This window comes from Nocardia sp. NPDC005998, from assembly GCF_040614395.1.
Lineage (GTDB): Bacteria > Actinomycetota > Actinomycetes > Mycobacteriales > Mycobacteriaceae > Nocardia.
Window position 1 is genome coordinate 1 of sequence record NZ_JBEXUI010000054.1, and the last position, 49,809, is coordinate 49,809.

The following is a 49,809-nucleotide window of genomic DNA, read 5'->3' on the forward strand; positions in this document are numbered from 1 at the left end:
GAGATCGCCACGGCGGCGGCGTACCAGGAACAGCACTCCGGGCACTGTTCCAGGTGTTCGTCCACGCGCGCCGCGGGCACGGTTTCGCGTTCGCCCGCCTGCGGCGCATGCGCTTCGACGACTCGGACGCAAGACGGGCCGCGAACGTCGCTCGTAAGACGAAGTCAGTCAGCCAGCATTTCGAACACCAGGCGCGGCAGCGCTGTGCCGATGGGTTCGCGGATGACCTCGGTGGCGATGCCGTCGTAGGGCGTGGGCTCGGCATTGACGATGACCAGATCCGCGCCGCTGTCGACGGCGATCGCGCACATCGACGCGGCGGGCTCCACCTGCAGTGAGGACCCGATGGCGAGGAAGATATCGCTGGCCTCGGCGGTCAGCGCGGCCTTGGTCACGGTGCGCCGGTCCATCTGCTGGCCGAACATGATGGTCGCCGATTTCAGGATGCCGCCGCAGGCCGGGCACGGCGGATCCGCCTCGCCGGCCGCCACGCGAGCCAGGGTGGCGGCCATGGTCGTCTGGTAATCGCAGCCGATACAGACGACTTCGAACATATTGCCGTGGATCTCGATCACCCGGCCGGGCGAGGATCCGGCGCGCTGGTGCAGCCGGTCGATGTTCTGGGTGATGATCGTGATGGTGCGTCCCGCGCGCTCCAGGTCGGCGAGCGCGGCGTGCGCGGCATTCGGCTCGGCCTGCCAGGCCGGGTTGTCGCGGCGCGCCAGCCAGGACCGTTTACGCAGCTCCGGATCGGCGAGGTAGGCGTCATAGGTCGACAGCAGTTCGGCGATGGGATCCTTCGTCCACACCCCGCGCGGGCCACGGAAGTCCGGTATGCCGGAATCGGTGGAGATGCCCGCGCCGGTGAGCACGCCGATCCGTCCGTCACGTTTGCGCCAGTCGGTCGTCATATCGAATCAGCGTAGGGCGCTGCGCGATCCCTGCCCATAGCGATCGGTTGGCCGCGACGACGAGCCGAGTCGTGAGAGATTGTTACACTAAATCTCTCATGTTCTTGGGGGACCGATCAAAGGAGATCGCAATGACCGCCGCCGTCGTATTCGATAGCAGTTCAGGGAACGCACCGCAGCGCCGCCCATTCGCACCGGGCACGCGGATGTGGGACGAGACCGGGTTGATCACCTTCTCCCTGACGGCCGGTTCGGCGTTCCTGCTGCAGACCATGGAGCCGACCATCTCCGCCGTGGTCGATGAGCACTCCACCTTCCGAACCGATCCGCTCGGACGCGCGGTGCGCAGCATCGGTTCGGTGATGATGTGGATCTACGGCGGCGACGAGGCGATCGCCGAGGCGGATCGGCTGCGCAAGATGCACGCCACGCTAAACACCACCACCCCGGACGGCGTACGGCACAAGGCGCTGGCCGCCGGACCGTGGGCCTGGGTCCTGCACACCGGCACCTTCGCCTTCACCGAGAATGCGGAGTACTTCTCCCGCCGCCCGCTCACCGCGGCCGAGAAGGAGGCGTACTACCAGGAGACGGTGCAGCTCATGCGCAATTTCTCGGTGGCTCCCAAGGAGATTCCGGCGAATTATGCCGAATTCGAGAAGTTCTTCGCGGATATGGTCGACAACCACCTGCAGGAGACCGGCACCGCACATGACTACCTGAAGGTGATCCGCTCCGTCGCGCCGCCGCGGCAGCTGCCGCGCGCATTGCGGCCGGTGTGGCAGCGCGTGGTATCGCCGGTGGGACGGCTGCAGTACTTCGTCACCGTCGGCACCACGCCGGAGCCCGCACGCCGCAAGCTCGGCCTCACCTGGACCGCGTCCGATGAACGCAAACTGAAGGCATTGGGCTGGTTCATCGCTCGCGCGGTGCCGCTGCTGCCGGAGCGGGTGCGCTACTTCCCGATCGCGTACGAGGCGCGTCGGCTGGAGCGCGATCGGGCGCGACTGCGCAAGGTCATCGATCTGCGTCCCATGTGAGTGTCACGCGCTCGGCTGCGACGAGCGAGGGGCCCGCGGCTGCCGTTTGGCACCGCGGGCCCGCTGTATGCAGGCAAAATGCAGAATTCATGACCGACCGGTTTCTTCTCGGTCGATATCCCGCCCGTGGCAACAACTCTCGAGTGAGCGGCCTCGAGATGCCTTGGCGGACAGAGTCGGCCCCCTCGTCGCGAAACACATTCGCCCCGCCCTGGTATACGTATCACGCACCCTACGACGCAGACCCGGTGCAAACTGTGCCCGACATTTCCGACATCGCGCCCAGCACAAGCTCCGATACACCAGCCTGAAAGGTTCTCCCGCGTATGGCTCACAAGCCCATCGTGCTGTTCGTCTGTGTCCACAATGCGGGCCGGTCGCAAATGGCCGCCGGATTCCTCGACACACTCGCCGGTGACCGCATCGATGTGCGTTCTGCGGGCAGCGTGCCCGCCGACGAACTCAACCCGACAGCCGTCGCGGTCATGGCCGAACTCGATATCGACATCTCCGCGCAGGCGCCCAAGGCGCTGACCGTCGACGCGGTGGCCATGTCCGATGTCGTCGTCACCATGGGCTGTGGCGACGTATGCCCGTTCTTCCCCGGCATCAGCTATCGCGACTGGATGCTGCCCGATCCGACCGGCGAGGACATCGCGATCGTCCGATCGATCCGCGACCGGATCCGCATCCTGGTGGAGAACCTGATCGCCGAATTGATTCCGGCCACCGCCTGCTGAGTCCGATTTGTTCAATACACCCGCCGAAGTGCGGCATACGCTGCGGATATGACTCCACAACTGAACGTCTTCGGCATTGTCGTCAGCGATATGGCCGCCTCGCTCGCCTTCTACCGACGCCTGGGTCTCGAGTTCCCGGAGGGGGCGGAGACCGAGGGCCACGTTGAAACCACACTGCCCGGCGGCGTGCGGGTCACGTTGGATACCGAGGCGGTCATCAAATCCTTCCACGCCGACTGGCAGCGACCGACGACGGCGGGCCGGATCGGATTGGCGTTCCAGTGCGCGGACCCGGCCGAAGTCGATGCGGTCTACGACGAACTCACCGGCGCGGGCTACCACGGCGAGTTGAAGCCATGGGACGCCTTCTGGGGCCAGCGCTATGCCACGATCCTGGATCCGGACGGCACTGGCGTCGATCTGTATGCGCCGCTGTCCAGTTGATCCGGTAACCGCGCGCTACCGGCGAGTGAGCAACTCGCTCAACGGCATTCCGGCCAGTTCGCGCACATCGCGCGCGAGATGGGCTTGGTCGGCGAATCCGGTGCGAAATGCGGTGTCCGCGAGCGGCACTCCGCTGCGGGCCACCGCGAGCGCCCGCTGCAGTCGCAGAATGCGCGCCAAGGTTTTGGGCCCGTAGCCGAATGCCGCGAGCGATCGCCGATGCAGCACCCGCGCACCGAGCCCGGCGGCGTCGGCCGTCGCCGCGACCGACCATCCGGCATCCAGTGCACCGACGATCCGCCGCAATACCGGATCGGGCGGCTCGGTCTCGTACGCCCGCCGCAATGCGATCGCCTCCAGCGCGGCGGGCTGATCCCGCGCCGCCCCGATCTGTTCCGCGAGCCGTCGCGCCGTCGCCGCGGACCACAGATCGGCCAACTCGACCCGCCTATCGCGCAACTCGTGCGCGGGCACTCCGAGCAACGCGGGTGCGGTCCCCGGCGCGAACCGAATCCCCACCCACCGCCTGTCGACCGCACCATCGGCCATATACGCCCGGGTATCCGGCCCGGCGACCAGCAATCTGTCTTCGCTCCACAGCAGATCCATGCAGCCATCCGGCAGCACCGGCAGCGCAGCCCCGGTGGCGTTGGTGTTCGTCCACACCACGGCATCGGTGAGCCGCGACCGCCGCTCCCGATACCTCGACGCCACCTCTGCCACGGATTCGAGGCTACCCGCGCCACCCACGCCGAAAGCCGCGCCTCAATCGGTTGTGCGGGGACATCACGATCAGCGACGGACAGGCGGGCGTGCCCTCGGCGAGAGTTCACGCGCCATCACGGCGCCGGTGTGTCGAATCACCGCTCAGTGCGGAGTGATACCGCGTGGGATGACCCGGATCACCTGATTGTCACCCGCGGCGATTTTCGACTCCGGATCCTTGCATCCCACGGTGACCTCGGCACCCGGTGGCGAGGAAAAGGTCCACAGTGTCATCCACTCTTTCCCGCCGATATTTTCCGGTTTGTTCGTATTGGTCGAACGTAGGTCTTCGTTGCGGCCGGTGCTGTCAGTGACGGTGCAGCGCAGACTTGTGGTCGCGGCGGCCCAGTCGACGGGCACTCTGATATCCATCACGGCATCGGCGGGAATGGGCACTTTCTTGCTCTCCCCCAGCGGAATTCGCACACCGCCGCCGGGTTCCTCGTGTTCGGTCGCGGCGGGCGTCGCGCTCACCGAACTCGATTCCGACGCGGCCGACGATTCCGTTGCCGCCGTCGGGGACTTGTTATCGGAACACCCCGCCACGGCCACGGCCAGCGAGGCCGTCACCGTCATCCAGATCAGTTTCACAGGTCAACCTCTCTTCGACAGAGCATGACTACAACTTCCAGATGGACGCAGACTACATGGCGCGAAATCGGCAATTTGTTTGCAAATAAGCGGACTCGGCCGAAATCGGAAATCCGGATGGCGCGATACTGGTCGGCGTAGCTCTCGCCGCCATTCGCCTCGAAGGAACTACTCCATGACGATGCCCGTCGCATTCAGCACGCTCGATGTCCGCACCGCCGATGGCAATGCCGACTCCCACCTGGCCCGACCCGATGACGGCGGACCCCATCCCGGCGTGCTGTTCTACATGGACGCCTACGGCCTGCGCCCGTACCTGCGCGAAATGATGGAAGCCATCGCGGCCAATGGGTTCACCGTGTTGGCGCCCAATGTTTTCTACCGATCCGGGCGCGCCCCCGTGCTGCCGATGCCCGAATCCACCGACCCGGTTGGGCACGCGAAATTCTTTGCCGCACTGGGCCCGATGCGGGCTGCGTTCACGCCCGACAAAGCGTTGGCAGACGCACAAACCTATCTCGATTGGCTCAGCGCCGCCGAGTTCGTTGCGCCGGGTCCGGTGGCGGTTACCGGATACTGCATGGGCGGCAGACTCGCCTTGCGCACCGCGGGCGCATTCGGGAATCGCATTGCCGCGGCGGCGAGTTTCCACGGCGGCCGCCTGGCCGTGGACGACCAACCCGACAGTCCGCATCACGCCGCCGCTGGCATTACCGCCGAACTGTGGATCGCGCACGCGAGCCAGGATGATTCGATGCCGCCGGAGCAGATCGCCCGTCTCGACAAGGCGCTCGACGCCGCGCATGTGCGTTACACCTCGGTGGTCTACCCGAATACCCGCCACGGCTTCACCATGCGTGACACTCCCGTCTTCGATCAGGCGGCCTACGACCGCCACCTCGCGGATCTCCTCGCGCTGCTGCGGCGGGCCCAGCAGGCAAGATGATGGGACAACGCGGAGGAGTGCAGATGGAGTTGAGCTACGAGGACGTGAAGGCCGCCGCCGATCGGATCGCCGGTCGGGTGCGGCCGGTCGCCATCGTCCCTGGGGACAGTGACGCGGTCGCGACGACCGGATCCGGACCGGCTGAGCTGTGGCTGGCGCTGGAGTTCATGCAGCACACCGGATCGTTCAAAGCCCGTGGGGCGCAGAACTTCATCCAGGCGCACCGCGATGACGGGACGCTACCCGACGCGGGCGTGACCATCGCCTCGGGCGGGAACGCGGGGCTCGCGTGCGCGTGGGCAGCACGCGGGCAGGGTGTTCGGGCGACGGTATTCCTCCCGACCACCGCCCCGGCCGTGAAGGTCGAGCGACTGCGCGGCTACGGCGCGGACGTGCGCCTGGTCGGTGCCGAGTACGCCGAGGCACTCGCGGCCTGTCACGAATACGCCGACACCAGCGGCGCGCTGCGCTCCCACGCCTATGACAACCCGTATATCGCGGCCGGTGCGGGCACGTTGATGATGGAGATCCACCGGCAGCTCCCCCGGTTGGACACCGTCGTCGTCGCGGTCGGCGGCGGCGGTCTGTTCGCCGGAATCGCCACGGCAGCGGCGCACTATGGCGTAAGGACGATCGCGGTGGAACCGGAGAACTGCCGGGCCCTACACGCCGCGATCGCGGCCGGGCAGATCGTCGACGCACCGGTCGACTCGGTCGCCGCCGATTCCCTCGGCGCCCGCCGCGCCACCGAACTGGCGCTGCACGCGGTGCGGAATTACGACGTCACCTCGGTCCTCGTCCCCGATCGGGACATCATCGCGACCCGCAGAAAACTGTGGCACGACCGCCGCCTGGCGGTGGAACACGGCGCCGCGACCGCGCTCGCGGCCCTGACCACCGCCGACGGTGTCTACCGCGCCCAACCCGGCGAGCGGATCTGTGTCGTGCTGTGCGGCGCGAATACCGATCCAGCGGACCTCGCGCAGTAAATCGGGTCGAGTTCGGGCCGGGGCACTAAGCTCGATATCGACTCGGATGGAGGCACCTCATGTCGGTCCAATCCCTCATGGTCCCGGTTGGAACGCCCGCGCCGGACTTCGCGCTACCCGATCTCGACGGTCACACCCACGCCAGGGCCGACTACACCGCCGGTCCCGGACTCCTGATCATCTTCGCCTGCAATCACTGCCCGTACGTGCGGCATATCGAGTCGAAGCTCGGCGAGGTACTCGGCACACTGGCGATCCCGACCATCGCGATCTGCACCAATGACGCCGACGCCTACCCGGACGACGCACCGGAAGGGCTGCGCGCCCAAGCCGACCGCGCCGGTTGGAAGTTCCCCTACCTGATCGACGAATCCCAGCAGGTGGGTCGAGCCTTCAGCGCCGCGTGCACGCCGGACTTCTTCCTCTACGATGCCCGCCTCGAACTCGCCTACCGCGGCGCATTCGACGAATCCACGCCGGGCAACGGTAAACCGGTGACCGGCAATGAATTACGCGCCGCGATCGAGAATGTGCTCACCGGAGCAACCGTGCCCGAACCGCATCGGCCGAGCATGGGCTGCTCCATCAAATGGCGGGCCTAGGTACCGATCACCGCATTCATGATCGTGCCCGCGCTGGTCGCGACGACACCGCCGATCATGGCTCCCGCCACCATCTTCGGTGACTGCAGGCCGCCGCCAGACCACTTCTCCCAGGCGAACCGACCGCCCGCGTAGGTGATGGCGGTGACGCCGGCCAGCAGAATGAACCACGTGAAATAGCGCACCATCTGCAGGATTTTGTTCGCGAGGGGTGGCGCCTCCGGTGTCGGGTTGCCGAGTTGGGCCAGGACTGCTCCATAGGTGTCATGTGCCGCGGCGAGAATCATGCTCACAGTCGTACCCCTCTTCTGATATTGGCGACGCCGTAGAGCGCCTAGCCAGATAATAGCGTCTCGGCTCGAGACAGATTGTGCAGCAACCGGATTCATCGGCATACCGGTTCAGCTGGATTTCTGCACCGGTTCGCGATCATGCCGCAGCAGGTGCGGCGCGAGCAGCAGACCGGACACCGTGCGGACGCTCGACGTGACCGTGGCGATCGCGACGGCGAAAGACGTTGCGACAACTAGCCCGGCGACGAACCTGGCCAGCAGCAGGATCGAATAGTTCGGCGCGAGAGCCGAACCCAGATTCGCGACGACCGCTACCGCGACCAAGCCGAGGACGATCGGCTTTCGCGGCAGCCGTGCGGTCGCCACGGTCACCCAGCAGGAGATGTTGCGCGATCTGCTGCATGCGATGTGCCGCCCGACTCTCTTGTTTAAACATACGATCGGACGTATTCTTTAACCTATGACGACGGCGACGCTCCCGACCACCGAGGAAACCGATCCGTTCTGCCTGTCTCCGCTGGACGCGGCCGCACTGCTCTTCGACGCACCGTGGCGCCGGTTCGCGGTGATCGGCGACAGTCTTTCGGCCGGGACCGGCGATCCGAGCCCGGGCTACGCCAGCATGGGGTGGGCCGATCGCGTGGCGGATACGCTGCGCCGGGTGCATCCCGACCTGGCATACCGCAACACCGCACAGGATGGGGCGACGACGGCCCAGATCATGCGGCACCAAGCCGATCAGCTGACCGAGTTCGCGCCCGATCTGCTCCACGTGCCATCCGGTGCGAACGATATCGTCCGGCGCACACCGGATTTCGCCGAAATCGAGCAGACATTGCGCACGATGTACCGGTTCGCCGCCGGAACCGGAGCCCAGCTGATGACCTTCACCTTGGGCAGAGCCTATGTCGTGCCGGTCTTTTCGGATTGGCGCGAGCGGGTGCGCCTGGTCAACGACATCACTCGCCGCCTCGCGGCCGAGTACGGCGCACTGGTCGTCGACATGTGGGATCACCCGATCAACGACCGCGCGAATCTATTGAGCGCGGACCGCATCCACTTCTCGACCTCGGGACAGGCGGTCATGGCGGCCGAGGTCGTCAAATCCCTTGCACACCAACTCGGTAAGCGAGTACCCGCATGATGCCAGGATCACGAAGCGATTCGATAAGGGGTGGTGGCCCGGTAGCGGGCGGGCCCGAGGACAAGCGTCTGCAGCGCGGCGCGCGCAGTCGCCAGCTCGTGCTCCGCCAGGCCGTCGACACCGCCTCCCTCGATGGTCTCGACGGCTTGAGCTTCGGCAAACTGGCGACCGATACCGGCCTCAGCAAGGCGGGTGTGCAGACGCTGTTCAAGACCAAGGAAGCCCTGCAGCTCGCGGCACTCGACCTGGCCCGCGAGATGTTCATCGATGCCGTCATCCGGCCCGCACGCGCACAGCCCCATGGGGTGCAACGCCTTCGCTCGCTGATCGAGCACTGGATCGGCTACGCCGAGACACCGCTGTTCGCGGGCGGCTGCTACCGCGTCGCCAATATGGCGGATTTCGACAGCCATCCAGGACCGGTCCGCGACGCCCTGGTCCGCGACCAGCGGGACTGGATGGCCACTATCGCCCGCGAACTCCGCTACGCCGTCGATGCCGGCGAAATCGTGGACCTGGATACCGATTTCGCCGCCTTCCAAATCGACGCCGTCCTGTGCTCGGCCAATACCGCTCTGCGCCTCGGCGATACCGATGTGGTGCACAAGGTCCGCCGGGTGGTCGAGGGCTTTCTCAACGCACCGGCGTGATCCGCCGATCAGGGGCGATCGGCGGTTTGCTCCAGTTCGATGCGGGTTCGGTCGTCGGTGAGGATGAGGGTGCCGTCGATGGTGGTCCAGGCGGGGGCGAGCAGGAGGAATTCGGTGAGCCAGGTGTCCTGGTTGGTGACTTCCCGCGGATAGGACAGGACGGTGCTGAAGGGGGAGCGGGTCTTCAGGACGCCGTCATCGACATCCACCTCGAACATCACGGTATTGCCGCCCGCGTGGGCGGACAGGCGCTGGGTTTCGTCGACGAACCACAGGGTGATCTGGGTGCCGCGGACCAGGAATCGTGGTCGGCCGTTCTCGGTTACCGACGAGGAGACGTAGCGGTGACCCCACAGCCCGCAGTCGTGCCCACCCATTGCCCGACCACCCCTCATCGAATCGCCACGAGATACAGGCCCACCTGTCACCCGACCACCACCCCTCGTCGAACCGCTAGGCGATACTGGCCCACCCGTCACCCGACCACCACCCCTTATCGAACCGCTAGGCGATACTGTCATTTGGTGATCAGCCCCTACTCACGGCGTACGACGGCCCACCTATCCTGATTGCCGCCCCCGCGGGCAGAAATGACCCGGTCCACTGAGCGAACCGATCAGCGCATATTCTTCTCGACTTCGCGCGCGGCGCGTGCGACCAGGCCCGGCAGATTCGGCGGAAACTGTTGCGACAGTGACATACAAGCGATGGCAGCCACATCACAGACGCCGGGTTGACGGATTGCCGCTGCGGCACAACATATTCCGGCGATCAGATCGTGATGGTCGACGGAAACCATTCCGGCATCGGCAATTCCGGTGCGCACGCGATGCCATTCGGCGGCCGAATAGGTCGGTGGCGGGACGGTATTGTCGGCACGTCCCGCGAAGAGCACCTGCACCATCGCGGTCCGATACACCACATCGGGATCAGCGGTGGTGTTCAGGAAGAATTCCGCGCCCTTGACCCCGGCTACCAGCCGGACCTCGCCCGCGTCGAGAACACAAACGGCGACAGTCGAATTCGTCAGAGCCGCCAACACCCGGGCCGGTCGTTGCGCGGCCCGGCGCAGCCGCGGCGCGGCCTGCCAGTGCCGACCGAGCTCTGCCATCCGCTCGCCGACGAAATACCGCTGTTCCACCCGCTGCACCGCGCCGAGCACCACCAACTGCTCGGCCAACCGGTACGCGGTGGCCTTCGCCAACCCGGTGGACCTGGCCAGCTGCGACAGCCCGCAGCCCTCCGGCGCCGCCGAAATCGCTTCCAGTATCTGGAAACCGGCATCGAGCACCCCACGGCCCGCTCCGTCAGCCGATGGACTCCCGGCCATCGCGCCCCGCCTTCCTCCGCACCGCGGCCGCACGTCGGCACAACACGGCAAGAGAAGATGCTACGCCCACTGTCGTTCGCAACAAGGCGTTCTGCGATGCTCAGCCCACAGTAAGCACGACCTTGCCTGGACCGCGCCCCTTTTCGCTCTCCTCCTGCGCGGCCGCCGCTTCTTCGAGCCGGAATGTCCGCGCCGGTCCGGACAGCCGGAATGCACCACTGGCGACCCGCTCGGCGACCTGGTGCAGAAGTTCAGTTGGCCGCGGGCCACCGCCGCCGGTGAGGAAGGTGATGCCGAGTTCCAGTGCGGCCGGATCCACGATCGTCACGATTCGATCGGTGCCGCCGCGCAGTTCGACGGCGGCAGGCAGCACACCGTGTCCGGCCGCGTCGAAGACCGCATCGATGCCATCGGGGGCGAGAGCTCGCACACGACCGGAAACACCGTCACCATATGTGGTCGGGATCGCGCCGAGTTCGCGAACGATGTCCTGATTGGCCGCCGAGGCCGTACCTATTACGGTGGCACCATCGGCTACCGCCAGTTGCACGGCCATCGACCCCACCGCACCGGCGGCACCATTGATCAGCACTGTCTCATCCGGTTGTAATTTCAATGCGGCCAATGCCTTCGCCGCGGTCGAGACCGCGACCGGGAGCGATGCGGCATCGACCCAGGACAATTCCGGCGGTTTCGCGGCGACGGCGGTGCTGATCGCGTATTCGGCGTAGGCCGCGACGGCCCAGCCCAGCACCTCATCGCCGACCGCCACCTCGGTCACCTCGGGACCGACCGCATCGACCACACCCGCGATCTCACCACCCGGATACTGCGGGAAGACCGGCTCACCGAAAGACAGTGCGCCGGAACGAATCTTCCAATCCGCCGGATTAACCGCGGTGGCCCGCACCGCGACCCGGACCTGACCAGCGCGCGGTTCCGGAATCGGGATGTCAACGACCTGCAGTACCTCTGGCCCACCGTGTTCGTTGTACGCAATCGCCCGCATCGCCTCAGCCTACGTGCAAGATCAGAATTTTCTCAGCAGAGTCTCATAGAACACCAGCCCTGATCTCAGGAGTGTTCCGTTCAATGACCGATAGCTACCTACCGCCCGGTCCCAGTCTCAACCGGGCGGTAGGCAGCGCCAATGTTCGCGTGAATCCGAAACGACCTCGAACCGAATCGGCGGCCATCTCGTAACACATAGCACAATGTATCGAGAACGCCGAGGTCGCGATGAGTGCCGAACACTTCAACCGTCGAACAATCGTCATCGGAGCAGGGGCCGCGGCAGTTGTCGCGGCCTGCTCGACGAGCGAGCGCTCGTCAACGCCGACAACCACTTCCACCGCGACGCCAGCGACAACATCGAGTTCGGTCGCCGCCGCTCCCAGCGCCGAACCACCACCACCGCCGACCGAGCAGGTGCAGGCGGGCCCCGAACCGGCGCCGGGCACCGCGCTCACACGCACCTCCGATGTGCCGATCGGCTCCGGCGTGCTGCTCGGCGATACTGTCGTCACCCAGCCGAGTCCCGGTAATTACCAAGCTTTTTCGGTGATCTGCCCGCATGCGGGCTGTGCTGTCAACGTGATCAGCGGCGGCACCATCAACTGCCCTTGTCACGGCAGCAGATTCAACCTCGACGGATCCGTCGCCACCGGTCCGGCCACCCGGCCGTTGGCCGCACGCACCATCTCTGTACAGGGGGAATGGATCGTCGCGGGCGCGTTCGCCCCGCTGCCCGCCGCCCAGCAGCAGGTCCAGGAACAACCCGCACCGGCCCAGCAGGTCATCGAGCCGGGCGCACCCGAGAACGCGCTGGCCCGCGCCTCCGACGTACCGGTGGGCTCCGGACTCATTCTCGGCGATACCGTGCTCACCCAACCGAATCCCGGTAACTACCAGGGCTTCTCGGTGATCTGCACGCATCAGGGCTGTGCCCTCAACGAAATCGCGGGCGGCACCATCAACTGCCCATGTCACGGCAGCAAATTCCATCTCGACGGCTCCGTCGCCACCGGCCCGGCCAACGAGCCGCTGTCGCGCCGTGAGGTATCGGTACAGGGCGACTGGATCGTGGCGGGCGCACCGGCAACGCCGCCGGTGATCAAACCGTTGTGGTGTGAGATACCGTTCTTCGCCCCGGGTAGCGCGGGCTGCTGACGGCTACTTTCGCCGAGCGGTTCGGGTCGCTCCGATGGAGGCGGCCACCACGCAGATGACGCCGGTCCATTGCCCGGGATTCATGATCTGTCCGAGGACGATCAGTCCGGCGAGTGCGGCGGCCGCGGGTTCGAGGCTCATCAGTACGCCGAAGACACGCGGTGGAATGCGCCGCAGCGCTTCGAGTTCCACCGAATACGGCAGCACCGACGACAACATCGCGACGGCGAATCCGGCGGCGAGGACGGAGGGGTGGAACAGCGTGGTACCTGCCTCGGCGATGCCGACCGGGACCATGAGCACACCGCCGAATGCCATCGCGATGGCCAGACCTCCGCCGCCGCTGGTGCGGTCGCCGAGTGCGGCGCTGAGCAGGATGTAGCCCGCCCAGCACGCTCCGGCGGCCAGGGCGAACAACACTCCGGACCACGCCGTCTGCCCGCCCGCCCTGGTCAGCAACAGCACCCCGGCGCCAGCGAGCACCGCCCACACCGGATCGGCCCACCGCCGCGAGCCAGCCAGGGCGACGCTGAGCGGCCCGAGGAATTCGAGGGTCACCGCCGTACCGAGCGGAATTCGGTCGATGGCCTGGTAGAAACATAGATTCATGACGGCGAGCACCGCGCCGTAGCCGAGCACCACCGGCAGCGCGCGCCGCTCGATCCGCAGCCCGGACCGCCAGACGACCAACAGCACGATCCCGGCGAAGAACAGCCGCAGCGTCACCGCGCCCGCGGCACCGGTCGCGCTGAACAGCTGTTTGGCCAGCGCCGCGCCGACCTGCACGCTCACGATCCCGATCAGCACCAAGGCCGTCGGCGGCACCCCGCCGAGCCCACGCAGGCTCATCGCGCGCAAGGCCGTCAGCGGCCGCGCTTGCACATTCCGTTCGAAATCAATCGCGACCACGCGACACCCTCCATCGACAAAACCCCGACCTTCCATCATCCGCATACTGTCAACGGATGGCGCGTGGGAGTCAGGCGGCGGGTCGAGGACCTGCCAGATCGACGAGATCGCCATCCTGTGGCACCGAATCCGCCGCGGCTGCAAGCGACTTCGCACGCTTACTGCCCACGAGGAACACCACAACCAGCAGTACGCTCAACCACACGTAGGTGTTGCCCCACAGGTGTTGCCAAGGCGTCCACGACAATTCGCGTCGATTGTCGCCGGGCATCCAGTTCTGCGGCCCGTAGACGAATGCCGCCGCGGTCACCACGATGGCCACATACCACCCGATCGCCCGACCCCGCGGCACCGTGGTCGCATAACAGACCATCCCGAACAGCGCGGGCGCGATCATCACCCAGTGATGCGACCAGGAGATCGGCGATACCAGCAAGGTGAAGACCGCATTGATCCCCAGCGCGAGCGCGGGCGCATGTTCCGCCTGTCGCATGGCCGCGACCACCAGGACGAGCAGCGCCGCGCTCAGCACCAGCCAGAGCACGGTGAACAGCGGCTTCTCCACGCCGAATCGGGCCAGCACGGCCTGAATCGACTGGTTGGTGTGGAACGACGAGCCGCTCAATCCCGAGACATTGCCGAGTCCACCGAACCAGTAGGTGGCCGATTCCTTGGGCAGCACCGCGAAGCTGAGCGCCGTCGCCACCGCACCGGTGACGGCGGCCGTCACCGCCGCGCGATAGTCCCGGCGCACCAGGAAGTACAGCACGAACGCGGCCGGAGTCAGCTTGATCGCAGCCGCAACGCCGACCAGCATGCCGCGCCGCCACTTCGGCTTCTCGGTCAGCGCGTCGGCGGCGACCAGCACCATCAGCAGCAGGTTGACCTGCCCGAAGTCCAGCGTCGAACGGATCGGCTCCAACAGCATGGCCAGCGGCGTCGCGCATGAGGTGGCCAGCAGCGCCAGCCGCAGCCCACTGTGTTCGGGCCAGCGCCGCCGCGCGACCAGATACAGCGTGACGGCCAGCGCGAGCGTCGAGGAGATGAAGAAGGTGAAGGCCGCGGCATCCCAGGGCAGCAGGGCGAAGGGGCTCAGCACCAGTGCGGCGAACGGCGGGTAGATGAACGGCAGGCCGATGCCAATGGTGGTCTGTGGCAACTGGCCGTACATATCCGCGCCGTCACGCAGCGCCTCGATGCCGAGCCGGTATACCTGCAGGTCGATGAAACCGCCGGTGATCCGATGGAAGGGCCACAGCGGTTCGGTCAGGCACCACGTGGCGAAGGCAATGAGCAACACCGGCACTAGCCACACCACGCGCCCGAATCGTCGGTTCACGGGCTTGGACCTATCTCGGGTGGTGACATTACTCATCCGCGGCGACTATACCGACCCGCGCGAACGCGTCCGAATCGGCGTTCCAGCCAGTGCCAATTCGGTGGCTCAGGACGTCTCGAACAGGCTCAGCAGATCGTTCTTGCCGAACATGGCGGCCGCAGCACGCGCGGACGGGCTGCCGGCATCCGGATCGGCGCCCGCGGCGAGCAGCGCACGCAGGATCTCGACCTCGCCCTTGAAGACCGCGCCCGCCAGCGGCGTCTGCCCTTTGTCATTGGCCCGATTCGGGTCGGCGTCGCGCGCGAGCAGCACCCGCACCGCGTCCTGCTGACCGTGGTAGGCGGCCAGCATGAGCAGGCTGTCGCCGTGGTCATTGGTGAGGTTCACCGGGACACCAGCGTCCAGGTAGGCCGTGAGCTGCTCGGCATTGCCATGGCGCGCCAGATCGAAAATCTTGGTGGCGAGTTCGAGCAGTTCCGGATCCATGTCGTCAGCGCTCATCTGCCCAGTACTACCACCTGAGATCGGTCATAGCCGGTAGGTGCGGCCGAATGTGCGCACCGGTCTGAACGTAGGCGGTCGCTGTCGATAACAGTTTGATAACTCGAGGATCGGGTACTCCCCCACAATGACAGCAACGCGTAAGCGACTACACCGCGTCGCCGGTGTCGATCGCGGAACCGCGCTGCTGGCCTCGATCACCTGCCTGATTTTCGTGGCTGGCATCGCGACCATCACCCGATCCCTCTCGACGACCGCGGCCGCAGCCGCATGTATTGCGGCCGGACTGGCTGTGACGCTCGGCATCCTGCCGCACAGTCGCTAGCCGCCCCACCAGAGATCCGACACTCCTTGCCGATACGGCAGGCTTATCGCCGTGCGTGTTTTGCTGCTGGGTCCGTTCGAGGTCCGCGATGATGAGGACCGGCCGATTCGGATCGCCGGAGTCAAAGTGCGCGCATTGCTGGCCCGGCTCGCCATGGAACCAGGCCGAGTGGTCCCCGCCGATGTGCTCGCCGACGCGATCTGGGATGGGCACCCACCGGACAATGGCGCAAATGCCTTGCAGGCCCTGGTGTCTCGGGTTCGGCGTGCGATCGGTACGGCGCGCGTCGAGGGGCGGGCGCCGGGCTATCGGCTGGTCATCGACCCCCTCGATGTGGATGTCGTTCGATTCGAACGGCTGACCGCGGCGGGGCGGGAGTCGAGCGAGCTGGCCGCATTGCGCGAGACCGAGGCGTTGTGGCGTGGTCCGGCGCTGACCGAACTGCTGGAGTTGCGGTTCGCCGCCGATGCGGCGGTGCGGCTGGACGAGCTGCGACTCGACGCGGCCGAACACCGGCTCGGGCTGGAGGTCGCCGCGGGTAACGATGTCCTCGACGAACTGCGCGTACTGGCCGAGGCGCATCCGCTGACCGAGCGCATCCAGGGGCTGTTGATCCGCGCCCTGTACGCGGCGGGGCGGCAGGCCGACGCACTGGCCGCCTATGAACGCACCAGGGATCGTCTCGGTGACGAACTCGGCATCGATCCCTCCCCCGAGCTGACCGAACTACACCTGTCGATATTGCGACAGGAACCTTCGACAGCCCGCCGCCGCACCAACTTGCGTGCGCAGATAACGAGTTTCGTCGGGCGCGAAGACGATGTGGCCGACCTGACCGAGCGACTGAACACCGCTCGCCTGATCTCCATTGTCGGGCCCGGTGGCGCTGGCAAGACCCGGCTCGCCGTCGAGGTGGCCGAGCGGACCGACGATGCGGTCTGGTTGGTCGAACTCGCCGCGGTGACCGATCCGGAACAGGTCGCCTCCGCAATGCTCACCACGATCGGGGTGCGCGAGGTCGGACTGCTCGATCCGTCGGCCGGCGAGCCCATCGATCGGCTGACGGAATACCTTGCGCAACAACGTGTCCTGCTGATCCTGGACAACTGCGAACATCTGGTCGAGGCGGTTGCCGCACTCGTCGACCGGCTGCTGGGCGGGTGTCATGAGCTGCGGGTGCTGGCCACCAGCCGGGAACCACTCGCCATCGATGGCGAGCATATCCACCAGATCCGGCCCCTGCCGTGGCCCGAGGAGGTGGCCGATGCCGAAAGCTTCCCGGCGGTACGCCTTTTCGTCGAGCGCGCACGGGCGGTGCGCCCCGATTTCGCGCTGGACGCGAGTACCGCGCCGGCCGCGATCGAGATCTGCCGACGGCTCGACGGACTGCCGCTGGCGATCGAATTGGCGGCGGCTCGGCTGCGGGCACTATCGGTCGGCCAGATCGTGGCGAAGCTGGATGACCGGTTCACACTGCTCGGTCGGGGCAGCCGGACCGCACAGGCCAGACATCGGACACTGCGTGCGGTCATCGAATGGAGTTGGGCGCCACTATCGCAACCCGAACAGGAACTGGCCATGTGGCTGGCGGTATTCCCGGCGGGTGCGACCCTCGACGCCCTCGATGATCTCGATCTGCTCACCGATCTGGTGGACAAATCGCTGGTGGAGCGCAGCGGTGAGCGGTACCGGATGCTCGAGACCATTCGATCCTATGCGCTGGAACGTTTGGCGGAATCCGGGCGTGCACCGGGGGTCCGCGAGCGGCACGCACGCCATTTCCTGCGCGTCACCGAATCCGCGGAGGCCGAGCTGCGCACCGCGCAGCAGCTCGGCGCGCTCGCCCGGCTCGATGCCGAGCGCGACAATATTTCCGCCGCACTGCGATTCGCGGTCGATACCGGTGATGCCGAACTCGGTATCCGCTTGATCGCGGCGATGTTCTGGTACTGGACGTTGCGCGGGATCCACAGCGAACGGCTCCGTTGGACGCGAGCGGTGCTCGAGATCGGCAGCAGGCTGCCGGATGAGCTGCGGGCGTTGCACGGTGTGCTCGACGGGTTGTCGCGATACGAGGCCGGGGCAATCGAGGACGGCATGCGGGCAGTGACAGCGGGTCTGGAAATCGCGAGGGGTTCAACAGATCTGCCCACAGGTCCGGCCCGGACGGTACTGCTGGTCGCGCCCGCATTCCTGGACGGGGCCGGTCTTTCGGCCTCGAAATGGCCCGCGCTCACCGGTTGGGAACATGGCATGGCGCTCTTGCTCAGCGCTTCGAACATCGATCAATTGAGCACCGCGAGATCGGAGTTCGAGGCGGTGGGCGACCGCTTCGGACTGTCGACAACGCTGCAATCGATCGCCGATGACCACATGCTGCACGGTGATCTGGCACAGGCGGTCACCGCGCTCACCCGTGCCGCCGAGGCCTTCGAAGAGCTCGGCAGCCCGGGCGATGCGGCGGCCGTCTGCGCCGAATTGGCCATTGCACTGGCACGGCTCGGCGAACTCGACCGCGCCGACGCAGCACTCGCACGGGCTCGTCGACATATGCGGGCGGCTGGCGAACCTGGCACCGCCGTCTATGTGCGGCTCGCGTCCGCGGAGTATCTGTTGCGCAGCGGGGATCGGAAAGCCGCGCTGCACGAACTGGATCGCGCCGAGGCCGGTCTGGCGCGCACCGCCTTCGGCACCCGAGTTCGGGCTCGCAGTGCCGGTTTCCGGGCGCTCATTGCCATTCTGGACGACGATCCGACGGCGGCACGGCGGGTGCTCGACGCGGCAGTGAAGAGTTCGATCAGCGCTGGCGAATCCGTGAGCGGTGCGCAACCACCGGATCTGGCGATGTTCGCCCACCTGTATGCCGCGCTGACAGTGCGCGACGAGCCGACCACCGCGGCCCACCTGCTGGGTGCCGCGGCCGCCATGCTCGGCACCGCGGATCGGCGGGGCTACGACAATCTCGTCGCACCGGCCGAACGAGCCGGTGCGGCACTCGGACCCGAGGCGTTCTCGGCGGCCTTCGACAGCACAGCCGCCCTGACTCCCACCGCCGCAGTCGAATTCCTACTCGCCCACGCCACTGCCGCCCAGCAGAAACCGTAGAACTCGGGACATCCGCTATACCGCCAGAGCCGGTGGCGCCGCGGTGGCCCGGCTGGGCGGGTGGTAGGCGTGCCATGCGGTGGCGAGGCGGTCGATCGCCTCGGTGAGCGTCTGCGGTGGGTGCCGGAAGTGGATGCGGACATGATCGTCGCTGCGCCCCGACACGTCGAGGCCACTGCCAGCCAGTACCGCGACACCATGCCGTAGCGCGGTCTGCGCGAAGGAACTTCCGTCGCCGTACGGCAGGCGAATCCACAGGGTCTGACCGCCGCGCACCGGCGTCGCGGACCAGTCCGGCAATTTCCGGGACAGGGCGGCCAGCACGAGATCATGGCACGACTCGCGTTGCGCGGCCCGGGCCGCGCACAGGGTATCGATCCGCGGCACCAGGTGCGCGGCGGCCAGCTGAGCCGGGAGGTTGCCACCGAGGTCGTGCACCGCCCGCAGGCGGGTCAGCCGGGCAATGGTCGCCGCCGACGCACGCACCCAACCGATGCGCAACCCACCCCAGATGTTCTTGCTCAGAGAACCGATCGTAATGACGGTTGCGGCATCGGCGGCCAGCGGCTGCGGCAGGTCGACCCCGGGAAAACCGAGATCGGCCACGATTTCATCGGCGATCAGCGGAACATCCACGGCAGCAGCCACTTCCACCAGCCGCCGCCGCACCAGCGCGGAAAGTACTGCGCCCGTCGGGTTCTGAAAGGTCGGCGTCACATAGGCGAGTGCGGACCGGTGCATGCGCGCGGCCGCTTCGAATCCGTCGAGCCCGAGCGGCAGCGGATGCAGCAGCGCACCCGCCTCGCGAAATGCCTCCAAAGCGCCTGGGTACGTTGGGGTTTCCAATAGCACGCGATCACCGGGCCGCAGGAATGCGCGAGCGAGCAGTGATAGCGCCTGCTGACCGCCATTGGTCACCAGTACCTCGTCCGGCCGCGTCGGCACACCCTGTCGCAGATAGCGCTCGGCTATGGCCGCACGCAGGGCCGGATGGCCGCCCGGATAGTAGCCGATATCGGCTGTGGTCGAGGACAATTCGGGCAGGATCCGCGCATACGCCTCGGCCACCTCCGGCGGTGGGCACTCCGGCGCGGCGCAGGCCAGCGATATGACATCGGGTCGCGGCTCGAGCAGATGCAGGAACATGGGCGCACCGGTCGTTTCCGGTGTGGCCACCGTCGCCACACCGGCGACCCGGGTGCCGCTCCCCCGGCGCCGGACAATGCGCCCCTCCGACTCCAGCAGGTCATAGGCCGCGACCACCGTGCTCCGTCCCACGGCGAGTTGCGCGGCGAATATCCGGTCCGGCGGCAGCGCGGCGCCCGGCGGCAGCTCACCGTCGTCGATCAACTGCCGCAGCCGGGCTGCGAGCAGCACATAGAGCGGTCCGCGACCCGACGACCAGCGGCCGAGTCGCTCCGTCACAGCAATTGGCTCCATCTCCAAACCAATTCTGCCGGATTGGCCCTGTCCGCGCGCACCGGCCCCGCCGAGGATCGTTCCCATGACCGAAGAAACGATCACCACGCAGGCGGTCTCCATCGATCGCGCCATCGCGGCACTGCCCGGCCCCTTTCAACAAACCCTGCTGGCACGGGTCAACGACACCGTTGTCAAGGTCGCCCGCCTCGAGGGTGCGTTCCCATGGCACCATCACGACGAGGACGAACTGTTCCTGTGCTGGGACGGCACTTTCCGCATCGAACTCGAAGGACAGCAACCGGTGCGCCTCGGCGCCGGTGATATCTACATGGTGCCCAAGGGAATTCGGCATCGTCCGGTGGCGGACACACCGGCGCATGTCGTGCTGGTCGAGCGGCCAGAGACGAAGCAGTACGGCAACTGAGGCCTAATCTCTCGAAATCGACCGGTACGGAAGCGGATTCGGGACCTCATCCGCGGCGATCACGGCGAGCAGGGCAAGTGCGCGTTCGGACACCGACCCCGGCTCGGCATGGCAGGCGATCAGTATCTGGCCCGGAGCGCCATTGACGGTGCAGGTTTCATAGGACGGGCACACAGCCGGTGTCGAATGAGGATGGCGGGGTCGCTGCCGAGGCATCCCGCTACGCTTCATCGGTGACTTTCACTACGAATGAGCAGCAGTTCCTTGCGGAGGCCGGGATCGGTCGGCTGGCGACGGTATCGCCCGACGGCGTTGTGCAGAACAATCCGACCAGCTATCGGGTGAATGCCGACGGCACCATCGACATCGGCGGTATGCGCATGCACAGCAGCCGTAAGTACCGCAACGTCGAGGCGGGCAGTCGGGTGTCGTTCGTCGTCGACCAGCAGGTCTCGTTGGAGCCGTATGTTATTCGCGGCATCGAGGTGCGCGGCACGGCCGAGGCGCTCGACGACCAGGAGCCGCCGTTCCCTCCCCAGGAGCGCTCGATCATTCGGATCCACCCCGAACGGATCATCTCCTGGGGCATCGACGGCGACTCCTTCGATTTCACCAGTCGCACGCCCAACAACTAGGTGGTCGTGCCCGTAGGTCGAACAGACTTACGGGCGCGCCCTCAGCGCCCAGTGTGCCTATCTGATCGCGTCGATCAGCAACTTCGCTGCCACCGTTGCCCCGTCGGCGCTGATCATGCCGGCCACTTCGCTCGCACGCGCTCGGGCGGTGGACGTCAATGCCATGTCGAGAGCGGCGGACAATGACGCTGGATCGGGATCAGCGTCCGCACACGCCGTGCCGATGCCGAGATCGGCCACTCGGCCCGCCCAGTATGTCTGGTCCGTCATCTGGGGTACCACCACTTGAGGCACGCCGGCGCGGGCGGCGGTCGTTGTCGTGCCCGCACCGCCGTGGTGGATGACGGCAGCGACCCGGGTGAAAAGCGCCTGATGGTTGACCTCGCCAACAGCCATGCAGTCGGACAGGTCGTCGATCAAGGCCAACTCGGCCCAGCCACGAGAGAGCAGCACACGGCGGTTGTGCGCGCGGACTGCTTCGATCGCGACCCGGGCGATGCCGTTGTGCACCCGCATGCTGCCGAAGCCGATATACACCGGGGGTGTACCCGCGTCCAAGAACGCCTCCAACTCGGCAGGGAGAGGGCGTTCGTCGGGAACGATCCAGGCACCGGTCTGCACGACATCCAGACCGGGTGATTCTGGCCATGGCCCCAGAACCGGGTCCGCTGCCAACCACGGGCGGGTTGTGACGACATGGTCGCGCACATTGCCCACTGGTGGCAGCCCGAGGGCCGCCCGGCCGGCATCCAGCGCCTCGCCGAACTGCGCGTTCCAACCCTGGGCGTCGATCTCCCACAGCAGTTGGTTGCCGATCGCCTTCGGCGCGGGCCGCTCGCCTGGAATCATCGGCATCGGCGGATGATACGGCGAGGGCAGGCTGGTCGGCTGGTAGCTCGCGTACTGGTAGTGGATTCCCAGTTTCTCAGCGGCCGACCGGGCGGCGATCTCCGTAGTGCCGGCTGCTATTACCGCATCGCATCTTGCGGCTGCCGCGGGGATCGTGTCGAACTGAACTGCGGGCCACTTGTCTACGTAGTCCAACATATCCGCCATCGAGGCTTTTGCACCATCCGAACCCGGTATCGGCGGCCCCAACGGCACCAGCGGCACGCCCAGCTCGGTGAAGCGCCTCTCGAAGTTCGGTGGCGCGCACACCCGCACCTGAACTCCGAGCCCCTGCAGCCCCAACGCGAGCCCCAAGGCCGGCTCGATATCGCCGCGCGTCCCGCTCGCCGACAAAAGCACCTGCACGCTGCCACTCCTTTTCGCATGTTCCGGCGTGGACCGTAGTCGGCCATAGGAAGTCCGGCGATCAAAGTGTCCCCACCGGTGATGGTGGCTTCAGTGCAGGAACGGGCGGACCGAGGTGCGGACCGCGGCCATGGAAACATGCACGATCGTGTCCGCACCTCGCCCCCTCCGGCACCGTGCTCGTAGCTGACCTGGCGGTCGTGAGCACCTCGGAGCCCGTGTCCAGGAGTTAGCGCACGACGGCCGCTCCAATTCCGCGAGTATCATCCGTGACCAGGGGCCCGCTTTCCCGCGCGTAAGACGAATGCCAGCAGGGGCCATAGGGAATTCCGATGTCGCCCACGCCCGTCCGGCAGTGACCGGCGCTCGATTGCGGGGCGGAAATGGTCGGACCAGCGGAGATATCGCCGCCATTGCTGAGACCGAAATGTCGGTCAGGATATGAAATGGCTGCTGAAGTACTAAGATGTCTGCGAAGGTAAGCGAGTCGGCCACGTGAGGCGGTGATAACGCATGGTGACACAGCGCGACGAACACCGATCCCTGTACCTGTCTTATCTCGAACGCTGTAACGAGCACGATTCCGATCGAATGGCGTCATTTTATACATCACCCATCAAGGTCAATGACCTCCCAATGGATCCAGCCGCCGTTGCGGCGCAATTCTCGGATCTCTTCGCCGCATTTCCGGACTGGCATTGGGAGATGCGGAACCTCCTCGTAGACGGCGACTATATAGCGGCGCACTTCACCGTAACCGGCACCCACCGGGGGACTTTCCATAGAATTGCGGCAACCGGTCGTCGGGTGACTATTTCCGAGTTCACGCTTTATCGCCTCGAAGACGGCAAGTTCGCCGAGGTCTGGGACCTCTCCGATATGGACGCGTTGATGAGGCAAATCGGGCAGGGTGAACACCGGACGGCCTCCGCCGACGAAGCTGGTACAGCGGATATCCGACATCGCTGAGCGCGTCTGGTCCCGGTCACACACACGATGCGGCACGACGTATGGCCATGGCAGCGTACCTCGTGCCCACCCCAATGCCCTGGCGAGTGGCGGTGCCACAGCGGGCGGCAGATTGCGGCGGTCGGTGAACTCGTCGGCGATCGGGAACGCACCGGCGGGGCCGACACCGTCGAAGCGACCTGTGCCCGACATCGGCCGAACGACACATCGGTTCCGCTTGCAGCTTCGTGCGGCACCGGCCGCGGTGAGCGCAGGCCGATGCGGCCGGGACGGCGCACGTCGAGTCACCGGCCGGCGCGAGGGATTCGGAAAACTGCCCGAACTTCGGCGAGGTGGCGTCAAAGTTTCGTTGCGAGGCAACGGATCACGGTTCCCACGGTCCGATGAGCGGCCGCACGCGACACTGGTCGGGCACACACCGGCCGGGTCTCGCATGACCGATCACACTCTGGGAGACACTATGAACGAGTCCGTCATTCAGCTGCCGACCGCCGGCGAGCCAGTGTTCCAGACGTTCGATCGAATCCGTCGGCGCGGTCCGGTCGTTCCGATCGAATTATCTGGCAATGTCGCGGCCTGGGTCGCGGTGAGCTACCAGGCGGTCAGTGAGATCCTCGCCGGTGACGGCATATTGTTCAGCAAGAATGCGCGAAACTGCCCGGCGCTGCACGACGGTACGATTCCGGCGGACTGGCCGATGCGAGCCTTTACCGACATCGATCACATGCTCAACCTCGACGGCGCCGATCATCGGAGGCTGCGAAAGACGATCGGCCAAGCGTTCACCCCGGCCAGGGTCGCCACCCTCGAACCTCGGATCCGGCAAATCATCACCGAACTCATCGATGACATTCCCGATCCCACTGCCGAGGTCGACCTCGTCGCCAACGTCAGCTTGCCGTTTCCTGTGCGGGTCATCTGCGAGCTGTTCGGGGTGCCGACATCCGATCAACGGCAATTCCGGAGCTGGGCGGCCACGATCATGTCGCATCTGAGCACCGGCGAGGAGATTCAGGCCGCGATGGGTGCCATGATCGGCTACCTCACCGAGTTGCTGAACAGTAAGCGCCGACGTCCCGGCGACGATCTGACCTCTGCCCTGCTGCAAGCCAATGCCGACAACGGTTTGACCGACAAGGAAGTGGTCGACATGTTGTGGCTGGTCATCATGGCCGGGCATGAGACCTCGGTGCATCTGCTCGGCAATGCGATAGTCACACTGTGTACCCACCCCGAGCAGCTGGCCGAGGCCCAGGCCGAGGACCGGTGGGAGGATGTCGTCGAAGAAATACTGCGTTTCCGCTCCCCGGTGGGCAACATGTTCAACCGGTACGCGCTACGCGATGTCACGATCGACGGTGTCGATATTCCCGCGGGGGCCATTGTGGGATGGTACGGCGGCGTCGGCCGGGATCTTGGTCATTACCCGAGCGCGGATAACTTCGACATAGACCACGATCACCGAGACCAGCTGGCGTTCGGCCGGGGACCGCACTTCTGTCTCGGTGCACCTCTGGCCAGACTGGAGGCCCGTACGGCATTGTCGGCCTTATTCAACCGGTTCCCACGCTTGCGCTTGGCCTGCGACCCCGCCGCTATTCCGTACAGCCCGCAATTCATCACCTGCGGGCCACTCGCCTTACCGGTGTTCCTCGAACCCCGCGGGTAGCGCCGGGAGTCGCCGGTGGCGCCGATGCAGTTTCCGTGAACATGGCTGAAAACCGATGCGGCGGGCGCACTTTCGCCGCACACCCGCCGCAGGTCGGTTCGGAACTACTTCTCGATGCCCTCGAAGTCGAACAGGCCGTTCCACGCGAGATCGGCCTTCTTCACCTTCTCGGATCGACCGGCCGCAGCCACGTAGTCGAACAGCGGAATATCGGCCATATCTTTCAGCAGCAACGCCTGTGCCTGCCCCACGATTTTGTACGACTCCGCCAGCGTCGGCGCGGCGAGCGCGGCGTCGAGCAGATGGTCGAATTCGGGGTTGTTGTAGTTGACGTTATTGGTATCGGAGAAGCTGTAGTACTGCGAGGTCAGGAATTGCAGCATGGTCGGGTAATCACCTTGCCAGCCGTACCGGAACGCCTTGCCGATCGTCTTGGCGTTGATCAGATCGCGAATGTTCTTGAAGGTGGGATAGGGCACACCGACCGCATCGATGCCGAGTACATTCTTCACGCTATTGGCCACGGCCTCGACCCAGCCCTGGTGGCCGCCGTCGGAGTTGTAGGCGATCTCGTAGCGACCCGACCACGGTGAAATGGCATCGGCCTGTGCCCACAGCTTCTTGGCCTGTTCCGGGTTGTAGTTCAGAACCTCGACGCCGGGGAGGTTTTCATCGAATCCGGGCAGGGTGCGTGCGGTGAAATCGCGGGCGGGCTTGCGGATGCCGTGGAAGATGTTCTCGCAGATCTGTTCCCGATTGATCGCCATCGACAGCGCCCGACGCCGGAGCAGTCCCTCCTCGCCGCCGAAGTGTGCAACATTGGTCTGGATGCCGACGGCCTGTTTATAGGCGATCGGCTTGGTGATCGCGCGGTCGCCCAGATCCTTCTTATAGGTCGACATTGCGCTATCGGGCACGATATCGAGGGTATCGAGGTTGCCCGCCTGCAGATCCGAGTACGCCGTGTCATAGGACTGGTACATCACGAAGCGCAGGCCCTTGTTCTTGGGCGGGCGGCCGCCCTTGTAGTACGGATTGGGCACCAGATCGATCTTGACGTTGTGCTCCCACGCGCCCGGGCGCGCGAACTGGTACGGGCCATTGCCGATCGGGTTCTCACCGAATGCCTTCATATCCTTGAACGCGGCCTCGGGCAGCGGATAGAACGGCGTGAAGCCCAACTCGGTCTCGAAATCGATGGACGGCTGCTTCAACGCCACCGTAAAGGTTCGGTCGTCGACCACCTTCAGACCCGACATGGTCTGCGCCGTCGGCTTTTCCGCCGACACCTCGTCGAAGCCGATGACGGGTGCGAACACATAGCTCTGCAACTGCGCATTGGTGCCGAGGGCGCCGTAGTTCCAGGCATCGACGAACGACTTCGCCGTCACCGACGTACCGTCGGAGAATTTCCAATCCGGTTTGATGGTGATCGTGTAGGTCTTGCGGTCGGAGGTCTTGATCGACTCGGCCATCTCGTCGTGCGCGATACCGTTCGCGTCGTAGTACTTCAGCCCCGCGAACAGCCGGTCCACGACCCGGCCGCCCATATTCTCATTGGTATTGGTCGGCACCAGCGGGTTCTGCGGCTCACCGCCATTGGTGGTGACGATACCGGCATCGGCACTGTCACTCGATGAGCATGCGGCCAGCCCGAGGCTTGTGGCCAGCAGTACCGCCGCGGTCAATGCTATAGCTCTGTTGAATCTCAACGCATTCTCCCATGTTCCACTTTGGAATGCCTTTGGACAGTAGCCATTCGAACCGGCGTTGTCCCGAAATCCACCGATCACCGGATGATTTCGCGATTGCCAGGGTTTCACCGAGCCGGCGCACGGTGGGCAATGCGACAACCTCGGCCATCATGTCGCCGCCGGTTATACCAGCGCCGTCCAGCCGCTCCACGGCCGTGGACCGATATCGCCACGGATACAGGCCAACCGCAGTTCCGCCTGCTCCCGGTAGGCGGAATTCGCGGTGGCCGCCTGCGCCGCCATCGTCGCCATCCGGAACTCCCGAATATCGCGCAATAGGTAGTAGCCGTCCCAGCGCATCACATCGCTGCCGTAGCCACGGCAATACTGCGCGTACTGCTCGTCGGTGATCCAGCCGAACGACGCACACTCGATCGCCGCGTGCACCAGATCCCATTCCGGCGGACCGATCGACAACTGCCCCGGGTCGAGCAAGATCACGCTGCCATCCTCGGCGACAACGACATTGCCGCTCCATGCGGCGCCATGGACAACACACCAGGGCCGCCGGGTCGGCAGCGCCGCCCACCGCCCGCGCAGTTCCGCCAAATGCCCACGCAACCAGGACTTATCGTCGGCACTCATGGTGTGTGCCGCGGCAATGCGTTCATCGAGCCCAACAAAGGGCGCCACCTGCCCGAACTCCAGATCGGTCGGCGGCGAAAGTCCGTGCAGCCGCGTCAGCGCCGCGGCCACCTCCATGGGTGTGCCCGCGCGGTGCTGCGGCAGCGCATGCCAGAAGGTCACCGCGCGCCCGTCCACCACCACCGGCTGCCGAATATTGGCAACGGCCCGCATCACCGGGACTCCGGCGGATGTCAACCACCGGGCGACATCGACCGCACGTCTGGCCGCGCCCTCCTGTCCCGGCGTGCCGATCCGCACCACCACGCCGTCGGGCAACCGGTAGTCGACCTCTTCGCTGACTCGACCCAGTTGCGCACCCGCGGCATTGATTCCAGCGCTCACGCAGGCGGCCCGAAGAATCGGTCCCGTCCCATTGGTGCCCCGCCGCATCGCGGTCATAGCCCAATGGTAGCGGTTGGATCCCACGAATTATGTTGATTCACAATCAATCTGATCCGAGGGCTAGCGCACCGATCGAAATGTTGCCCTGGAGTTGCCATATGAGCGACCAGCTCGGCGAATAGGCTGTTTGGATCGACTCGAGGTCTGCTCGAGGTCCGCGCCTAGGTGCAGGAGCCAGAGTCGACCCATGAGAGCCGAAGATCTTACGGCCGTGGTCATCACGTCCGTCGCGGACGCGCTCGGCCTGGAAAGGATCCGAATTCATCCAGAGTCGACGCTGATCGGCGATCTCGGCGCCGAATCGATCGACCTGCTGGATATGTGGTTCCGCATCCACCGGGACTCCGGAGTCGAGATCTCCGGCGACGATGTAGCCGCACTGTTGCGGGGAGCTATTGTCGACGATGAGTTCGGTGGCGAGGCGGTCAGCGAGATGGGGTTGGCCCATCTCGAGCGAGTGTTGCCGCAGTTCGACAGCGATTCGCTGACCCGCCCGCTGCACAGTGATCAGGTGCTCGAGTTGGTAACTGTCGGCAATCGGATCGATCTGGTGCATCGGCTCGCGGCACAAGAAAGAGGCCAGGGCGAGTCGGTGGAGGTGGGTGCCGAACTCTGAATACGGGTAACGGGCCGTGGCGGGGGCGGCCCGTTGCCATTCGGCCCACTGCGGACCGAAGTGATGCGTGTTACGCTGCGCACTCGAAATGAACGGCAGTGTTCACGGATCTGATTTCTCGGTCTCGGTGGAGGAAATGATCGAATTCAGACTATTGGGATCCGTGGAGCTCGTGGTAGATGGCAAGACCATCGATCTGGGTCCGTCCAAACAGCGCGGCATTATCGCGGCGATGCTCGCGGAGCCGGAACGCCCGATCTCGACCGAAGCCCTGGTGGACCGGGTGTGGGATGATCCACCGGACACCGTCCGGCATTCGGTGTACACCTATATGACGCGGCTGCGCCGGATATTGCGCACGGCAACCGCATATTCCGAGGAAACGGCGGCGATCGGCCGCACCGTCGGCGGCTATCGACTCGACGTCGATCCCAATCGGATAGATCTTTTCGAATTCCGCCGACTGTTGAACCGATCTCGGGCAATGGATGCCAACCATCCCGATCGCGCCGACCTGCTGGCATCGGCCCTCGCCAGCTGGCGCGGCGAACCGCTGGCCGGGCTGGACAGTGATTGGGCCCTGCGCTTCCGGGAAAGCCTGCGCCAGCTCCGCCACGAGGCGCTCGTCGAATGGGCGGATGCCAGTCTGCGCCTCGGCCAGCTGAAAGTGGTGGCCGCCGAACTACGCAAGGCGCTGTTGGAGAGTCCGCTCGCCGATGATCTACACCAGCGCCTACTGACCGCCTACTATCTGGATAACCGCGGCGCAGAGGCACTTTCGCACTACGACCGCATGCGACGCCGCTTCGCCGCCGAACTCGGTGTCGATCCCGGCCCACGGCTGCGCGAACTGCACGAACTGCTGCTGGGTAGGCAGGAGTCCAATACCACTGTGGTGATGCCGATTTCGCCCCGTCATGCCGCACCGACTCTTCCCGCGAACACTTTTCGCGGCCGTACCACCGAAATCGCCTGCATCCAGCGGACACTCGCAGAGCCGAGCGCACCCGCCGTTCTGATCACCGGCGGCCCGGGAATCGGCAAGTCCGCCTTGGCGGATCACCTGACGAACCTACTGCGTGACCGCTTCCCCGACGGCGTGCTACACGTGGATCTGGGCGGTACCACCACCCCCGCCGCCTCGTCGGACGTACTCGAACAGCTACTCCATCAGCTCGAAATCACCCACATCCCAACCGATCTCGCTGCCCGCCGCGCTCGCTACCTGGACGCCCTATCCGAACGGCGCATGCTGGTGGTCCTCGACGACGCCGCCACCGACACGCAACTCACCCCCTTACTCCCGGTCGGCCCGCAGAGCGCGACCCTCGTCACCAGCCGAATCTCGCTGGGCCCACCCAACATTCATCGCGTAGTACTGAACGAGCTGTCCATGAGCGAAAGCATCGAGGTTCTGGAAGCCGTCCTCGGCCCCGACCGGGTCCGGGCCGAGGAATGGGCCGTCAGCGCCCTGACCCGCTGCTGCTCCGGCATCCCCCTGGCGCTGCGAGCCGTCGCCGCCCGCCTGACCGCCCGCCCCCACTGGACCATCGTCGAACAACTCGGCCGAATGTCCGACGAAGAACAACGCCTCAACGAATTCACCTACGGCCCTTACGACATCCGCCGCAGCCTCGCGGCAACGGTAGACCGCCTGACCCCCACCACCGCCGCCGTCTACCACCACCTGGGCACCGTCCTAACCCCCCGCGAACTCTTCAACTCGGTAGCCCTCCCCACCGGTACCGACCTATCCGCCCTCAACGAACTGCTCGCCGCCCACTTGATCTCCGTGGCCCCCTCCCCCAACACCAGCCACCTCCACTACACAATGCTCGAAATCCATCGCCTATACGCCAAACAATTGGCCACCCGGGCACTTGTCGCCGATCCGCCCGAAGCCATCCTGGCCTGATCCACGACTTGTATCGCGGCAGTCGTCACCGGCCGGAAGTTGTCGTTTCCGCGGAACTGCACCGACGAGAGCCGTCCAGGGCCACGGCCGCGAGTGGGCGAGCCAAGATGGGGGTCCGGGGGCGAAGCCCGCCGGGTGGGGTGTGGGGGCTTCGCCCCCACAAAACACGACGAAACGAGAAACGGCTCATGCTCTCCGTGAGCATGAGCCGCCTATCGAGTGAAGTGGAGCTGCCGGGAATCGAACCCGGGTCCTCCGCCGTGTCTTCAGGGCTTCTCCGTGTGCAGTTCGCTAGGTCTCTACTTGGATCTCCGGGTCTCGCGAACAAGCTCGGATGACGATCCCAGTCACTGTTGGATGTCCCGTCCGGCTCCGCGACCGAGTCGGACGGTAATTCCCTCTAGCTGATGCCAGTACCCGGGTCGAGGGACGAACCCGGACTGACAGAGACGCCTGCTACTTAGGCAGCGAGGGCGTACTCGCGCTGATTGGAATCGGCGCTTAATTGGTTGCAACGACGCTTACGGTGGTCTCTTGCCTGCACCGACACGCTTCCCCTGAATCAACGTACGCAGTCGAAACCGTTCAGCCCCGTACGTCCCGACACCTTGTCGGGCTAGTTATGTTAACACTCGGCCATGGCGGGTTCATTCCATTATTCCCATAACCGATTTCAGGCCTCTGACCTGCCCGGAAGCAGAGTCGGGCGCAGCACGCGGCGATGTCACTGCCGCCCATCCAGCCCCATCAGTCGCTCCTGCATGCCGCGCTCACGACCCCGGCGAAGCGATCAGGCCGCCGCGATCAACCCGACCGAGCCGAGTGCCAGCATCATCCCGACCTGCTGCTGTCGGCCGACCCGCTCACCGAGCAGGACCATTGCGAGCAGGACGGTCGCAGCCGGATACAGCGAACCGATCACACTGACCAGCGACAGCATCGAGCCATGGAAGGCGTACAGCAGCGCGGCATTCGCGATGGTGTCCAGCACCGCGATATAGGCCGCCAACCGCAGTGGTTCACCGCGCAGCGGCTGGAACTCCCCTGCCGATAACGCGATCAGCCAGACCATCGGACTTGCCGCGCCGCGTTGGGCCAGCAGCGGCCAGACCCCGGCGCTCGCGTGGGTTTCGTGTAGGAAGACGAAGGCGAGTCCGAAGGCCGCGCCCGAGCCGATGGTGAGCAACGCGACTTTTCTGGTGAACCGCAGCTCACGCCCGCCGGTGATCTCTTCGGTGACATCATCGGGCGATTCTCGGCTGACCAGGTATACCGCGCCGAGTGCGAACACGATGCCAGCAATGGCGAGCGGGCCGGGGCGCTCGCCGATCACCAGGCCGACCAATACCGGAATTCCCGCGACCAACAGCGCCGTCAGCGGCGACACCACCGCCATCGGGCCGCTGGCCAGCGCGGCATAGAACCACCAGACCGCGAGGCCGCTCGCCACACCGGCCGCCAGTCCCCACAGCATCGATGCGGTGTCGGGGGTGCCACCGATCAGCGGTAGCAGCACAAGGACGAACAGCGTCGACATCGGATAGGAGACGATCACGACGCGCAGGGCGGTCACCCGCCGCGACGCCACACCACCGAAGAAATCGCTCACGCCGTAGCCCACCGCGGCCACCAGCGCCAGTAGCACGGTCAACGCATGCCTTTAATGCGCCGTCCCAGCTCGCGGGTGACCTCGCGCTCGGCGGTGCGCTTGGCCATATCCTGCCGCTTGTCGTAGTCCTGCTTACCCTTGGCCAACGCCAGCTCGACCTTGACCTTGCCGTCGGAGAAGTACATCGATAGCGGCACCAGCGTCTGATTGCCCTCACGCGATTTGCCGACCAGCCGCTCGATTTCGCGCTTGTGCAGCAGCAGCTTGCGCACCCGTCGCGGTGAGTGGTTGGTCCAGGTGCCGTGGCTGAACTCCGGAATGTGCAGGCCGCGCAGCCACACCTCGCCGTTGTCGACGGTCGCGAAGGCGTCCACCAGCGAGGCCTTACCCTCGCGCAGACTCTTGACCTCGGTACCGACCAGCGCGATCCCGGCCTCGTAGGTGTCCAGGATCGTGTAGTTGTGCCGCGCCCGGCGGTTGGTCGCGATGACCTTGCGCCCCGTTTCCTTCATAACGGTCAACTTTAAGTGACTCGGCAACCGGATTATTCCGCGCCCGCTTCCGCTAGCCCCCTGGCCGGACCAGGAGGTACAGCACGAGCACCGCAATGAAGGCCGCGACCAGCAATAGCGTGGTCACACGCGGCAGACCGCGTGGACGCGGTGGCGGCGGCGGGCGATGGCGCAGCCAGACCGAATCCACCGCGGGGTCGTGGGTGCCGCGGCGATAGGGCGGCGTATCGCCGGGGTCGCTCGGTGGGGAGCCGCCGAGGTCGGGCCCGTCGTCGGCGGGGCGGTGATCACCGGATGCCATAGCGTGCACGGTAGCCGCCGCAACGGTCCGATGCCGCGCAATTCCGTTGCGATTCAGGCAAGTCGACGCGCGAACGCCTCGGTGGCGGCGCCGCTGGCGAGATCGACGGTGACCACGGTCAGGTCGGCGCTGCTCGCGGTGAGGTCCATGATCATGAAGCCGAGCTCGTGATAGTTCTCGAAGAGCGCGGCATTGCCGGAGCCGCCGGGATTCAGCTTCGGTTCGGCGGCTACGGTTTTGGCGGCCGCGCCGGAGATCAGCTGGCGGGTGCCCTTCGATGCGGGGGTCGGCTCGAGCACCTGGAGCGAGTGATCGTGGCCGGACAGGATGAAGTGGCAGTTGCCGACGATATGGTCGTCGAAGAACCGCTTCGCGTGGATGCCATTGATGGGTGCTACGGACAGCCCCTCGTAGCGGCCAGCGTCACCGTGCGGACCGTTGTTGAGATAGGGGTGGTGGGTGCAGGCGATCTTCCATTTGGCGGGTGATTCGGCGATGGCGCGATCGAGCCAGGCGCGCTGCTCGTTCATGAACTGACCGTCGACCTCCCAGTACGGTGCGAAAACCGGCGGCACGTACGAGGCGAGCGGATTCACATCGAGGACGAAGAACTCGACCACCGGCTGCTGCTCGGGCACCCGAACCGAGTAGTACCGGCTCGGCATCCACCAGCGCGGCGAATTCGCGTGGTACTCGACCTCATTGTTGCCGCGCAAAAGCCAGCCACCGTCACCGCCGAGGACCGAACTGTTGTCGTGATTGCCGAGCACCATCAGCCACGGGAAATCGAGTCCCGCATTGGGGGTTTCGAATTTCTCGGCGAACTGGACGTCGACCGCGCTGTTCGGGCCGCTCTCGTAGATATTGTCACCGAGCCCGAGGGCGAGTGAAAACGGTTGGCGGCGATGGTAATCCCGCATGGCATCGGCTACGGCCCATTGGGTGCGAGTGCCGGTGCCCGCGTCGCCGGTGATCAGCAGGCGCACGCTACGGTCGGTTGGAAAGTCGAATTTGGTGACGCCCGGGGCGACCGGAACCGCATCGGCGGGCGCTAGGCCGACCAGCGATACACCCGCCGCAGCGGCGGCCGCGCCCGCCAGAAATCCACGTCGCCCGATCGGATTGTCGTTCATGCCCCGGCCTCTCCGGCCAGGGCAGCCAGCACACCTTCACCGTATTTCGCCAGCTTGTTCTCACCGACGCCGCCGACCGTGCCGAGTTCGGACAGGTTCGCGGGCCTGCGGGCGACGATCTCACGCAACGTCGCGTCATGGAAGACGACGTAGGCGGGCACACCCTGTTCCTTGGCCGTCGCGGCCCGCCACGCGCGCAATTTCTCGAAGACCGGCACGTCCGCGGGCGCCAGATCGACGGCCGGTGACTTGCCCTTCGCCGTCTTGACCGCCCTGGCCGGTTTCGGCGCGCGCTCGGGCTCGCGCCGCAGCAATACTTCCCTACCGTCGAACAGCACCTCATTGCTCGCCTCGGTGAGGGTGAGCACCCCGTAGTCGCCGTGTACGGTCAGCAGACCCTGTGCAAGCAATTGCCTTACGACACCGCGCCATTCGACATCGCGCAGATCGGTGCCGATCCCGAAGACCTTCAGCTCATGGTGCTCATATTGCAACACTTTGGGATTCGATTTGCCGAGCAGAATGTCGACGATATGCCCCGCACCGAAGCTCTGTCCGCGTTCACGTTTCAGGCGCAGCACCGTGGACAGCACCTTCTGCGCGGGCACTGTACCGTCCCAGGACTGCGGCGGAGTCAGGCAGGTATCGCAGTTACCGCAGGCCTGTCCGGGCTGCCCGAAGTACGCCAGCAGCTGGGTCCGCCTGCAGGACACCGTTTCACACAGTGCGAGCATCGCGTCCAGATGCAACTGGAGCTGTCTGCGATGCGCGGCGTCGCCATCGGAGGAGTCGATCATCTTGCGCTGCTGCACCACATCGGCGAGCCCGTAGACCATCCAGGCGGTCGACGGCAGTCCGTCGCGACCCGCGCGCCCGGTCTCCTGGTAGTAGCCCTCCACCGACTTCGGCAGATCGAGATGGGCGACGAAGCGCACATCCGGCTTGTCGATGCCCATGCCGAACGCGATGGTGGCGACCACGATGAGGCCGTCTTCGCGCAGGAACCGCGCCTGGTTGGCGGCGCGGGTGCGCGAATCCAGGCCCGCGTGATACGGAACCGCGGCGACGCCGTTCTCGGTGAGGAAGGCCGCGGTCTTCTCCACCGAATTGCGCGACAGGCAGTAGACGATGCCCGCGTCCCCGGCATGTTCGGCCTTGATGAACTCCAGCAACTGCTGATCCGGCCGGTTCTTGGGTTCGATCCGGTATTGGATGTTCGGCCGGTCGAAGCTGGCGACGAAGCGCCGGGCGGAGCCGAGGTCGAGCCGCTCGACGATCTCGTCGCTGGTCTTGGCCGTCGCGGTCGCGGTGAGCGCGATGCGCGGCACTTCCGGCCAGCGCTCGTGCAGCATCGACAGGGCCAGATAGTCGGGACGGAAGTCGTGACCCCACTGCGAGACGCAGTGCGCCTCGTCGATGGCGAACAGCGCCACCTTGCCGCGATCCAGCAGGGCGGCGGTCGATTCCAGGCGCAGCCGCTCCGGGGCGAGGTAGAGCAGGTCCAACTCCCCCGCGACGAATTGCGCCTCCACCATCCGGCGCTCATCCGGGAACTGGGTGGAGTTCAGGAATCCGGCACGCACGCCGAGCGCACTGAGCGCATCCACCTGATCCTGCATCAATGCGATCAGCGGCGATACCACCACACCGACACCGGGACGCACCAGCGCGGGCACCTGATAACACAGCGACTTACCGCCGCCGGTCGGCATCAGCACCAGTGCGTCCCCGCCGCCGATCACATGCTCGACGATCTCCCGCTGATCGCCACGGAAGCTGTCGTAGCCGAATACCCGGCGTAGAACTTCTTGTGCCGCACCGGATTCGGCGACCGGGTCGCCGTCGGTCAGAACAGCCGCGAAAGCATCGGGGGATTCCACGCGGCCCATCCTACGAGCGCGGTCGGACAACTGAACCCCTACATCGGCGCGGATCGCAGGTGCCGCGCCGAGTACTCCACCTGTGGATAACAGAATTCGTCCTAGTCGCGGACGTAGTACCGCAGGGTGCCATAGGCCGTTATCGCGGCGAATACGATGCCCAGTGGCGCGACGGTCAGCGAGACCAGGGCGATGTCCTCACCGGTGATGTGCGGGAAGACGTTGCTGTTGAACAGCGCGCCCAGCCCCCGATTCACCACCAACGGCTGCGCGAGGAACAGGCCGACGACCGCCAGCAGCGAACCCGCCAGCGCCGCGACCACCGCCTCCAACAGGAACGGCAACTGGGTATACCAGCGCGTCGCGCCGACCATCCGCATGATGCCGACCTCTTCTCGCCTGCTGAACGCCGCGATCTGCACCATATTCGCGATCAGCAGCAGCGCGGCCAATGCCTGCAGTCCCGCCAGGGCGAATGCCGCGTTCCGCAGCCCGTCGAACACCCCGACCAGTCGGTCCACGGTGTCCTTATCGTTGAGCACGCTCTGGATGCCGGGCTTATCGCGGAAGGTCTGGTAGATCCGCGGATACTGGTCGGCATCGGTCATCTTCACGCGCAATGACGCGGGCAGCCGGGTGTCCTTGATCATGTCCAGCATTTCCGGCTGATCCTTGAAGGTCACCTCGGTGGCTTCCTTCATCGCCTCGTCGCTGTTGATGAACTGGACCGAGACCACGCCATCGGTCTTCTTCAGATCCTGCATCAGCAGCTGACACGGTTCCCGGGAGCAGTCCGTATCGGTCGCCGAGACCAGGTCGGAGAGGTAGAGCCGGATCTCGACCCGGTCCATGAAGTAGTTCTGGGTCTTATCCGCGATCCGCAGGGCGAGCAGACCGCCGCCGAGCATGGTCAGCGATACCGCGGTGGTCAGGATCATCGCGATGGTCATGGTGACATTGCGACGCAGGCCGGTGATGACCTCGTTGAACAGGAATCCAGCGCGCATTACCGACCCACCCCGTAGACGCCGATCGCTTCATCGCGAATCAGACGGCCGCGGTCCAACTCCACCACCCGCTTGCGCATCGCGTCGACAATGTGATTGTCGTGGGTCGCCATCACCACGGTGGTGCCGATCCGGTTGATCCGCTCCAGCAGCAGCATGATGTCGCCACTGGTGTCCGGATCGAGGTTGCCGGTCGGCTCGTCGGCGAGCAGGACCAGCGGCCGGTTCACAAAGGCCCTGGCGATCGCCACGCGCTGCTGCTCACCACCGGACAGTTCATGCGGCAGCCGGTCGGCCTTGCCGCCGAGCCCGACCATATCGAGCACCTCGGGCACCGTCCGGTCGATGAACTGGCGCCGTTTGCCGATCACCTCCAGCGCGAATGCAACATTCTGCGCGACGGTCTTCTGCTGTAGCAGCCGGAAGTCCTGGAAGACGCAACCCATGCGCTGACGCAACTTCGGCACCTTCCGTCCGGGTAGCCGGTCGACCCGGAAATCGGCGACCCGAATCTCGCCCGCGGTCGGGGCCTCCTCCTTGAGCAGCAGTCGCATGAAGGTCGACTTGCCCGAACCGGACGGGCCGATGATGAAGACGAACTCGCCTTTACCCACATCGACGGTGACGTTGTCCAGCGCGGGTCGCGTCGAGGTCTGATACGACTTGGTCACGTTCCGCATAGCGATCACGGCTAGCCAGTGTAACCAGCAACCGCCGCGCAGCCACCGCTACATCATGGTCAATGCCCGGGGATAGCCGTATTCACCACTGCGGGAACGATGTTGAGTTTCTCGGGCGATTGCACGATCGGTTGATCGGGCTTGACGAACAGGTACAACACGAACGTGGCGATCCAAGTTGCCAGCAGGATCGCCGTGGATCTACGTGGTCTCACTGATTCCCTCCCGGCGCAGCGCCGCGGCGACTCGCACCCGCAACTCGCGACCGACTTCGAATTGTTTGCCTGGCAACGTTCTAGCAACCATTCGGATGTTCATCTGGTCCACTGTCAGATCTTCGACACCCATTACGGTGGGCTCGTCCAGCAGCAGCGGCTTCAACTTTCGGTCCTCGTACGCCCTTGTACCGACCTCGTGCAGGATCTCGTTGACCCGGGTGATATCGGCGCTGGCCGCGACCGGTACATCGATGGCAGCGCGCGCCCAATCCTTCGACAGATTCGTGACTTTCACGATCTGGCCGTTGGGCACGGTGATCACCTCACCATCGGCATTGCGCAGTGTGGTGATCCGCAACGTGACGTCCTCGACCGTACCCTCGGCCTGCTCCGCGGATCCAGTTACGGCGATGCGAACCACATCACCGAATCCATACTGCCGCTCGGTGATCAGGAAGAATCCGGCCAGAATGTCCTGCACAATGCGCTGCGCGCCGAAACCGAGCGCGGCGCCGAGCACGGCCGCTGGCGCAACCAGGCCAGTGACACCGAAGCCGAACCGGCGCAGCACCTCGATGCCGACCAGGACGTAGACGATCGTCAATATCACCCAGGTGACGACCTGGGCCAGCGCATGCCGGTGCTTGGCCGCCTCGGAGCGCACCAGGGCATCGCTGCTGCGGAAGCTCGCGTCGATCCTGCGGGTGATCCGGTCTCTGATAAAGGTGGCGAACCGGCTGAACAGCATCGCCCCGAGGATGTACAGGACGATCTCTAGACCGGAGGAACGCAGCCAGGTGGTGAAGTCGGTGGACGTGGAGAAGGCCTGGGGTACGTCCAACTAGCTCGCCTGCTCTCGCATTCGCCAACGAATTCCGGATTCGATGAAACCATCGATATCACCGTCGAGCACGGCACTCGGATTGTTGACTTCGTAGTTGGTGCGCAGATCCTTGACCATCTGGTACGGGTGCAGCACATAGGAGCGCATCTGGTTGCCCCAGGACGCACCCTCGTTGGTCTTGAGCGCGTCCATTTCGGCGCGCTCCTCCAGTCGCTTGCGCTCCAGCAGTTTGGCCTGCAGCACGCGCATGGCCGAAATCTTGTTCTGCAGCTGGGATTTCTCGTTCTGACAGGTGACCACGATGCCGGTGGGGATATGCGTGAGCCGCACGGCCGAGTCGGTGGTGTTGACGCTCTGACCGCCCGGACCCGATGAGCGGTACACGTCGACGCGCACCTCGCCCTCCGGAATCTCGATGTGGTCGGTGGTCTCGACCACCGGCAGCACCTCGACCTCGGCGAAGGAGGTCTGGCGGCGGCCCTGGTTGTCGAATGGGCTGATCCGGACCAGCCGGTGCGTGCCCATCTCCACCGAGAGGGTGCCGTAGGCGTAGGGCGACTTCACCGCGAAGGTGGCGCTCTTGATACCCGCCTCTTCGGCATAGGAGGTGTCGTAGACCTCGACGGCGTACTTGTGCCGGTCGGCCCAGCGGATGTACATGCGCATCAGCATCTCGGCCCAGTCGGCGGCGTCCACACCACCCGCGCCGGAGCGAATGTTGACCAGCGCCTCGCGCTTGTCGTATTCGCCGGAGAGCAGGGTACGGACCTCCATTGCCTCCACATCGCCGTGCAGTGTGGCCCGTTCGGCATCGGCGTCGGCGAGCGCGGCCACCCTGGCCTCGCCCTCCTCTTCTTCCGCCAATTCATAGAGCACCGACAGATCGTCGAGCCGCTGCCGCAGTTCCTCGACCCGGCGCAACTCGCTCTGGGCATGCGACAGCTCACTGGTGACCCGCTGCGCGTGCTCCTGGTTGTTCCACAGATCGGGATCGACGGCCTGGTGCTCGAGCTCATCGATCCGTCGACGCAGCTCCTCGACATCGAGGACCGACTCGACGGTCTTAAGAGTTGCGTCGAGTTCGGCGATATCAGCGGAAACGTCAGGATGCACGATGCTCAAGCCTACTGGGCGCGGTTGAGACGGTGAAATACACGGGCACCTGGCGGCGCCGGTGGCGCTCCCGACACCTGCCTCGGCCGACGGCCGACGCATGCGCTTTTCGCGCGAACACGGCGGAGACGGCCCGTTTCGGCGGAAAAGTGCGTGCTCAGAGCCATCGACGTCGGGGCGACGGAGCCGTCGTCAGCCGGAAACGGCGCGCAGCCCACCCGGGCGGCGACCGGCGAGGGCATCCAGCGCGGCGGCGGTGACATCGTCGGCGGGGAGGTAGACGATCAGTTGCTGATCGTCGTCGGCGGAGAGTTCGAGGGTTTCGTAGGTGAGGCGCAGCGCGCCCGCCTCGGGGTGGCTCAGGCGGGTGGTGCCGGTGGCGGCGGCGAGGCTGGGGACGGATTCGACGCGGCGGGTGAACTCGGTACCGGCGGCGACGGTGAGTTCGTCGGCCAGGGCCGCGATATGCGGATCGGCACGGAACGGGCCATGTTTCAGCGCGGCGACCAGCTCGTCGGCGATGTGGTCCCAGTCGGGATAGGCGGCGCGGGCGCGCGGGTCGGTGAAGACGAATAGCGCGAGATTGGCGCGGTGCGCATCGTCGAGCAGTCCGATCGGTGCCATCAGGCGCTCATAGCCCTCGGTCCAGGCGAGCACCTCCCGCAGCCGGTTGACGACCAGTGCGGGCGCGGGCTCGAGGCGATCGAGAATGGCGCGCACCGTGGCGCGCACCTCGCGCGGCGGCTGGGCGCCGCCCATGCAGCTGAATCCGGGATCGGCCCCCTTGATGAGCCGGTGCAGGTGGACGCGTTCGCTCGGCGCCAAGCCGAGTGCGTCGGCGAGTGCGGACACCACCGAAGGAGACGGTCGGCGGTCGCGGCCCTGTTCGAGTCGCGTGATGTATTCGACACTCACTCCGGCCAGGGTGGCCAGTTCGGCGCGGCGCAGGCCGGGGGTGCGGCGGCGCGGTCCGGTGGGCAGCCCGACCTGGGCCGGCGTCACCGCTTCACGGCGGGTGCGCAGGAACAAGCCCAACTCGTTATTACTCACGATTCGACGGTACAAGCGCGGTCGGCGCGGAGGGTGTCCCTGCCACTACCACTCCTCGCGCGGTCTTCCTGGTCGCGACGCCGGGCAGCAGATTTGGACTCGAACAACCTCGTGATCGAAGGAGAACACCATGTCCACGTTGAAGCTCGCGGTGATCATCGGCAGTGTCCGGGAGGGACGCTTCGCACCGGCCGTCGCCTCCTGGTTCGTCGAGCAGGCCACCCGCCACGGCGCATTCGAGGTCGACCTCATCGACCTCGCCGAGGCCGAACTGCCACTGGCGCTGCCCGCGGTCTCCCCCATGATGGAGCCCGATCCGGAGCGCCCGGCCGGAATGACCGACCTCACCAGGCGACTCGGCGAAGCCGACGCATTCGTCATCCTGACCCCCGACTACAACCGCAGCTACCCGGCGTCGCTGAAAGCGGCCATCGACTGGCACTTCACCCAATGGGATCGCAAGGCAATCGGTTTCGTCGGCTACAGCGGCGCGAGCGGCGGCCTGCTCGCCATCGAACACCTGCGCCAGGTCTTCAACGAACTCAATGCCCACACCATCCGCAACTACGTCACCTTCCCCCGCTACTACCTGCTCTTCGACGCCGAAGGCAAGCTCCTCGAACCAGCGGAACCCGCCGCGGCCGCAACGGCCATGCTCGACCAATTGCACTGGTGGGCAACCGCTCTCACCGCTGCCCGCTCCGCCGCCGCCTAACAACCGCCCGAGCGCCCCTGCCACACCCACGCACCGCTCGTGCACAGACTGGACACCGGCCGCCCCATGGAATGGCGGCCGGTCGGCAGGGATGTCGGCCAGCCGGGCCGGACGGAGATGACGCATTGCTCGTGACTACCTCGCACGCAGTACGGCCTATCTCCGCTGACCGCCCTGACATGGCAGTGACAGGACATCCCGGACACTGACGGGTCGGTCGATGAGTGTTTGTCGATGGGCCAGAGATTGTCACGATGGAGCAGAGGCTTGCCGCGGTGTTCGCTTATGTTGCTGCTGGGCGTGCGACGGTGGTCAGGTGTGTGTCGATCTATGCGGCAAGTTCGGAGGTGTGGGCCTGGGGCACTCGCGCAGGTCTGACCGACAACCGCGGCGTTGCCGAGCTGCCGACGGACGAGCGCGCGTGCCAGGGTGACGTCCTGTCCGGAGGGGTGGTGGGCTGGGGATAGGGTTCGGGGGTGGCTGATTACTCGTCCGATCTCGAACTTGCTCTGCGCTTGGCCGATGTGGCCGATGGGATTACCCGGGCGCGGTTCGGTGCGCTGGATCTGAAGGTGGATTCGAAGCCGGATCTGACGCCGGTTTCGGATGCGGATCTGGCGGTGGAGCAGGCGATTCGGGAGGTGCTCACGCAGCAGCGGCCCGAGGATTCGGTGCTCGGTGAGGAGTTCGGCGGCGATGTCGAGTTCACCGGACGCCAGTGGGTGATCGATCCGATCGATGGCACCAAGAACTTCGTGCGCGGGGTGCCGATCTGGGCCACATTGATCTCGCTGCTCGAAGACGGCGTTCCGGTGGTCGGCGTCGTGAGCGCACCCGCACTGACCCGGCGCTGGTGGGCCGCGGCCGGTTCCGGCGCCTTCGCCAGCTTCGATTCCGATGCGCCGAAACCGATCTCGGTCTCCGCCGTCAGCGACCTCGGCTCCGCCAGCCTCGCCTTCTCCAGCCTCTCCGGCTGGCACGAACGCGGCCTCCGCGAAAAATTCCTCGATCTCACCGACAACGTCTGGCGCGTCCGCGGCTACGGCGACTTCTTCAGCTACTGCCTCCTAGCCGAGGGCGCAGTAGACATAGCCACCGAACCCGAAGTCTCCCTCTGGGACCTGGCCGCCCTCGACATCCTCATCCGAGAAGCAGGCGGCCACTTCACCTCCCTAACCGGCACCCCCGGCCCCCACAACGGCAACGCCCTAGCCACCAACACCCTCCTCCACCCCCAAGCCCTCTCCCACCTCCACCCCTGATCCATCGAGAATGCGCTCATGCAGGCAAACGTCGAGTGACCACCCGCATCAGCGCATTCTCACCGAATGGGTGGTGGTGGTTTCGGTTGGGGGGTGGGGGGTTTAGCGTCTTGGGTCGGCGGGGGTCAGGTCGATTCCGGGGGGTGGGCGTAGGCGGCGCAGGGTGCCGTCCATGCTGGTGACGTATAGGGACCAGGTGTTGGCGTCTCGGGCGATTCGTACGGAGGTGGCGCCGTCCGGGGGAGTGCGGAGCGGGGCGGGTTTGATCAGGCCGGTGATGATCGTGCAGGCGGTGCCGGTGGCGGGGTCGATCTGATAGACGGCGCCCTGGATGTGGTCGGCGACGAAGAGTTGGTCGGCGCGGGTGGCTTCCATATCGTCGGGCAGCGCGATCATATTGGGGGCACCGGTGACGACGGTCGGGTTGTTCGGGTTATCGAGCGGGACGCGGAAGACGCGCAGGGTCATATTGTCGGTGTAGATCGACTTACCGTCGGGGGCGAGTGCGAGTCCGTTCGTCCACGGCAGGTTGGACCAGCCCTTTGTGTACTCCCCTGTCGACGGCCGGTACCGCGAGATACCGGTGGCCGGGCCGGAGATCCCGATTGTGGCGAACAACAGGTCACCGTCGGGTAGTTCCAGAAGTCCGTTCGGACCGGACAGCTCCGTGAGCAGAATCGTCACCGCACCGGTGTCGATGTCATAGCGCCGCAAGGTGCCCGGCGCCTCCGCCAGACCATCGCCGGTGAGGAAGTAGACGGACCGCCCGACGACGCGCACTCCGGCCGGGTGATCCAGCCCGGTGACCAGCTTCTCGAACGTGCCAGCGGCATCGACATGAGCGAGGTACCCGTCCTGAATCCCGGTGACATAGAAACCGCCAGCACCGTCGGTATCGAGATTCTCCAGATTCCCGACCCCGCTGACGATCGTCGATACGTCCCAGCCATCCGCACACGATCCGGCGGGCGTCTGCGCCTCGGCCGAACCTCCGGTAACGATGCCCGCCGCAACGGCCGCTGTCAGCACCATTGCCCTTAGTCGCCGCCGCCGCGGCCGTCTTGCCATGCGGCACAACCTAACAGCCGTGCGGGCATGTCGCCCGGGGCGGACATCCCGCCCCGGGCGACTCGGCTTACGGAGTGAACAACATGCCCATCAAACTGACGATCCCGGAGACGAACTGATCGAACATGCGAATCACCATGACATCTCCTTACTTGTGCGGTGGAAAGACAGTCTCGGCAGAGGGCGCGACCGAGCGCTGCGGGCGGCACCTTGTCGACAGGAGTCGATCGATCTTCGTAGCCGGTGGGCACGCGGATGGCTCCCAAACCAATTTCTCGCAAACCAATTTCTCGGCAACCAAGGTCATTCGAGGTGACCCGTCAGCCCAGGAGTTTCGCCTGTGGCCACAGTTCGGACCAGGGCGCTCGTGGTACGCGGCAGACGAACAGCGGCTGGCCCTGTTCGTCATTGTCGATGCCGAGACCGTTGTCGATGCGACCGACGGGTTCGACCTCGGCGAAATACCGCATCAGCTGGTCACGGTCGAGGCCGACGGCGATGACCGCGGTGGCCGTATCACTGGGTGGGCCCCACCACCAGTAGGAATTGTGGCCGCTGTGCGGTGTGGGCAGTCCGTATGCGCCGCCGAAGCGCTCGATCGCGCCCGCCTCGCCGTAGTTGGCGGTGAGGATGGCGATATCGGAGCCGACCGTGGCGCGCACCTCGGCGATTCGGCGCACGAACTGTGGCCAGCCGATGGTTTCGCCCGCGTCGTAGTTGATCGCGAGCACCGGCGAATCCTTCAACTTCGCACTGGGCAATACCGGCAGGAACAGTACCGCCGACACCACCGCATTCACCGCTAGAACCGAACCGATTGCCGCCCAACGGATTCGCCGATTCGCGAGCCACTCCGCGACCGGTACGGCACCGGCCGCGAGCAGTAGCGGATACATCCCGCCCAGGTAGTACGCCTTGCCGCCGGCGATGGCGAAGACCACGAACATCAAAGCGTAGGCGACCGCGAAGGCCCGGCAGCGCGCATCCCGCCACAGACGCCGGAGCCCGAAGATCCACAGCGGCACCAATAGCGGACCCATCAGCCCGAATTGCAGAACTACGAACGCCACCGGCGAGTCCGAGGTGCCGGAGGAGCCACCCGCGATCGCCCGACTCAGCTGCCATTGTGGCCAGCCATGGTGCGCCTGCCACCACAGATATGGCAACCAGAGCACCACCGCGAGCCCGACCGCCATCGGAAAGTACTTGGTCGCGAATATCTTTCGCGGCCCCACCAAGACCAGCGCCGACACCAGCGCGCCGACCGCAAAGATCAACAGCGCCTTGTTCTGCAACCCGATCCCGACGACGAGCCCCACCCCGAGCCACCACCGCGGGTCCGTCGCCACTCGGCATCCACTCGCGTCCGCCCCCGCACCGGCGCGCTCCCCGCCTACACGTGCACTCCCACACTCCGCACCCGCACGGTCCACATCTGCACGCGCCACGCCCACGTGCGCACCCCCACACTCCGCACCCGCACGCGCCACACCCACGCGCGCACCCCCACACTCGACACTCATGCGGGCACCCCCACACTCGACACCCGCATGCTCCGCACCCCCACACTCGACACTCATGCGGGCACCCTCACACTCACCACCCGCACGCTCCACGCCCTCGCACTCCCCGGCCACACTGGCAACCTCACATTCGACACCCACACGCTCCGCACCCTCGCGCTCCACGCCCGCACACGCACCCCTACCCGCCACACCGTCACGCTCCGCACCCGAGCGCGCACCCACCAGCTTTCCGGGCCCAAGCCTCCCCCCAGCCAGCACCTCTGGATCGCGCAGCAGCCGCAGCACCAGCAGGCAGACCAACGCGAACGCCGCCATATCGAAGGACGTCGTGGTCAGCAGATGACCGACACCCAGCACCATCGCCGCACTCGCGACCGCGGCCGACGCCAACACCTGCGCCGCGCGACCACCGCCGAGTTCACGCGCCATCAGCCCCGCGGCAACGACAACCAACGTCGCCGCCGCGATCGACGGAAGACGCAGCAGCAGTAATGAATCGGCATCGATCGCCGCCATCGTGCGGGCGATTAGCGGGGTCAGTGGCGGCTGATCCGGATAGCCCCAATCGAGGTGGCGGCCAGCGGCGAGAAAGTACAGCTCATCCCGGTGATAGCCATAGCGCTCGGCAAAGGCGGCCAGTAGTGCGGCAAAGAGGACGGCGACGGCGAATAGCGGTCGCGCCGCGATTTTGGGCACTCGTCCAGCCTGACACAGTTCAGCGGCGTAGGCTGCACCTCGACGCATTTCTTACTCGGGAGTAAGATAGCCTTACTCAGGAGTAAGATAGCTGGGGACAAGACCGCACCACACCCATCCGAGAAAACAGGTGATGATGAGCACTCGAGACAGCGCAACGAAGCGAAGTCCAGACACGTCCGCGGTCGGCCTGAACCACCCCAAGCGGGACTGGATGGGCGCGGCCATGCGGGTGATGACGACCCTTACCGGTTCGGAGCTCGCCGAGAAGTACAACCTGCGCAAGCCGATCGAGCGAGTCACCTACGAAGGCACCAAGACCGGGTTCCGCACCCTCGGTGCCGCAACTCGCGCATTCGGCAAGGTTGCCGGTGGTGGCGCTCCGAAGCGCCTTGCCGACAACGAGTCCAAGAAGAAGGGCTACTTCGACCTGACCCCGAGCGACGAGCAGCAGATGATCGTCGAGACGGTGAAGGAATTCGCCGCCGAGATCCTGCGCCCGGCCGCCTACGAGGCCGACAATGCCGCCAAGGCGCCGCGCGATCTGCTCGAGCGCGCCGCCGAACTCGGCATCACCGTGATCAATGTGCCCGAGGAGTTGGAAGGCGCGGCCGCCGAGCGCGGCGCGGTCACCAACTCGATGGTCGCCGAGGCGCTCGCGCACGGCGATATGGGCCTGGCCCTGCCGATTCTCGCGCCGAGCGGTGTCGCGGTCGCCCTGTCGCAGTGGGGTACCGATGCCCAGCAGCAGACCTACCTGCCCGCCTTCACCGGCGAGAATGTGCCGCAGTCCGCGGTCGTGATCAGCGAGCCGCGCGCCCTGTTCGACCCGTTCGCACTGCAGACCAAGGCGACCCGCTCGCCGAGCGGCTTCCGCCTCAACGGTGTGAAGAGCCTCGTCCCGGCCGCCGGTGATGCCGAGCTGTTCATCATTGCCGCCGAACTCGACGGCCGCCCGGCGCTGTTCATCGTGCCGTCCGACGCCCAGGGTCTGGTCGTGGAGGCCGATCCGAGCATGGGGCTGCGGGCCGCTGGCCTCGGCCGCCTGCTGCTCGACAATGTCGCGGTCGGCGCGGACGCCATCCTCGGCGACAACGACGCCAAGACCCGCGCCGAGGAGTACGCCGACGCGGTGCGGCTGGCTCGCCTCGGCTGGGCCTCGCTCGCCATCGGTACCGGTCAGGCCGTGCTCGACTATGTGATTCCGTACGTCAACGAGCGTGAGGCGTTCGGCGAGCCGATCTCGCACCGCCAGGCAGTCGCGTTCATGGTCGCGAATATGGCAATCGAACTGGACGGCCTGCGGCTCGTGACCCTGCGGGGTGCGTCACGCGCGGAGCAGGGGCTGTCCTACGGCCGCGAGGCGGCGCTGGCCCGCAAGCTCGCCACCGATAAGGGCATGCAGATCGGTCTGGACGGCGTGCAGTTGCTCGGCGGCCACGGCTTCACCAAGGAACACCCGGTCGAGCGCTGGTACCGCGATCTGCGGGCCATCGGCGTCGCCGAAGGTGTCGTGCTCATCTAACCGGCCGGTTCCTCAACTTCCAGGAGATATTCCATGATCAATCTCGAACTCCCCAAGAAGCTGCGGGCCAGCGCCAATCAGGCCCATCAGGTCGCTCAGGAGATCTTCCGGCCGATCTCGCGCAAGTACGACCTCGGCGAGCACGAGTACCCGGTCGAGCTGGACACCATGGCCGCCATGGTCGAGGGACTGGCCGACTCCGGCACCCAGAAGATCGGCGGCGCAGCCGGTGGCCGCTCCGATTCGGACTCCCACGCCACCGAACTGCTCGGAAACACTAACGGCGGCAATATGTCCGCGCTGCTGAACGCGCTGGAGACCTCCTGGGGCGATGTCGGCCTGATGCTCTCCATCCCCTACCAGGGTCTCGGCAACGCGGCCATCGCGGCCGTCGCCACCGATGAGCAGCTGAAGCGTTTCGGCAAGGTGTGGGCCTCGATGGCGATCACTGAACCGTCCTTCGGCTCCGACTCGGCCGCCGTCACCACCACCGCCGTGCTGGATGGCGACGAGTGGGTGCTCAATGGCGAGAAGATCTTCGTGACGGCGGGCCAGCGCTCCACCCACATCGTGGTGTGGGCGTCGGTGGACCGCAGCCTCGGCCGCGCCGCGATCAAGTCGTTCGTCGTGCCCCGCGACGCTCCGGGCCTTTCGGTGGCGCGGCTCGAGCACAAGCTCGGCATCAAGGCCTCCGATACCGCGGTATTGCTGTTGCAGGACTGCCGGATTCCGAAGGACAACATCCTCGGCAGCCCGGAAGTCAATGTGGAGAAGGGTTTTGCCGGGGTCATGCAGACCTTCGACAACACCCGTCCCCTGGTCGCGGCAATGGCGGTCGGTGTCGCACGGGCGGCGCTCGAGGAACTGCGTGCCATCCTGACCGAAGCCGGTGTCGAGATCTCCTATGACATTCCGGCCAATAACCAGCACGCCGCGGCCGCCGAATTCCTGCGCATGGAAGCCGATTACGAGTCCGCCTACCTGCTCGCCCTGCGCGCGGCCTGGATGGCCGACAACAAGAAGCCGAATTCGCTCGAGGCCTCCATGTCCAAGGCCAAGGCCGGCCGCACCGGCACCGATGTCACCCTGAAGGCCATCGAATTGGCCGGTGCCATCGGCTACTCCCAGCGCACCCTGCTCGAAAAGTGGGGCCGCGACTCGAAGATCCTCGATATCTTCGAAGGCACCCAGCAGATCCAGCAGCTCATCGTCGCGCGCCGAGTGCTCGGCAAGACCAGCTCTGAGCTGAAATAGCAAGTGCCACAACAGAAATCCGGTGCGAGTCGACTTCATGACGCGCACCGGATTTCTATTTGCTGGGGTCAGCATCCACGGCTACACGCAATCTCAGGCCGTCACCAGGCCGATAGATCCCACGCTGCCGCTGCGTCATCCACGGCCTGACGGGCACGCTCATTGCTGGACGAGAGCAGATGCATGTACCCCGGAGCGTGAACTGGGGATCTTTGTGCCCTCGAACCACAACTGATGGACATCGCAGCAGCGGCACGCCGTGGCACCGAGCGGCTGCCGAAAAGTATGCGGCCTCTTCGGCTAGCGCGGGTCAGGCGCAGACGCGATTCAGTTCGTCGGTGTAGGGGTTGAGCTCTGCGACGCCGTCATCGATCAGCGCTCGAGCGTAGGCCGTGATGGCCTCCTTTTCGGCCCCCTGGGCGAAATCGCCCAGACCGGTCAGCCTCTCGGAAAGGGCTGTCGCCGTCGCCTGATCCATGGTGCCGCCACTCTGGTCGATTGCGATGTTGATCAGCTCGATGGCCTTGGCGCAGCTGGGGGATTGGGCGTACGCGGGCGTGGCTGGAAGGAAGAGTAGAGCGGCAGCAGCCGCAGTGATCGCCGTGGCGAAGGACAACGACTTGGTCATGGTTTCCCCTCGAGGTGTGAGTAATGGGCTCCCGCGCACGCAGGGGCAGCAGTATCGAGCAGCAAAGCAGCCCTTCAGGTGCGCGAGCGTCGCTTATTATGCCCACCCCATCCTGGGCACGGTGAGTGGACCAAGTCCGGCACCTCTCGGCCGGAGGTGCTCTCGCCCTACGCGATCCGGCCGACAACATGCTCTGACGAGTGCGGAAGGCCCCTAGGCCGTGTTTCGAAAGTCGGGTCACCGTAGCCACAGGTCGATGGCGGCGATGTGGACGGTAGCCAGGAAGCGGACGGCGAGTTTGTCGTATC

Annotated in this window: 50 protein-coding genes and 1 other RNA gene; 22 read left to right on the forward strand and 29 right to left on the reverse strand. The window is 65.7% G+C overall.

Features of this window, described 5'->3' with window-relative positions:
* Positions 1 to 164 precede the first annotated feature (164 nt).
* Positions 165 to 911 carry a Sir2 family NAD-dependent protein deacetylase gene (locus ABZ293_RS38585; RefSeq protein WP_355189079.1) on the reverse strand — a complete coding sequence of 249 codons (747 nt, stop codon included), beginning with the start codon at positions 909 to 911 and terminating at the stop codon, positions 165 to 167.
* Between the two features lie 131 nt (positions 912 to 1,042).
* On the opposite strand from ABZ293_RS38585, the gene ABZ293_RS38590 reads away from it, so the two are divergent.
* The 3 genes from ABZ293_RS38590 (at position 1,043) to ABZ293_RS38600 (ending at position 3,135) form a co-directional block, all read left to right on the forward strand.
* A complete protein-coding gene (locus tag ABZ293_RS38590) occupies positions 1,043 to 1,951 on the forward strand; it encodes an oxygenase MpaB family protein (protein ID WP_355189081.1) in 909 nt (302 codons plus the stop codon).
* Positions 1,952 to 2,277: 326 nt separating this feature from the next.
* Entirely contained in the window at positions 2,278 to 2,691 is a 414-nt protein-coding gene (locus ABZ293_RS38595) for an arsenate reductase ArsC (RefSeq protein ID WP_354958148.1), read from the forward strand.
* A gap of 48 nt (positions 2,692 to 2,739) precedes the next feature.
* Positions 2,740 to 3,135 (forward strand): VOC family protein, encoded by a 396-nt coding sequence (locus tag ABZ293_RS38600; RefSeq protein ID WP_355189083.1) that lies wholly within the window; start codon positions 2,740 to 2,742, stop codon positions 3,133 to 3,135.
* 15 nt (positions 3,136 to 3,150) lie between these two features.
* Here the strand turns inward: ABZ293_RS38600 and ABZ293_RS38605 are convergent, their stop codons facing one another.
* Entirely contained in the window at positions 3,151 to 3,858 is a 708-nt protein-coding gene (locus tag ABZ293_RS38605) for a helix-turn-helix transcriptional regulator (RefSeq protein ID WP_355189085.1), read from the reverse strand.
* A 144-nt stretch (positions 3,859 to 4,002) separates the two neighbouring features.
* On the reverse strand, positions 4,003 to 4,491 hold the full coding sequence (locus ABZ293_RS38610; RefSeq protein WP_355189087.1) for a hypothetical protein: 489 nt from the start codon (positions 4,489 to 4,491) through the stop codon (positions 4,003 to 4,005).
* Positions 4,492 to 4,666: 175 nt separating this feature from the next.
* On the opposite strand from ABZ293_RS38610, the gene ABZ293_RS38615 reads away from it, so the two are divergent.
* From ABZ293_RS38615 to ABZ293_RS38625, 3 genes are read left to right on the forward strand one after another with little or no spacing between them, the layout of a single operon-like run.
* A complete protein-coding gene (locus ABZ293_RS38615; protein WP_355189089.1) occupies positions 4,667 to 5,437 on the forward strand; it encodes a dienelactone hydrolase family protein in 771 nt (256 codons plus the stop codon).
* Between the two features lie 23 nt (positions 5,438 to 5,460).
* Complete coding sequence (locus ABZ293_RS38620; RefSeq protein ID WP_355189091.1) at positions 5,461 to 6,426, forward strand: threonine/serine dehydratase; 966 nt, start codon at positions 5,461 to 5,463, stop codon at positions 6,424 to 6,426.
* Between the two features lie 59 nt (positions 6,427 to 6,485).
* Positions 6,486 to 7,028, forward strand: a complete 543-nt coding sequence (locus ABZ293_RS38625; RefSeq protein WP_355189093.1) for a thioredoxin family protein — start codon at positions 6,486 to 6,488, stop codon at positions 7,026 to 7,028.
* Here ABZ293_RS38625 and ABZ293_RS38630 read toward each other — a convergent pair.
* Both ABZ293_RS38630 and ABZ293_RS38635 read right to left on the reverse strand, forming a co-directional pair.
* Complete coding sequence (locus ABZ293_RS38630; RefSeq protein ID WP_354958197.1) at positions 7,025 to 7,315, reverse strand: hypothetical protein; 291 nt, start codon at positions 7,313 to 7,315, stop codon at positions 7,025 to 7,027. The two genes, ABZ293_RS38625 and ABZ293_RS38630, sit on opposite strands and share 4 nt — an antisense overlap.
* Positions 7,316 to 7,429: 114 nt before the next feature.
* Positions 7,430 to 7,693 (reverse strand): hypothetical protein, encoded by a 264-nt coding sequence (locus ABZ293_RS38635; protein WP_355189095.1) that lies wholly within the window; start codon positions 7,691 to 7,693, stop codon positions 7,430 to 7,432.
* A gap of 88 nt (positions 7,694 to 7,781) precedes the next feature.
* Here ABZ293_RS38635 and ABZ293_RS38640 point away from each other — a divergent pair, with 88 nt between their 5' ends.
* Entirely contained in the window at positions 7,782 to 8,465 is a 684-nt protein-coding gene (locus ABZ293_RS38640) for an SGNH/GDSL hydrolase family protein (protein WP_355189097.1), read from the forward strand.
* A complete protein-coding gene (locus tag ABZ293_RS38645; protein WP_355189099.1) occupies positions 8,465 to 9,115 on the forward strand; it encodes a TetR/AcrR family transcriptional regulator in 651 nt (216 codons plus the stop codon). The genes ABZ293_RS38640 and ABZ293_RS38645 overlap by 1 nt, the downstream gene beginning before the upstream one ends.
* Before the next feature lie 8 nt (positions 9,116 to 9,123).
* Here the strand turns inward: ABZ293_RS38645 and ABZ293_RS38650 are convergent, their stop codons facing one another.
* From ABZ293_RS38650 to ABZ293_RS38660, 3 genes are all read right to left on the reverse strand, one after another.
* On the reverse strand, positions 9,124 to 9,510 hold the full coding sequence (locus ABZ293_RS38650; RefSeq protein WP_355189101.1) for an META domain-containing protein: 387 nt from the start codon (positions 9,508 to 9,510) through the stop codon (positions 9,124 to 9,126).
* Positions 9,511 to 9,731: 221 nt separating this feature from the next.
* Positions 9,732 to 10,445, reverse strand: a complete 714-nt coding sequence (locus tag ABZ293_RS38655; protein ID WP_355189103.1) for a helix-turn-helix domain-containing protein — start codon at positions 10,443 to 10,445, stop codon at positions 9,732 to 9,734.
* Between the two features lie 100 nt (positions 10,446 to 10,545).
* The gene (locus tag ABZ293_RS38660) at positions 10,546 to 11,454 is read right to left on the reverse strand and encodes an NADP-dependent oxidoreductase (RefSeq protein WP_355189105.1); all 909 of its coding nucleotides are present in this window, start codon (positions 11,452 to 11,454) and stop codon (positions 10,546 to 10,548) included.
* Between the two features lie 230 nt (positions 11,455 to 11,684).
* Between ABZ293_RS38660 and ABZ293_RS38665 the strand changes: the two genes are divergently transcribed.
* Positions 11,685 to 12,614 (forward strand): Rieske (2Fe-2S) protein, encoded by a 930-nt coding sequence (locus ABZ293_RS38665; protein WP_355189107.1) that lies wholly within the window; start codon positions 11,685 to 11,687, stop codon positions 12,612 to 12,614.
* A gap of 3 nt (positions 12,615 to 12,617) precedes the next feature.
* Here ABZ293_RS38665 and ABZ293_RS38670 read toward each other — a convergent pair whose 3' ends face one another.
* The 3 genes from ABZ293_RS38670 to ABZ293_RS38680 form a co-directional block, all read right to left on the reverse strand.
* On the reverse strand, positions 12,618 to 13,523 hold the full coding sequence (locus ABZ293_RS38670; protein WP_355189109.1) for a DMT family transporter: 906 nt from the start codon (positions 13,521 to 13,523) through the stop codon (positions 12,618 to 12,620).
* A 70-nt stretch (positions 13,524 to 13,593) separates the two neighbouring features.
* A complete protein-coding gene (locus ABZ293_RS38675; protein WP_355189111.1) occupies positions 13,594 to 14,898 on the reverse strand; it encodes a glycosyltransferase 87 family protein in 1,305 nt (434 codons plus the stop codon).
* A gap of 69 nt (positions 14,899 to 14,967) precedes the next feature.
* Positions 14,968 to 15,363: an ankyrin repeat domain-containing protein gene (locus tag ABZ293_RS38680; protein ID WP_354958163.1), complete on the reverse strand. Its 396-nt coding sequence runs from the start codon at positions 15,361 to 15,363 to the stop codon at positions 14,968 to 14,970.
* 127 nt (positions 15,364 to 15,490) lie between these two features.
* Here ABZ293_RS38680 and ABZ293_RS38685 point away from each other — a divergent pair, with 127 nt between their 5' ends.
* On the forward strand, positions 15,491 to 15,688 hold the full coding sequence (locus tag ABZ293_RS38685; RefSeq protein WP_354958164.1) for a hypothetical protein: 198 nt from the start codon (positions 15,491 to 15,493) through the stop codon (positions 15,686 to 15,688).
* Positions 15,689 to 15,739: 51 nt separating this feature from the next.
* Complete coding sequence (locus tag ABZ293_RS38690) at positions 15,740 to 18,793, forward strand: BTAD domain-containing putative transcriptional regulator (RefSeq protein WP_355189113.1); 3,054 nt, start codon at positions 15,740 to 15,742, stop codon at positions 18,791 to 18,793.
* Positions 18,794 to 18,808: 15 nt separating this feature from the next.
* On the opposite strand, the gene ABZ293_RS38695 is transcribed toward ABZ293_RS38690, so the two are convergent.
* Positions 18,809 to 20,218, reverse strand: coding sequence for a PLP-dependent aminotransferase family protein (locus tag ABZ293_RS38695; RefSeq protein ID WP_355189115.1), 1,410 nt, complete (start codon positions 20,216 to 20,218; stop codon positions 18,809 to 18,811).
* Positions 20,219 to 20,297: 79 nt separating this feature from the next.
* Here ABZ293_RS38695 and ABZ293_RS38700 point away from each other — a divergent pair, with 79 nt between their 5' ends.
* Together ABZ293_RS38700 and ABZ293_RS38705 are read left to right on the forward strand one after the other, a co-directional pair.
* Positions 20,298 to 20,639, forward strand: a complete 342-nt coding sequence (locus tag ABZ293_RS38700; protein WP_355189117.1) for a cupin domain-containing protein — start codon at positions 20,298 to 20,300, stop codon at positions 20,637 to 20,639.
* 233 nt (positions 20,640 to 20,872) lie between these two features.
* Positions 20,873 to 21,274: a PPOX class F420-dependent oxidoreductase gene (locus ABZ293_RS38705; RefSeq protein ID WP_355189119.1), complete on the forward strand. Its 402-nt coding sequence runs from the start codon at positions 20,873 to 20,875 to the stop codon at positions 21,272 to 21,274.
* A 57-nt stretch (positions 21,275 to 21,331) separates the two neighbouring features.
* On the opposite strand, the gene ABZ293_RS38710 is transcribed toward ABZ293_RS38705, so the two are convergent.
* Positions 21,332 to 22,528 carry a glycosyltransferase gene (locus ABZ293_RS38710; protein WP_355189121.1) on the reverse strand — a complete coding sequence of 399 codons (1,197 nt, stop codon included), beginning with the start codon at positions 22,526 to 22,528 and terminating at the stop codon, positions 21,332 to 21,334.
* Between the two features lie 513 nt (positions 22,529 to 23,041).
* Here ABZ293_RS38710 and ABZ293_RS38715 point away from each other — a divergent pair.
* Positions 23,042 to 23,497, forward strand: coding sequence for an ester cyclase (locus ABZ293_RS38715; protein WP_355189123.1), 456 nt, complete (start codon positions 23,042 to 23,044; stop codon positions 23,495 to 23,497).
* Between the two features lie 460 nt (positions 23,498 to 23,957).
* Complete coding sequence (locus ABZ293_RS38720; RefSeq protein WP_355189125.1) at positions 23,958 to 25,166, forward strand: cytochrome P450; 1,209 nt, start codon at positions 23,958 to 23,960, stop codon at positions 25,164 to 25,166.
* A gap of 104 nt (positions 25,167 to 25,270) precedes the next feature.
* Here ABZ293_RS38720 and ABZ293_RS38725 read toward each other — a convergent pair whose 3' ends face one another.
* Together ABZ293_RS38725 and ABZ293_RS38730 are read right to left on the reverse strand one after the other, a co-directional pair.
* On the reverse strand, positions 25,271 to 26,860 hold the full coding sequence (locus tag ABZ293_RS38725; RefSeq protein WP_355189159.1) for an ABC transporter substrate-binding protein: 1,590 nt from the start codon (positions 26,858 to 26,860) through the stop codon (positions 25,271 to 25,273).
* 183 nt (positions 26,861 to 27,043) lie between these two features.
* The gene (locus tag ABZ293_RS38730; protein ID WP_355189127.1) at positions 27,044 to 27,946 is read right to left on the reverse strand and encodes an aminoglycoside phosphotransferase family protein; all 903 of its coding nucleotides are present in this window, start codon (positions 27,944 to 27,946) and stop codon (positions 27,044 to 27,046) included.
* A 190-nt stretch (positions 27,947 to 28,136) separates the two neighbouring features.
* On the opposite strand from ABZ293_RS38730, the gene ABZ293_RS38735 reads away from it, so the two are divergent.
* Positions 28,137 to 28,565 (forward strand): phosphopantetheine-binding protein, encoded by a 429-nt coding sequence (locus tag ABZ293_RS38735; protein WP_355189129.1) that lies wholly within the window; start codon positions 28,137 to 28,139, stop codon positions 28,563 to 28,565.
* A gap of 163 nt (positions 28,566 to 28,728) precedes the next feature.
* Positions 28,729 to 30,480 (forward strand): BTAD domain-containing putative transcriptional regulator, encoded by a 1,752-nt coding sequence (locus ABZ293_RS38740; RefSeq protein WP_355189130.1) that lies wholly within the window; start codon positions 28,729 to 28,731, stop codon positions 30,478 to 30,480.
* A gap of 222 nt (positions 30,481 to 30,702) precedes the next feature.
* Here ABZ293_RS38740 and ssrA read toward each other — a convergent pair.
* The 11 genes from ssrA to ABZ293_RS38795 all read right to left on the reverse strand — a co-directional run bounded on the left by ssrA (position 30,703) and on the right by ABZ293_RS38795 (position 40,827).
* Positions 30,703 to 31,073, reverse strand: a transfer-messenger RNA (tmRNA) gene (ssrA, locus tag ABZ293_RS38745).
* A 197-nt stretch (positions 31,074 to 31,270) separates the two neighbouring features.
* The gene (locus ABZ293_RS38750) at positions 31,271 to 32,131 is read right to left on the reverse strand and encodes a DMT family transporter (protein WP_355189132.1); all 861 of its coding nucleotides are present in this window, start codon (positions 32,129 to 32,131) and stop codon (positions 31,271 to 31,273) included.
* On the reverse strand, positions 32,128 to 32,601 hold the full coding sequence (gene smpB / locus ABZ293_RS38755; RefSeq protein WP_354958183.1) for an SsrA-binding protein SmpB: 474 nt from the start codon (positions 32,599 to 32,601) through the stop codon (positions 32,128 to 32,130). The genes ABZ293_RS38750 and smpB overlap by 4 nt, the downstream gene beginning before the upstream one ends.
* A gap of 52 nt (positions 32,602 to 32,653) precedes the next feature.
* Positions 32,654 to 32,902 (reverse strand): hypothetical protein, encoded by a 249-nt coding sequence (locus ABZ293_RS38760; RefSeq protein ID WP_354958184.1) that lies wholly within the window; start codon positions 32,900 to 32,902, stop codon positions 32,654 to 32,656.
* A 53-nt stretch (positions 32,903 to 32,955) separates the two neighbouring features.
* On the reverse strand, positions 32,956 to 34,035 hold the full coding sequence (locus ABZ293_RS38765; protein ID WP_355189134.1) for a metallophosphoesterase: 1,080 nt from the start codon (positions 34,033 to 34,035) through the stop codon (positions 32,956 to 32,958).
* Positions 34,032 to 35,915 (reverse strand): DNA helicase RecQ, encoded by a 1,884-nt coding sequence (gene recQ / locus ABZ293_RS38770; RefSeq protein ID WP_355189136.1) that lies wholly within the window; start codon positions 35,913 to 35,915, stop codon positions 34,032 to 34,034. The genes ABZ293_RS38765 and recQ overlap by 4 nt, the downstream gene beginning before the upstream one ends.
* Before the next feature lie 101 nt (positions 35,916 to 36,016).
* Positions 36,017 to 36,922, reverse strand: a complete 906-nt coding sequence (gene ftsX / locus ABZ293_RS38775; RefSeq protein WP_355189138.1) for a permease-like cell division protein FtsX — start codon at positions 36,920 to 36,922, stop codon at positions 36,017 to 36,019.
* Complete coding sequence (gene ftsE / locus ABZ293_RS38780) at positions 36,922 to 37,611, reverse strand: cell division ATP-binding protein FtsE (RefSeq protein ID WP_355189140.1); 690 nt, start codon at positions 37,609 to 37,611, stop codon at positions 36,922 to 36,924. The genes ftsX and ftsE overlap by 1 nt, the downstream gene beginning before the upstream one ends.
* A 192-nt stretch (positions 37,612 to 37,803) precedes the next feature.
* On the reverse strand, positions 37,804 to 38,661 hold the full coding sequence (locus ABZ293_RS38785) for a mechanosensitive ion channel family protein (protein WP_354958189.1): 858 nt from the start codon (positions 38,659 to 38,661) through the stop codon (positions 37,804 to 37,806).
* A complete protein-coding gene (gene prfB / locus ABZ293_RS38790) occupies positions 38,662 to 39,777 on the reverse strand; it encodes a peptide chain release factor 2 (RefSeq protein WP_354958190.1) in 1,116 nt (371 codons plus the stop codon). It lies immediately after the preceding gene.
* A gap of 192 nt (positions 39,778 to 39,969) precedes the next feature.
* Positions 39,970 to 40,827, reverse strand: a complete 858-nt coding sequence (locus tag ABZ293_RS38795) for a helix-turn-helix transcriptional regulator (RefSeq protein WP_355189142.1) — start codon at positions 40,825 to 40,827, stop codon at positions 39,970 to 39,972.
* Positions 40,828 to 40,957: 130 nt separating this feature from the next.
* Between ABZ293_RS38795 and ABZ293_RS38800 the strand changes: the two genes are divergently transcribed.
* The 3 genes from ABZ293_RS38800 (at position 40,958) to hisN (ending at position 42,804) form a co-directional block, all read left to right on the forward strand.
* Positions 40,958 to 41,542, forward strand: a complete 585-nt coding sequence (locus ABZ293_RS38800; RefSeq protein WP_355189144.1) for an NAD(P)H-dependent oxidoreductase — start codon at positions 40,958 to 40,960, stop codon at positions 41,540 to 41,542.
* A 254-nt stretch (positions 41,543 to 41,796) separates the two neighbouring features.
* Positions 41,797 to 42,009 carry a hypothetical protein gene (locus ABZ293_RS38805; RefSeq protein ID WP_355189146.1) on the forward strand — a complete coding sequence of 71 codons (213 nt, stop codon included), beginning with the start codon at positions 41,797 to 41,799 and terminating at the stop codon, positions 42,007 to 42,009.
* A gap of 9 nt (positions 42,010 to 42,018) precedes the next feature.
* On the forward strand, positions 42,019 to 42,804 hold the full coding sequence (gene hisN, locus ABZ293_RS38810) for a histidinol-phosphatase (RefSeq protein WP_355189148.1): 786 nt from the start codon (positions 42,019 to 42,021) through the stop codon (positions 42,802 to 42,804).
* Between the two features lie 102 nt (positions 42,805 to 42,906).
* Here the strand turns inward: hisN and ABZ293_RS38815 are convergent, their stop codons facing one another.
* Complete coding sequence (locus ABZ293_RS38815) at positions 42,907 to 43,872, reverse strand: SMP-30/gluconolactonase/LRE family protein (RefSeq protein ID WP_355189150.1); 966 nt, start codon at positions 43,870 to 43,872, stop codon at positions 42,907 to 42,909.
* Between the two features lie 320 nt (positions 43,873 to 44,192).
* On the reverse strand, positions 44,193 to 46,094 hold the full coding sequence (locus tag ABZ293_RS38820) for a glycosyltransferase family 39 protein (RefSeq protein WP_355189152.1): 1,902 nt from the start codon (positions 46,092 to 46,094) through the stop codon (positions 44,193 to 44,195).
* A gap of 133 nt (positions 46,095 to 46,227) precedes the next feature.
* Between ABZ293_RS38820 and ABZ293_RS38825 the strand changes: the two genes are divergently transcribed.
* Together ABZ293_RS38825 and ABZ293_RS38830 are read left to right on the forward strand one after the other, a co-directional pair.
* A complete protein-coding gene (locus tag ABZ293_RS38825; protein ID WP_355189154.1) occupies positions 46,228 to 47,619 on the forward strand; it encodes an acyl-CoA dehydrogenase family protein in 1,392 nt (463 codons plus the stop codon).
* Positions 47,620 to 47,652: 33 nt separating this feature from the next.
* On the forward strand, positions 47,653 to 48,873 hold the full coding sequence (locus tag ABZ293_RS38830) for an acyl-CoA dehydrogenase family protein (RefSeq protein WP_355189156.1): 1,221 nt from the start codon (positions 47,653 to 47,655) through the stop codon (positions 48,871 to 48,873).
* Between the two features lie 310 nt (positions 48,874 to 49,183).
* On the opposite strand, the gene ABZ293_RS38835 is transcribed toward ABZ293_RS38830, so the two are convergent.
* Positions 49,184 to 49,501, reverse strand: coding sequence for a hypothetical protein (locus tag ABZ293_RS38835; protein ID WP_355189158.1), 318 nt, complete (start codon positions 49,499 to 49,501; stop codon positions 49,184 to 49,186).
* Positions 49,502 to 49,809 lie beyond the last annotated feature (308 nt).

What these genes read in the sequence shown, in the direction of transcription:
- ABZ293_RS38585 (WP_355189079.1), bottom strand. Translation starts at nt 911, where the DNA reads ATGACGACCGACTGGCGCAAACGTGACGGACGGATCGGCGTGCTCACC.
- ABZ293_RS38590 (WP_355189081.1), top strand. Translation starts at nt 1,043, where the DNA reads ATGACCGCCGCCGTCGTATTCGATAGCAGTTCAGGGAACGCACCGCAG.
- ABZ293_RS38595 (WP_354958148.1), top strand. Translation starts at nt 2,278, where the DNA reads ATGGCTCACAAGCCCATCGTGCTGTTCGTCTGTGTCCACAATGCGGGC.
- ABZ293_RS38600 (WP_355189083.1), top strand. Translation starts at nt 2,740, where the DNA reads ATGACTCCACAACTGAACGTCTTCGGCATTGTCGTCAGCGATATGGCC.
- ABZ293_RS38615 (WP_355189089.1), top strand. Translation starts at nt 4,667, where the DNA reads ATGACGATGCCCGTCGCATTCAGCACGCTCGATGTCCGCACCGCCGAT.
- ABZ293_RS38620 (WP_355189091.1), top strand. Translation starts at nt 5,461, where the DNA reads ATGGAGTTGAGCTACGAGGACGTGAAGGCCGCCGCCGATCGGATCGCC.
- ABZ293_RS38625 (WP_355189093.1), top strand. Translation starts at nt 6,486, where the DNA reads ATGTCGGTCCAATCCCTCATGGTCCCGGTTGGAACGCCCGCGCCGGAC.
- ABZ293_RS38630 (WP_354958197.1), bottom strand. Translation starts at nt 7,315, where the DNA reads ATGATTCTCGCCGCGGCACATGACACCTATGGAGCAGTCCTGGCCCAA.
- ABZ293_RS38640 (WP_355189097.1), top strand. Translation starts at nt 7,782, where the DNA reads ATGACGACGGCGACGCTCCCGACCACCGAGGAAACCGATCCGTTCTGC.
- ABZ293_RS38645 (WP_355189099.1), top strand. Translation starts at nt 8,465, where the DNA reads ATGCCAGGATCACGAAGCGATTCGATAAGGGGTGGTGGCCCGGTAGCG.
- ABZ293_RS38650 (WP_355189101.1), bottom strand. Translation starts at nt 9,510, where the DNA reads ATGAGGGGTGGTCGGGCAATGGGTGGGCACGACTGCGGGCTGTGGGGT.
- ABZ293_RS38655 (WP_355189103.1), bottom strand. Translation starts at nt 10,445, where the DNA reads ATGGCCGGGAGTCCATCGGCTGACGGAGCGGGCCGTGGGGTGCTCGAT.
- ABZ293_RS38660 (WP_355189105.1), bottom strand. Translation starts at nt 11,454, where the DNA reads ATGCGGGCGATTGCGTACAACGAACACGGTGGGCCAGAGGTACTGCAG.
- ABZ293_RS38665 (WP_355189107.1), top strand. Translation starts at nt 11,685, where the DNA reads ATGAGTGCCGAACACTTCAACCGTCGAACAATCGTCATCGGAGCAGGG.
- ABZ293_RS38675 (WP_355189111.1), bottom strand. Translation starts at nt 14,898, where the DNA reads ATGAGTAATGTCACCACCCGAGATAGGTCCAAGCCCGTGAACCGACGA.
- ABZ293_RS38680 (WP_354958163.1), bottom strand. Translation starts at nt 15,363, where the DNA reads ATGAGCGCTGACGACATGGATCCGGAACTGCTCGAACTCGCCACCAAG.
- ABZ293_RS38685 (WP_354958164.1), top strand. Translation starts at nt 15,491, where the DNA reads ATGACAGCAACGCGTAAGCGACTACACCGCGTCGCCGGTGTCGATCGC.
- ABZ293_RS38700 (WP_355189117.1), top strand. Translation starts at nt 20,298, where the DNA reads ATGACCGAAGAAACGATCACCACGCAGGCGGTCTCCATCGATCGCGCC.
- ABZ293_RS38715 (WP_355189123.1), top strand. Translation starts at nt 23,042, where the DNA reads ATGGTGACACAGCGCGACGAACACCGATCCCTGTACCTGTCTTATCTC.
- ABZ293_RS38720 (WP_355189125.1), top strand. Translation starts at nt 23,958, where the DNA reads ATGAACGAGTCCGTCATTCAGCTGCCGACCGCCGGCGAGCCAGTGTTC.
- ABZ293_RS38730 (WP_355189127.1), bottom strand. Translation starts at nt 27,946, where the DNA reads ATGACCGCGATGCGGCGGGGCACCAATGGGACGGGACCGATTCTTCGG.
- ABZ293_RS38735 (WP_355189129.1), top strand. Translation starts at nt 28,137, where the DNA reads ATGAGAGCCGAAGATCTTACGGCCGTGGTCATCACGTCCGTCGCGGAC.
- smpB (WP_354958183.1), bottom strand. Translation starts at nt 32,601, where the DNA reads ATGAAGGAAACGGGGCGCAAGGTCATCGCGACCAACCGCCGGGCGCGG.
- ABZ293_RS38760 (WP_354958184.1), bottom strand. Translation starts at nt 32,902, where the DNA reads ATGGCATCCGGTGATCACCGCCCCGCCGACGACGGGCCCGACCTCGGC.
- ABZ293_RS38765 (WP_355189134.1), bottom strand. Translation starts at nt 34,035, where the DNA reads ATGAACGACAATCCGATCGGGCGACGTGGATTTCTGGCGGGCGCGGCC.
- ftsX (WP_355189138.1), bottom strand. Translation starts at nt 36,922, where the DNA reads ATGCGCGCTGGATTCCTGTTCAACGAGGTCATCACCGGCCTGCGTCGC.
- ABZ293_RS38800 (WP_355189144.1), top strand. Translation starts at nt 40,958, where the DNA reads ATGTCCACGTTGAAGCTCGCGGTGATCATCGGCAGTGTCCGGGAGGGA.
- ABZ293_RS38805 (WP_355189146.1), top strand. Translation starts at nt 41,797, where the DNA reads ATGGAGCAGAGGCTTGCCGCGGTGTTCGCTTATGTTGCTGCTGGGCGT.
- ABZ293_RS38815 (WP_355189150.1), bottom strand. Translation starts at nt 43,872, where the DNA reads ATGGCAAGACGGCCGCGGCGGCGGCGACTAAGGGCAATGGTGCTGACA.
- ABZ293_RS38825 (WP_355189154.1), top strand. Translation starts at nt 46,228, where the DNA reads ATGATGAGCACTCGAGACAGCGCAACGAAGCGAAGTCCAGACACGTCC.
- ABZ293_RS38830 (WP_355189156.1), top strand. Translation starts at nt 47,653, where the DNA reads ATGATCAATCTCGAACTCCCCAAGAAGCTGCGGGCCAGCGCCAATCAG.
- ABZ293_RS38835 (WP_355189158.1), bottom strand. Translation starts at nt 49,501, where the DNA reads ATGACCAAGTCGTTGTCCTTCGCCACGGCGATCACTGCGGCTGCTGCC.